This is a genomic window from Cellulosimicrobium sp. BMG9.22 (assembly GCF_059159975.1).
Window position 1 is genome coordinate 337,078 of the sequence record NZ_JBZGBY010000001.1, and the last position, 55,240, is coordinate 392,317.

Annotated in this window: 54 protein-coding genes and 1 pseudogene (2 of these 55 running past the window's edge); 29 read left to right on the forward strand and 26 right to left on the reverse strand. The window is 72.3% G+C overall.

From position 1 onward, the window contains the following. The 4 genes in view from AC4H2H_RS01555 to AC4H2H_RS01570 are tightly spaced (at most 44 nt apart) and all read left to right on the forward strand, a layout consistent with a single transcriptional unit that may run on beyond the window. Nucleotides 1-1,133, forward strand: the 3' portion of a protein-coding gene (locus tag AC4H2H_RS01555) for an ABC transporter substrate-binding protein (RefSeq protein WP_494369056.1). It extends 268 nt beyond the left edge of the window; the window shows 1,133 of its 1,401 coding nt (coding positions 269-1,401); its start codon lies beyond the left edge, outside the window; it ends in the stop codon at nt 1,131-1,133. Nucleotides 1,134-1,150: 17 nt separating this feature from the next. After that, nucleotides 1,151-2,131 (forward strand): carbohydrate ABC transporter permease, encoded by a 981-nt coding sequence (locus AC4H2H_RS01560; protein WP_494369057.1) that lies wholly within the window; start codon nt 1,151-1,153, stop codon nt 2,129-2,131. A gap of 1 nt (nt 2,132) precedes the next feature. Beyond that, nucleotides 2,133-3,095: a carbohydrate ABC transporter permease gene (locus AC4H2H_RS01565; protein ID WP_494369058.1), complete on the forward strand. Its 963-nt coding sequence runs from the start codon at nt 2,133-2,135 to the stop codon at nt 3,093-3,095. A 44-nt stretch (nt 3,096-3,139) separates the two neighbouring features. Continuing rightward, nucleotides 3,140-4,606: a mannitol dehydrogenase family protein gene (locus AC4H2H_RS01570; protein WP_494369059.1), complete on the forward strand. Its 1,467-nt coding sequence runs from the start codon at nt 3,140-3,142 to the stop codon at nt 4,604-4,606. A gap of 45 nt (nt 4,607-4,651) precedes the next feature. Here AC4H2H_RS01570 and AC4H2H_RS01575 read toward each other — a convergent pair whose 3' ends face one another. Further along, nucleotides 4,652-5,041, reverse strand: coding sequence for a MerR family transcriptional regulator (locus tag AC4H2H_RS01575; RefSeq protein ID WP_494369060.1), 390 nt, complete (start codon nt 5,039-5,041; stop codon nt 4,652-4,654). 133 nt (nt 5,042-5,174) lie between these two features. Here AC4H2H_RS01575 and AC4H2H_RS01580 point away from each other — a divergent pair, with 133 nt between their 5' ends. Further along, entirely contained in the window at nt 5,175-5,489 is a 315-nt protein-coding gene (locus tag AC4H2H_RS01580; protein ID WP_494369061.1) for a putative quinol monooxygenase, read from the forward strand. 223 nt (nt 5,490-5,712) lie between these two features. On the opposite strand, the gene AC4H2H_RS01585 is transcribed toward AC4H2H_RS01580, so the two are convergent. Then, on the reverse strand, nt 5,713-8,250 hold the full coding sequence (locus AC4H2H_RS01585; protein WP_494369062.1) for a family 43 glycosylhydrolase: 2,538 nt from the start codon (nt 8,248-8,250) through the stop codon (nt 5,713-5,715). Between the two features lie 335 nt (nt 8,251-8,585). On the opposite strand from AC4H2H_RS01585, the gene AC4H2H_RS01590 reads away from it, so the two are divergent. After that, nucleotides 8,586-10,964, forward strand: coding sequence for a GDSL-type esterase/lipase family protein (locus AC4H2H_RS01590; RefSeq protein ID WP_494369063.1), 2,379 nt, complete (start codon nt 8,586-8,588; stop codon nt 10,962-10,964). Between the two features lie 71 nt (nt 10,965-11,035). Here the strand turns inward: AC4H2H_RS01590 and AC4H2H_RS01595 are convergent, their stop codons facing one another. After that, on the reverse strand, nt 11,036-11,701 hold the full coding sequence (locus tag AC4H2H_RS01595; RefSeq protein ID WP_494369064.1) for a flavin reductase family protein: 666 nt from the start codon (nt 11,699-11,701) through the stop codon (nt 11,036-11,038). A 95-nt stretch (nt 11,702-11,796) separates the two neighbouring features. Here AC4H2H_RS01595 and AC4H2H_RS01600 point away from each other — a divergent pair, with 95 nt between their 5' ends. From AC4H2H_RS01600 to AC4H2H_RS01620, 5 genes are all read left to right on the forward strand, one after another. Further along, nucleotides 11,797-12,300: a hypothetical protein gene (locus AC4H2H_RS01600; RefSeq protein WP_494369065.1), complete on the forward strand. Its 504-nt coding sequence runs from the start codon at nt 11,797-11,799 to the stop codon at nt 12,298-12,300. Further along, nucleotides 12,297-13,526 (forward strand): NRAMP family divalent metal transporter, encoded by a 1,230-nt coding sequence (locus AC4H2H_RS01605; protein WP_494369066.1) that lies wholly within the window; start codon nt 12,297-12,299, stop codon nt 13,524-13,526. The genes AC4H2H_RS01600 and AC4H2H_RS01605 overlap by 4 nt, the downstream gene beginning before the upstream one ends. Next, nucleotides 13,523-13,960 carry a hypothetical protein gene (locus tag AC4H2H_RS01610; protein WP_494369067.1) on the forward strand — a complete coding sequence of 146 codons (438 nt, stop codon included), beginning with the start codon at nt 13,523-13,525 and terminating at the stop codon, nt 13,958-13,960. Before AC4H2H_RS01605 ends, AC4H2H_RS01610 begins: the two co-directional genes overlap by 4 nt. Then, complete coding sequence (locus tag AC4H2H_RS01615) at nt 13,957-14,403, forward strand: PRC-barrel domain-containing protein (protein WP_494369068.1); 447 nt, start codon at nt 13,957-13,959, stop codon at nt 14,401-14,403. The genes AC4H2H_RS01610 and AC4H2H_RS01615 overlap by 4 nt, the downstream gene beginning before the upstream one ends. Before the next feature lie 210 nt (nt 14,404-14,613). After that, on the forward strand, nt 14,614-15,219 hold the full coding sequence (locus AC4H2H_RS01620) for a flavodoxin family protein (RefSeq protein WP_494369069.1): 606 nt from the start codon (nt 14,614-14,616) through the stop codon (nt 15,217-15,219). A 39-nt stretch (nt 15,220-15,258) separates the two neighbouring features. Here the strand turns inward: AC4H2H_RS01620 and AC4H2H_RS01625 are convergent, their stop codons facing one another. The 5 genes from AC4H2H_RS01625 to AC4H2H_RS01645 form a co-directional block, all read right to left on the reverse strand. Beyond that, nucleotides 15,259-15,579: an ArsR/SmtB family transcription factor gene (locus tag AC4H2H_RS01625; RefSeq protein WP_494369070.1), complete on the reverse strand. Its 321-nt coding sequence runs from the start codon at nt 15,577-15,579 to the stop codon at nt 15,259-15,261. Then, nucleotides 15,576-16,061: an SRPBCC domain-containing protein gene (locus AC4H2H_RS01630; protein WP_494369071.1), complete on the reverse strand. Its 486-nt coding sequence runs from the start codon at nt 16,059-16,061 to the stop codon at nt 15,576-15,578. Before AC4H2H_RS01630 ends, AC4H2H_RS01625 begins: the two co-directional genes overlap by 4 nt. A gap of 112 nt (nt 16,062-16,173) precedes the next feature. Then, nucleotides 16,174-16,551: a fluoride efflux transporter FluC gene (locus AC4H2H_RS01635; RefSeq protein WP_494369072.1), complete on the reverse strand. Its 378-nt coding sequence runs from the start codon at nt 16,549-16,551 to the stop codon at nt 16,174-16,176. Continuing rightward, a complete protein-coding gene (locus AC4H2H_RS01640; protein WP_494369073.1) occupies nt 16,548-17,006 on the reverse strand; it encodes a fluoride efflux transporter FluC in 459 nt (152 codons plus the stop codon). Before AC4H2H_RS01640 ends, AC4H2H_RS01635 begins: the two co-directional genes overlap by 4 nt. 2 nt (nt 17,007-17,008) lie before the next feature. Beyond that, the gene (locus tag AC4H2H_RS01645; RefSeq protein ID WP_494369074.1) at nt 17,009-17,323 is read right to left on the reverse strand and encodes a hypothetical protein; all 315 of its coding nucleotides are present in this window, start codon (nt 17,321-17,323) and stop codon (nt 17,009-17,011) included. 128 nt (nt 17,324-17,451) lie between these two features. Here AC4H2H_RS01645 and AC4H2H_RS01650 point away from each other — a divergent pair, with 128 nt between their 5' ends. Continuing rightward, a complete protein-coding gene (locus AC4H2H_RS01650) occupies nt 17,452-18,747 on the forward strand; it encodes a glycosyltransferase (RefSeq protein WP_494369075.1) in 1,296 nt (431 codons plus the stop codon). Nucleotides 18,748-18,765: 18 nt separating this feature from the next. Here the strand turns inward: AC4H2H_RS01650 and AC4H2H_RS01655 are convergent, their stop codons facing one another. Both AC4H2H_RS01655 and AC4H2H_RS01660 read right to left on the reverse strand, forming a co-directional pair. Then, the gene (locus AC4H2H_RS01655; RefSeq protein WP_494369076.1) at nt 18,766-19,260 is read right to left on the reverse strand and encodes a hypothetical protein; all 495 of its coding nucleotides are present in this window, start codon (nt 19,258-19,260) and stop codon (nt 18,766-18,768) included. Further along, on the reverse strand, nt 19,257-19,607 hold the full coding sequence (locus AC4H2H_RS01660; RefSeq protein ID WP_494369077.1) for a hypothetical protein: 351 nt from the start codon (nt 19,605-19,607) through the stop codon (nt 19,257-19,259). The genes AC4H2H_RS01655 and AC4H2H_RS01660 overlap by 4 nt, the downstream gene beginning before the upstream one ends. 201 nt (nt 19,608-19,808) lie before the next feature. On the opposite strand from AC4H2H_RS01660, the gene AC4H2H_RS01665 reads away from it, so the two are divergent. Continuing rightward, nucleotides 19,809-20,909 (forward strand): 3-keto-disaccharide hydrolase, encoded by a 1,101-nt coding sequence (locus AC4H2H_RS01665; protein ID WP_494369078.1) that lies wholly within the window; start codon nt 19,809-19,811, stop codon nt 20,907-20,909. A 12-nt stretch (nt 20,910-20,921) separates the two neighbouring features. Here AC4H2H_RS01665 and AC4H2H_RS01670 read toward each other — a convergent pair whose 3' ends face one another. Further along, on the reverse strand, nt 20,922-21,977 hold the full coding sequence (locus tag AC4H2H_RS01670; protein ID WP_494369079.1) for a ferric reductase-like transmembrane domain-containing protein: 1,056 nt from the start codon (nt 21,975-21,977) through the stop codon (nt 20,922-20,924). Between the two features lie 149 nt (nt 21,978-22,126). On the opposite strand from AC4H2H_RS01670, the gene AC4H2H_RS01675 reads away from it, so the two are divergent. From AC4H2H_RS01675 to AC4H2H_RS01685, 3 genes are all read left to right on the forward strand, one after another. Beyond that, the gene (locus AC4H2H_RS01675) at nt 22,127-22,600 is read left to right on the forward strand and encodes a nuclear transport factor 2 family protein (protein WP_494369080.1); all 474 of its coding nucleotides are present in this window, start codon (nt 22,127-22,129) and stop codon (nt 22,598-22,600) included. Between the two features lie 35 nt (nt 22,601-22,635). Beyond that, nucleotides 22,636-23,178 carry a TetR/AcrR family transcriptional regulator gene (locus AC4H2H_RS01680; protein ID WP_494369081.1) on the forward strand — a complete coding sequence of 181 codons (543 nt, stop codon included), beginning with the start codon at nt 22,636-22,638 and terminating at the stop codon, nt 23,176-23,178. Nucleotides 23,179-23,319: 141 nt separating this feature from the next. Then, on the forward strand, nt 23,320-23,730 hold the full coding sequence (locus tag AC4H2H_RS01685) for a hypothetical protein (protein WP_494369082.1): 411 nt from the start codon (nt 23,320-23,322) through the stop codon (nt 23,728-23,730). On the opposite strand, the gene AC4H2H_RS01690 is transcribed toward AC4H2H_RS01685, so the two are convergent. Continuing rightward, on the reverse strand, nt 23,727-24,314 hold the full coding sequence (locus AC4H2H_RS01690) for a dihydrofolate reductase family protein (protein WP_494369083.1): 588 nt from the start codon (nt 24,312-24,314) through the stop codon (nt 23,727-23,729). The genes AC4H2H_RS01685 and AC4H2H_RS01690 overlap by 4 nt on opposite strands. 67 nt (nt 24,315-24,381) lie before the next feature. Between AC4H2H_RS01690 and AC4H2H_RS01695 the strand changes: the two genes are divergently transcribed. Next, on the forward strand, nt 24,382-25,254 hold the full coding sequence (locus AC4H2H_RS01695; protein ID WP_494369084.1) for a helix-turn-helix domain-containing protein: 873 nt from the start codon (nt 24,382-24,384) through the stop codon (nt 25,252-25,254). Between the two features lie 36 nt (nt 25,255-25,290). Here AC4H2H_RS01695 and AC4H2H_RS01700 read toward each other — a convergent pair whose 3' ends face one another. Next, entirely contained in the window at nt 25,291-26,256 is a 966-nt protein-coding gene (locus tag AC4H2H_RS01700) for a GlxA family transcriptional regulator (protein ID WP_494369085.1), read from the reverse strand. Between the two features lie 171 nt (nt 26,257-26,427). Between AC4H2H_RS01700 and AC4H2H_RS01705 the strand changes: the two genes are divergently transcribed. Continuing rightward, entirely contained in the window at nt 26,428-27,015 is a 588-nt protein-coding gene (locus tag AC4H2H_RS01705) for a hypothetical protein (protein ID WP_494369086.1), read from the forward strand. 21 nt (nt 27,016-27,036) lie between these two features. Here AC4H2H_RS01705 and AC4H2H_RS01710 read toward each other — a convergent pair whose 3' ends face one another. Both AC4H2H_RS01710 and AC4H2H_RS01715 read right to left on the reverse strand, forming a co-directional pair. Further along, nucleotides 27,037-27,375 (reverse strand): hypothetical protein, encoded by a 339-nt coding sequence (locus AC4H2H_RS01710; protein ID WP_494369087.1) that lies wholly within the window; start codon nt 27,373-27,375, stop codon nt 27,037-27,039. 189 nt (nt 27,376-27,564) lie between these two features. Next, entirely contained in the window at nt 27,565-28,356 is a 792-nt protein-coding gene (locus AC4H2H_RS01715) for an SDR family NAD(P)-dependent oxidoreductase (protein ID WP_494369088.1), read from the reverse strand. A gap of 135 nt (nt 28,357-28,491) precedes the next feature. On the opposite strand from AC4H2H_RS01715, the gene AC4H2H_RS01720 reads away from it, so the two are divergent. Beyond that, a complete protein-coding gene (locus AC4H2H_RS01720) occupies nt 28,492-29,001 on the forward strand; it encodes a MarR family winged helix-turn-helix transcriptional regulator (protein ID WP_494369089.1) in 510 nt (169 codons plus the stop codon). Between the two features lie 52 nt (nt 29,002-29,053). Here the strand turns inward: AC4H2H_RS01720 and AC4H2H_RS01725 are convergent, their stop codons facing one another. The 4 genes and pseudogenes from AC4H2H_RS01725 to AC4H2H_RS01740 form a co-directional block, all read right to left on the reverse strand. Continuing rightward, the gene (locus tag AC4H2H_RS01725; RefSeq protein ID WP_494369090.1) at nt 29,054-29,890 is read right to left on the reverse strand and encodes an alpha/beta fold hydrolase; all 837 of its coding nucleotides are present in this window, start codon (nt 29,888-29,890) and stop codon (nt 29,054-29,056) included. 453 nt (nt 29,891-30,343) lie between these two features. Next, nucleotides 30,344-30,493, reverse strand: a complete 150-nt coding sequence (locus tag AC4H2H_RS01730) for a hypothetical protein (protein ID WP_494369117.1) — start codon at nt 30,491-30,493, stop codon at nt 30,344-30,346. Nucleotides 30,494-30,830: 337 nt separating this feature from the next. Further along, a pseudogene (locus tag AC4H2H_RS01735) lies at nt 30,831-30,911 on the reverse strand (hypothetical protein); the annotation flags it as partial. A gap of 5 nt (nt 30,912-30,916) precedes the next feature. Then, entirely contained in the window at nt 30,917-31,708 is a 792-nt protein-coding gene (locus tag AC4H2H_RS01740; RefSeq protein ID WP_494369091.1) for a DUF7134 domain-containing protein, read from the reverse strand. 15 nt (nt 31,709-31,723) lie between these two features. Here AC4H2H_RS01740 and AC4H2H_RS01745 point away from each other — a divergent pair, with 15 nt between their 5' ends. Further along, nucleotides 31,724-32,767: a S66 family peptidase gene (locus AC4H2H_RS01745; RefSeq protein WP_494369092.1), complete on the forward strand. Its 1,044-nt coding sequence runs from the start codon at nt 31,724-31,726 to the stop codon at nt 32,765-32,767. 286 nt (nt 32,768-33,053) lie between these two features. Beyond that, nucleotides 33,054-33,809, forward strand: a complete 756-nt coding sequence (locus AC4H2H_RS01750; protein WP_494369093.1) for an SAM-dependent methyltransferase — start codon at nt 33,054-33,056, stop codon at nt 33,807-33,809. 155 nt (nt 33,810-33,964) lie between these two features. On the opposite strand, the gene AC4H2H_RS01755 is transcribed toward AC4H2H_RS01750, so the two are convergent. Beyond that, a complete protein-coding gene (locus tag AC4H2H_RS01755) occupies nt 33,965-37,576 on the reverse strand; it encodes a replicative DNA helicase (RefSeq protein WP_494369094.1) in 3,612 nt (1,203 codons plus the stop codon). A gap of 526 nt (nt 37,577-38,102) precedes the next feature. Here AC4H2H_RS01755 and AC4H2H_RS01760 point away from each other — a divergent pair. Further along, nucleotides 38,103-39,395: an MATE family efflux transporter gene (locus tag AC4H2H_RS01760; RefSeq protein ID WP_494369116.1), complete on the forward strand. Its 1,293-nt coding sequence runs from the start codon at nt 38,103-38,105 to the stop codon at nt 39,393-39,395. 198 nt (nt 39,396-39,593) lie between these two features. Here AC4H2H_RS01760 and rplI read toward each other — a convergent pair whose 3' ends face one another. The 5 genes from rplI to AC4H2H_RS01785 all read right to left on the reverse strand — a co-directional run bounded on the left by rplI (nt 39,594) and on the right by AC4H2H_RS01785 (nt 43,929). Continuing rightward, entirely contained in the window at nt 39,594-40,040 is a 447-nt protein-coding gene (rplI, locus tag AC4H2H_RS01765) for a 50S ribosomal protein L9 (RefSeq protein ID WP_494369095.1), read from the reverse strand. A gap of 19 nt (nt 40,041-40,059) precedes the next feature. Beyond that, a complete protein-coding gene (rpsR, locus tag AC4H2H_RS01770; RefSeq protein WP_483774819.1) occupies nt 40,060-40,296 on the reverse strand; it encodes a 30S ribosomal protein S18 in 237 nt (78 codons plus the stop codon). A gap of 101 nt (nt 40,297-40,397) precedes the next feature. After that, nucleotides 40,398-40,943, reverse strand: coding sequence for a single-stranded DNA-binding protein (locus tag AC4H2H_RS01775; RefSeq protein WP_494369096.1), 546 nt, complete (start codon nt 40,941-40,943; stop codon nt 40,398-40,400). A 156-nt stretch (nt 40,944-41,099) separates the two neighbouring features. Further along, nucleotides 41,100-41,390, reverse strand: a complete 291-nt coding sequence (rpsF, locus tag AC4H2H_RS01780) for a 30S ribosomal protein S6 (protein WP_483774821.1) — start codon at nt 41,388-41,390, stop codon at nt 41,100-41,102. A gap of 169 nt (nt 41,391-41,559) precedes the next feature. Next, nucleotides 41,560-43,929, reverse strand: coding sequence for a transglycosylase domain-containing protein (locus tag AC4H2H_RS01785; RefSeq protein WP_494369097.1), 2,370 nt, complete (start codon nt 43,927-43,929; stop codon nt 41,560-41,562). A gap of 404 nt (nt 43,930-44,333) precedes the next feature. Here AC4H2H_RS01785 and AC4H2H_RS01790 point away from each other — a divergent pair, with 404 nt between their 5' ends. From AC4H2H_RS01790 to AC4H2H_RS01805, 4 genes are all read left to right on the forward strand, one after another. Then, a complete protein-coding gene (locus tag AC4H2H_RS01790; RefSeq protein WP_494369098.1) occupies nt 44,334-45,029 on the forward strand; it encodes a PadR family transcriptional regulator in 696 nt (231 codons plus the stop codon). Beyond that, a complete protein-coding gene (locus AC4H2H_RS01795; RefSeq protein ID WP_494369099.1) occupies nt 45,026-46,117 on the forward strand; it encodes an inositol-3-phosphate synthase in 1,092 nt (363 codons plus the stop codon). Before AC4H2H_RS01790 ends, AC4H2H_RS01795 begins: the two co-directional genes overlap by 4 nt. Nucleotides 46,118-46,660: 543 nt before the next feature. Next, nucleotides 46,661-47,974, forward strand: a complete 1,314-nt coding sequence (locus tag AC4H2H_RS01800) for an MFS transporter (RefSeq protein ID WP_494369100.1) — start codon at nt 46,661-46,663, stop codon at nt 47,972-47,974. 237 nt (nt 47,975-48,211) lie between these two features. Further along, a complete protein-coding gene (locus tag AC4H2H_RS01805; protein ID WP_494369101.1) occupies nt 48,212-49,702 on the forward strand; it encodes an MDR family MFS transporter in 1,491 nt (496 codons plus the stop codon). Between the two features lie 49 nt (nt 49,703-49,751). On the opposite strand, the gene AC4H2H_RS01810 is transcribed toward AC4H2H_RS01805, so the two are convergent. Continuing rightward, nucleotides 49,752-51,251, reverse strand: coding sequence for a CCA tRNA nucleotidyltransferase (locus tag AC4H2H_RS01810; protein ID WP_494369102.1), 1,500 nt, complete (start codon nt 51,249-51,251; stop codon nt 49,752-49,754). A gap of 71 nt (nt 51,252-51,322) precedes the next feature. Between AC4H2H_RS01810 and AC4H2H_RS01815 the strand changes: the two genes are divergently transcribed. The 3 genes in view from AC4H2H_RS01815 to murJ are tightly spaced (each overlapping or abutting the next) and all read left to right on the forward strand, a layout consistent with a single transcriptional unit that may run on beyond the window. Next, on the forward strand, nt 51,323-52,057 hold the full coding sequence (locus tag AC4H2H_RS01815) for an NUDIX hydrolase (RefSeq protein ID WP_494369103.1): 735 nt from the start codon (nt 51,323-51,325) through the stop codon (nt 52,055-52,057). Next, the gene (locus AC4H2H_RS01820) at nt 52,054-54,324 is read left to right on the forward strand and encodes a DUF6049 family protein (RefSeq protein ID WP_494369104.1); all 2,271 of its coding nucleotides are present in this window, start codon (nt 52,054-52,056) and stop codon (nt 54,322-54,324) included. Before AC4H2H_RS01815 ends, AC4H2H_RS01820 begins: the two co-directional genes overlap by 4 nt. Next, nucleotides 54,321-55,240, forward strand: the 5' portion of a protein-coding gene (gene murJ / locus AC4H2H_RS01825; RefSeq protein WP_494369105.1) for a murein biosynthesis integral membrane protein MurJ. 916 nt of this gene lie beyond the right edge of the window; 920 of the gene's 1,836 nt are visible here — the first part of the coding sequence; the start codon lies at nt 54,321-54,323; its stop codon lies beyond the right edge, outside the window. The genes AC4H2H_RS01820 and murJ overlap by 4 nt, the downstream gene beginning before the upstream one ends.

A 55,240-nucleotide genomic window follows, 5' to 3' on the forward strand; every position in this document is an offset into this window, starting at 1 on the left:
CGCTGCGCGCGAACCCGGACGTGTCGATCGAGTCCGTGACCCTGGCATGGGGTTCGGCCTACTACACGAAGCTCGCCATGGCCTCGTCGGGCGGTCGCCCCCCGGAGGCCGCGGTCATGCACATGTCGCGCCTCGCGGGCTACGCGCCCGGTGGCCTGCTCGAACCGTTCGACCTCGGTGCGCTCGCCGACCTCGGGATCCGCGAGGAGAACTTCGCGCCCGCGGTCTGGGAGCGCGCGACCTATGACGGCGAGCTGTACGCGCTCCCCCTCGACACGCACCCGTTCATCACGTTCTACGACCCCGAGATCGCGGGCCAGGCGGGGCTGGTCGGGGGTGACGGCCTCCTCACCGAGCTCTCGTCGACCGACGCGTTCCTCGACGCCGGCCGCGCGATGGCCGAGGTCACCGGCGACACGGGGATGGCGTTCGGGTACCTGCTCGACACGGCGCAGTCGTGGCGGCTCTTCTGGGGCCTGTACGCGCAGACCGGCGCGGGCTTCGACCTCACCCCCGGCCGCGCCGCCGAGCTCGACGAGGGTGCCGCGACCGAGGTCGTCGAGTTCATGCAGGCGATGCTCGACGGCACCGTGGCCCCGCCGAACCAGGACTACCCCGGTGCCATCGCGAGCTTCGTCACCGGCCGGTCGGGCCTCATCGTCTCCGGCGAGTGGGAGCTGCCCGCGTTCCAGGCGGCGATCCCCGACGTCGGCGGTGCCCCGTTCCCGACGCTGTTCGGCACACCCGCGAACTACGCGGACTCGCACGCGTTCGTGCTGCCCCGCCAGGGCACGCCCGACCCGGCACGCCGCGACGCCACGTACAGGGTCCTGGCCAACCTCCTCGCCGAGGGCAGCATCACGTGGGCGGGCGCCGGGCACATCCCCGCGTACCAGCCGGTGCTCTCCCAGCCCGAGTACGACGAGCTGTCCCCCCAGCGCGACTACGCGCCGGCCGGCGACATCGTCGTGCTCGACCCGCCCGTGTGGTTCGCGGGGGCCGGGAGCGACTTTCAGGCGCGCATGTGCGACGCCATGTCCAACGCGCTCCAGGGCCGGGCGAAGGCGACGAGCGCGGTCGACGGGATGCTGCGCGAGATGAACCGCTTCCTCGAGACCCCCAACCCGGCCTGAGACGAGAGAGGACGACGATGACCGTCTCCAGCACCCCGGGTGTCGGGGCCTCACGGCCGGCCGCACCCACCACCGACGCACGGGCCGCGACGCGCCCCACAGCCACGCGCCCCGCACCCGACCGCCCTCGTGGCACCCTGCGCTCGCGCGACCGCTCGGGCTACCTGTTCGTGGCGCCGTCCGCCCTCGCGGGGGCCCTGTTCCTCGGCTGGCCGATCGTGTCCGGCCTGTGGACGAGCCTGACGAACCGCAGCCTCACCGGCTCGGGCAACGAGCTCATCGGTCTCGCCAACTACGCCGAGGCGTTCTCGGACCCGCAGGTGTGGCAGACGCTGTGGCACACCGTGATCTTCACCGTCCTGTCGACCGTCCCGCTCGTCGTGGTCGGCCTCGTCATGGCGCTGCTCGTGCACACCGGCCTGCCGGGCCAGTGGCTGTGGCGCACGTCGTTCTTCGCGTCCTACCTGCTGCCGGTGGCCGTCGTGACGGCGATCTTCGCGTGGGTCTTCCAGCCCGACATCGGCCTGTTCAACACGTGGCTCGGCAACCTCGGGATCGCGCCGGTCGGCTGGCTCACCGAGGGGGGCGTCGCGATGCTCTCGATCGCGCTGGTCACCGTCTGGTGGACGGTCGGGTTCAACTTCCTGCTCTACCTCGCCGCCCTCCAGGGCATCCCCGGGACGCTCTACGAGGCAGCGACGATCGACGGCGCAGGCGGGTGGCGCCGGCTCTTCTCGATCACGCTGCCCCAGCTGAAGCGCGTCACGGGCGTCATCCTCGTGCTCCAGCTCCTCGCGTCGCTCAAGGTCTTCGACCAGGTCTACCTGCTCACCGCGGGCGGACCGAACGGCAGCACGCGGCCGATCCTCGAGTACATCTACGACACCGGGTTCACGAACTACCGCCTCGGCTACGCGTCGGCGATCTCGTACGTCTTCTTCGCGATCATCCTGATCTTCACCCTCGTCCGGCTCCTGCCGAACCGGAAGGAGCGCTGACATGGCCGCCCTGACAGCCACCGACCTCGACCGCCCCGACGCCCCGGCGACCGGACGGCCCGGCGACGGACGCACCACGGCGCGCGACCGCCGTCGGGCACGCGCCGCCGAGCACCGCGCCATGACCCGCCTGACGCTCGGCACGAGCCGGTGGGCCCGCGGGCTCGCGCTCGCCGCGCTCGTCGTCCTCGCCGCCGCGTGGCTGATCCCGTTCCTCTGGGGCGTCGACACGTCGCTCAAGTCCGAGACGGACGCCGCGACGAGCGCGACCTGGATCCCGCCGTCGGGCTTCACGCTCGACGCGTACGTCGAGGTCCTCTCGCGCGGAGACGTCCTGCGGTGGACGTGGAACACGACCGTCGTCGCGGTGCTCGTCACGGCGATCACCGTGCTCATCTCCGCGATGGCCGCCTACGCGTTCTCGCGGACCGTGTTCCGCGGCCGCAAGGCGCTCCTCGCGCTCACCGTCGCAGCGATCCTCGTCCCGCCGCAGATCCTCATCGTGCCGCTGTTCCAGCAGATGCAGGCCTTCGGTCTCGTGGACACCCTCGCGGCGGTGATCCTGCCGCAGGTCGTCGCGCCCGTCATGGTCTTCATCCTCAAGGGCTTCTTCGACGCGATCCCCGAGGAGCTGCTCGACGCCGCACGCATCGACGGCGCGGGGCCGTGGCGGCTGTTCTGGACGATCGTGCTGCCGCTGTCCCGGTCGATCCTCGTCGCCGTCGCGATCTTCGTGTTCATCGGCGCGTGGAACAACTTCCTGTGGCCCTTCATCGTCACGAACGACCCCGCGCTCATGACGCTCCCCGTGGGCCTGTCGACCGTGAAGAGCGCCTACGGCGTGCAGTACGCGCAGACCATGGCCGCCGCCGTCGTCGCCGCGATCCCGCTGCTCGTCGTGTTCATGCTCTTCCAGCGCCGCATCGTCCAGGGCGTCGCGACGACGGGCATGGGCGGGCAGTAGCCGACGGCCGACCGACCCCCGCACCGATCACGACGAGGACCATGATGACGACGCTCCACGCAGGCACCGCTCAGCGCACCGACATCCCCGGACCCGCCTACGACCGCACGGCCGCGACGGTCGGCATCGTGCACCTCGGCGTCGGTGGATTCCACCGCTCCCACGAGGCGCTCTACGTCGACCGGCTCCTGGCACTGGGTCACCACGACTGGGCGATCTGCGGCGTCGGCGTCCTGCCCGCCGACTCCGTCATGCGGGACGTCATGGACGCCCAGGACGGCCTGTACACCCTGGTGGAACGCCACCCCGACGGCACCGTCGAGGACCGGGTCGTCGGTTCGATCGTCGAGTACCTGTTCGCCCCCGAGCAGACCGAGGCCGTGCTGGACCGGCTGACCGACCCGGCCACCAGGATCGTGTCCATGACCATCACGGAAGGCGGCTACCTGGTCGACCCGGTCACCGGCGTGTTCGACACGAACGATCCTCACGTACGCCGCGACCTGGACAACCCGCACGAGCCCACCACCGTCTTCGCACTCATCGTCGAAGCCCTGCGTCGGCGCCGAGCCGCAGGCACCGGCCCGTTCACCGTGCTGTCGTGCGACAACATCCAGGGCAACGGCCAGCACGCACGGCGAGCCGTCGTCGGATTCTCCACCGCCCTCGACGCCGAGCTGGCCGCGTGGATCGACCGGGAGGTGACCTTCCCCAGCTCCATGGTCGACCGGATCACGCCCGCCACCACCGACGCCGACCGGAAGGACCTTCGGCAGCGACGCGACATCGAGGATCGTTGGCCGGTGGTCTGCGAGCCGTACCTGCAATGGGTGCTCGAGGACTCCTTCTGCGCCGGTCGCCCACCGTTCGAGACCGTCGGCGTGCAGGTCGTGCCGGACGTCGACCCCTACGAGCAGCTCAAGCTGCGCCTCCTCAACGGCGGACACCAAGCCCTGGCCCACCTCGCCGTGCTGCTGGGGTACACCTACGTCGACGAAGCGATGCGCGACCCGCTCGTCGCGGCGACCCTGCGCGCCTACCTCGATGAGGCAGCCCCGGCCGTGCCTCCGGTGCCGGGCATCGACGTGCCGGCCTATGCCACGTCCCTCGTCGAGCGGTTCAGCAACCCGCACGTACGCGACACCGTCGACCGCCTGCGCTCCGATGCCAGCGACCGCATCCCGTTGTTCATCCTCCCCGCCGTCCGGGACAACCTCGCCCACGGCCGCCCCGTCGCCGTCGCCGCGCTCGTCGCGGCGCACTGGGCCCACGCCGTGTGGTCGTCGCTCCAAGGCAACGGCATCCCCCTGCACCCCGATCGCCGTCGCACGGCACTGGAACAGGCCGCCTCGGACCTGGAAACCGATCCGCTGACCTTCGGCCGTGAGGCAGAGCTGTTCTCCGAGGCCGACGCGGGAGAACAGTTCGCGCAGGACTACGCCGAGGCGGTCGCGACGCTGTTCACCGACGGGCCCCGCGTCGGGACAGAACGCTGGCTGAGCCGGATGTAGCACCCGCAACACGTTCCCCCGCGCATGGGAACCCACGTCGGCCCGTCAATGCCTGGCGGGAGCAGGGGCGAGCGTGCAGTCCGACCGCGGGTGCAGGGCCACGTCGATGACCGCGTCGAGCCGTCTGACGGTGTCCTCGAGCTGGCTGATCCGTGCGCGGAGCTGCTCACGCTGCACCCACAGCTCGGCGACGAGTTCCGGAGTGGACTCTCCCGCCTCGATGCACGGCAGGAGACGCAGGATGCCCGAGCTCGTGAGCCCGGCCGCGTAGAGCTGCTGGATGAGCCCGACCCGAGCGACGGCAGACGGGTCGTACGTGCGCTGTCCGGACGCCGAGCGGCCTGACTGAAGCAGACCGTGCTCCTCGTAGTACCGCAGCGCTCGCACGCTCACTCCGCTCTGGCGTGCCACGTCGCCGATACGCATCCGATCCATCTCCCACTCCCCGTCGACGAGACGGCGTTTCGCTCCGCGCCGTGACGCGGTCGCCCTCCCTTGCCTCTGACGTTGACGTCAGCGTTTAGCGTACCGGTGACCGGCACCTGGCCGGTCAGAGACGGAGACCACCATGTCAACGGGAACCACCGACGCGACGTCGATCATCATGCTCGTCCAGGCCTCGACGGCACCGGAGAACGCGGCCGCGGCGCGTGCGCTCGTCCGGCAGTTCGTCGAGCCGACCAGAGCCGAGGCCGGCTGCCTTCAGTACGAGCTGCTCACCGACCTCGACGACCCCACCCACATCGTGCTGCTGGAGGAGTGGGCCGACGAGGCCTCGCTCGCCGCCCACAACGCGAGCGCGGGGTACCAGGCGCTGATGGAGGGTCTGATGCCGCTGCTGGACGGCGGAGGCAGCGGCATGCGGCTCAGCCGAGCTCGATGAGCGCGACCGCCACACTGTGGCGACGACAATCGGAGCCGGCACATGACATCAGAGGAGCGCCGCACGCGAACGGCGCGCGGGGGCGCGGCAGCTGCCGGCGGGTACCGAGGGGGATGCTGAGCATGAGCGCGCCTGACGTCCGTCAGGGCTACCCGTCATCTGCTCCCACCCCCGGCGGCGTGCGGGCGACGGGATCCCCCGCACACCGGGGGGTCTCGAGGCGTCAGCGGGTCGCCTCGACCGGGACGACCGTCCGGTCGGTGACCGTCTGGCCGTCTCGCTCAGTGCTGACCGTGACGACGACGTCACCGGGTGTGCTGGCGCCGCGCATGTCGAAGGCTTGGTAGGCGTTCTTGCCCGGGCCGACGTCGGGGTACGTCTTGCTCCCGAAGCTCGTCTCGATCGTGATGTCCTGAGCGGTGTCGCCCTCGTTGAGCACGCGCGCGGCGACGTGGTCCCGTGAGCCGATCCGGCGCACCTGCGCCTCGACGGAGTACTCGAGCGGCTCGCCGGGGCCTGGGTGCGAGAGGTCGAGCATGCCCTTGGCGGCCGCCAGGGTGTAGTTCTCCCCGAAGACGCCCAGCTCCTGGATGCCGACCCTGATGTTCTCCGTCGTGCCCACGATCGTCACGCGCACCGCGTGGGTGAGGACGGTGTCGAAGGTCATGTAGTCGATCGGGAGGGCCGTGGTGTTGTCCCGCTTGTCGACCAGCGTCGCCCACCGGTTGTTCTCGATGTCGCGGTACTCGAGAAGGAACTTCACGGCGTTCGCGGACGTGAAGTCGAACCCCAGCTCCTTCCACTGGATCTGCACCGCGGACACGTAGTACGGGTTGCTCAGGCCGACGATGAAGGTGGGCGACTCGCCGCCGCGCGACGGAACCGGGCCGTTGAGGTCGCTGGAGAGCTGCAGCTCGGCCAGCTGGGTGAGGGTCGCGCCGTTGTTGGCGGTGACGTCCAGCCGGTAGTAGAGGTAGGGCGTGGGGTTCGCGACCGCGTAGTGCCTCGTCTGCGCCCGGTCGGCGAACATCTCGTCGGTCTGGGTATCGAGCGGCGTCCAGGTCGTGCCGTCGTCCGACCCCTGCAGCGTCCAGCTCTTGGGGTCGCGGCCGGGCTCGTCGTTGCCGCTGGTCAGCGCGTAGGCGACGACGGCGGTCGGCGTGTCGAGGCGGTACTGCACCCAGCCGGTGCTGGCGAAGGCAAGCCACTTGCTGCCCGGATCGAGGTCGTTGAGGTGGGCCGCGACCTCGTCGGGCGAGTTCTCTGCGCTGGCCGTGATCGCCTGGACGTGCGTGGCGATGCTGCCCGCGATCCCGAACGAACCGTCGACGCCGTCCGCCGGTTCCCACCAGGTGCCGAGGGATCGGTCGGTCGCGTAGTAGGGCGTGCGACCCGGTGCGTAGCTGCTGGCCCAGTACGCCTGCGAGTTGGTCGCGAGGTTGTACAGGCCCGCGTCTCCGCTGAGGTTGCCGGCCGGCCGCGGCGCGTTCGGGGCCAGCTGAGGGGTGTTGGTCAGCGTGCAGGAGATGTTGCCGTCGTCGTCGATCTCGCACAGGTCCATGCCCATGCGCCGCTCCAGGCCGCCTTCGTGGGCGATCACGTAGGTGTAGAAGAACACGAGGTTGCCGGCGTCGTCCTGGACGAAGCTGCCGTGGCCCGCGTCGGGGTAGAAGGCGCTCGGGTGGTTGCTGCCGACCTGGCGACCGATCGGGTTGTCCGCTTGCAGCCGGTAGCCCGAGAGCGGGCCCTCGGTCGACTTGTAGATCCCGGTGGAGTAGGTCGTGTGCTCGGTGCCTCCGGAGGCGACCGCGATGTAGTAGTGGTCGCCCACCTTGAAGATCTGTGGGGCCTCGACGTAGCCGAAGTTGTACGCCTGCTTGTTGTCGCCGAAGTGCATCCACTCCTGGTACGGGTCGAAGTCGACGATGACGACCGGCTCGGTGACGAGACGGCGGGGGTCGTTCGGGTCGAGCTCGGCGGCCATGAGCGGGGCGCCGATGTTCCACGTCAGGTACAGCCTGCCGTCGTCGTCGAGGAAGAACTGGACGTCCCCGGCGCCGAAGGTCGAACCGTCCGGACGCACGAACGGGCCGAGCTCGGTCCACGGACCCGTCGGGGAGTCCGCGACGTAGACGGGCGTGCTGTTCCCGGCGAGGTAGTACTTGTCTCCGACGCGGACCGCCGTCGGGGCCACGGGCCCGACGTTCATCTCGTGCTGTTCCCAGGCGACGTAGTCCCGGGTGGAGTAGAGCCTGCGGTTCCCGTCGTCCTGGATGTTGCCGGAGCAGTAGACGTAGATGGTGCCGTCGTAGTTGACCGCCGAGAAGTCGGCGACGGTGCGCACGGAGTTGTTGATGACGAGCCGGAACCCGTCCTTCGACGGCCCGAGGATGTCCCGCCCGTCCGCCGCCGTCCACTTCTCCTTCGCCAGGATCTCCCGGATGCGCGTCGTGTCGCCGATCCCGGCGTCCGTGGACGACATCGTGCTCGGCTCCCTGCGCACGTCCATCGACGGCAGGGCCACGGGGTTCACGTACGTCTTGCTCATGTCCACCGGACGGATCTGGTACCTCGGCTGCTGCGCGTGCGCCGTCGCCGCCGTCGAGACACCGTGAGCGACGGCGCCGTGCGCGACGGCGCCGTGCGCGACGGCGCCGTGCGCGACCGTCGGGACGCTCACGGGGACCGCGACGACGGCGGCCCCGAGCGCGGACGCGCGTAGGAAGCTGCGACGCCCGAAGGCGTTCGGGGTCTCGGTCATGGCCGGTTCTCCTCGCGGCGGGCCGACGTGATGTCGCGCCTCACGCGGCGGTGTACCGCCAGGCCTGTCTGATCGAGCATCGTTGCTCCTTCGCCGGTCGATCTCATCGGTCCGACGGAGGCGAAGCCCTGCGCGTTCCTTGCCGTCCCCGTCGATGACAACGCTGGCAACGCTAGCGCTCGTTCTAGCGACGTGTCTACAGCTTCTGCTCATCGTCCGGCACAAGTGGCCCCTCGGTCATGTGAGGGATACCGTGGCACCGCCCTGCAGCGACGGGTCACGGAGGACCCGGGCGCTGGCGGCGACGTGATCTCTCGACGAGGAGGACCACCCCGATGCACCTGCACCGACGACGGCTCGCACGACGAACGAGGCGGCGCGGCCTGGCGGCCGCGGCACTCGGCGCGACTCTCGCACTGGCGCTCGTCGGTCCGCCGGCCCTCGCGGGTCCGACGCACCCCGTTCTCGCGGGCGGCCCGGCGTCGGTGACGGAGGAGTCGTCGGTCCGGACGCTGGCGGCCGCGCCAGACTGGGTCGGGGCCTGGGGGACGGCCATGGCGCACTCGGTGGGTGGCTCGTGCGCGCCGTGCACGATCCGCAGCACCGCGCACCTGAGCACAGGTGGGTCGGCGGTCCGGGTCACGCTCTCGAACACGTTCAGCACGATCCCGCTCGTCGTGGACCGGACCACCGTCTCCCTGCCGACCTCGAAGGGTGCGGCGAGCGCGGTGCCCGGGTCGGTGCAGACCGTCACGTTCGGCGGCGAGGAGTCGGTGACGGTCCCGGCAGGGCAGACGGTGCGCAGCGACGCCGTGGAGGTCGACGTGGCGCACGGCACGGACCTGCACGTCACGACCTACCTCCCGCAGTCCGGGTCGACCATCGACAAGCACGACGGTGCCAACCACACGACGTACTGGGCGAACGGGGTCGACGCCGCCGACGCCACGGACGCGTCCCCGTTCACCTCGCAGGACGGTTCGGGCTACGTCGTCTCTGCCGTCGAGGTGGCGGGGCACGACGCCGCGGGCACCCTCGTCGCGTTCGGCGACTCGATCACCGACGGGTCGGGCGCGACGTTCGGGCAGGACGACCGCTGGATCGACCAGCTCGCGAGACGCATGGAGGACTTTCCGGCCTCCTCGCGGCTCGGCATCGTGAACTCCGGCATCGGCGGCAACCGGCTCCTCGTCGACCAGGACGGCGCCGGCCAGGCGGGGCCGAACCGGTTCGCCCGCGACGTGCTCTCCCACGAGCCGACGACCGCCATCATCATGCTCGGCATCAACGACGTGCGCGTCGCGGCGCAGGACGCGCAGGGCGACGACGCCGCGTACACGCAGCGCCTCATCGACGCCCTCACGGACATGGCCGAGCAGGGGCACGCCGACGGCGTCCGCGTCGTCGGAGCCACCCTCACCCCCTTCAAGGGCTGGGGAGAGTTCGGGCCCCGGACCGAGGGCATCCGCCAGGCGGTCAACGACTGGATCCGCACGACGGACGCGTTCGACGCGGTCGTCGACTTCGACGCCGCCGTCCGAGACCCGGCGGACCCGTCGCGCGCGCGTCCGGATTACGACTCGGGCGACGGCCTGCACCCCGGACCCGCGGGCTACCGCGCGATGGCCGCGGCGATCGACGTCGCGGACCTCCTGCCGGAAGGCCGCCCTGGTTCCGTCACGCTCGACGCGCCGGCGTCGTTCCCGACCACCGGTGACGCGGAGGTCACGGCGACCGTGACCTCCGCCGAGGCCGTCGAGCAGGCCGAGGTGCGGCTGACCGCCCCGACGGGCTGGGACGTCACGGACCGCGTGCAGGACGTCGGGCCGCTCGCCGCGGGCGAGGAGGTCACGGTCACGTGGGCCGTGGGCCGCACGCCCGGCGGCGCGACGCGCGGCGAGCTCGTCGCGGACGCGATCCTGGGAGACCGGGCGACGTCCGACAGCGCGCAGGCCGCGCTCGCGCCGGACCCGGGAGCCGGGCTCCTGGGCGAGTACTTCGTGTCCGCGGAGCCCGCCTGGTCGTTCGAGGACCTGCGGGCGAGCGTCGTCGACGAGACGGTCGACTTCCCGAACCTCGTTCCGCGCCTGACCGACCTGACCGGGCAGGGGGATCGCGCCACGGTGCGCTGGACCGGGACGGTCACCCCGGAGATCTCCGACGACTACACGTTCTGGGTCCACGCCGACGACGGCGTGCGCCTGTGGATCGACGGCGAGCTCGTCGTCGAGCGGTGGGCCGTCGGCGCGCACGAGGAGCTCCCGTCCCGCGCGATCCGACTCGAGGCCGGCGAGTCGTACGACGTCCGCATGGAGCTGTTCCAGAACCTCGGCGGCGCCCGCGCCGTCCTGCGCTGGGAGAGCCCGCTCGTCGACAAGCAGGTCGTCCCCTCCGTCGTGCTCGCGCCGCCGCGCGACGAGCCCGCGCTCGACGTGACCGTCACCGCCGACGCCCGCTGTCTTGCGGGCAGGGCTTACGTGGCCGTCCGGGCGGCCAACGGCGAGGACGTCCCGGCGGACATCACGCTCACCACGCCGTCCGGGACCAAGGCGTTCACCGCCGTGGCACCGGGGGCCAACGCGTACCAGTCGTTCGCGGTGCGCGGCACGTCGGTCGAGGCCGGCGAGGCGTCGGTGACCGCGTCGGCCATGATCGACGGCGAACCCGTCACCACGGAGGTGGCGGTACCGTTCGGCGCGCTGGCCTGCGCGTGACATGGACCGGCTCGTCGCCGACGGCTACCGCGTCACCGAGCTGCAGGTGCCGGTCGAGCGCCTGACGGCCGTCAGCGGTACCAGTCCTCGTCGATCGTCGCGAGACGCGAGGGATGGGCCTCGGGGCCGAGGCCGTAGAACCGTTGGAAGCTCATCATGAGCGGGCGCCAGCGGTCGGGGTCGATGCGGTGCTCCGTCCCGGGCACGCGGGCGTCCTCGTGCACGTGCACGCGCGTCACGCGGACCTCGAAGGCGACGAGCGACCCGGCGCGCGCGGCGTCGTCGCGCCCGAGCGGGTGCGCGTGCACGAGGCGCGCCTCGACGGCGACGGGGCACTCGGCGGCGCGGGGCGGCGTCACCGTGTCGGAGGGCACGGGCGTGAGCCCGGCACGTGCGAACTTGTCCGGCTCGTACCGGTACCCCACGGCGGCCTTCCGCTCCGAGACCGGGTTCCTGCCGGTCGTCAGCGCGAGCCGGTCGACCGCGTCGACCTCGGCCGTCGACGGCAGGTTCACGACGACCTCGCCCGTCGCGAGGAGGTTGAGCGCCGTCTGAGAGCGAGCCCCCAGGCCGAGGACCGCGGTCCTACCGAGCCAGAAGACGGACGACATCGGCGCGAGGTTCGCGTGGCCGTCGGTGTCCACGGTGCTGAGCAGCGCGACGGGCGTGCCGAAGTACAGGATCCCGGGGTCGACGACGACGTGCGACGGGGCCGATCGGGTCGAGGTGGTGGTCATGGGACCAGCCTCGCCACGGACCGGCGCGACGTCTGGCGGTGATCGGACGCGGCGTCGGCGTGCGGGGCAGCGCTTCCGGCGAGACCATCGCTGACGTGGGACGACGCACAGGGACGAGCCGGATCGCTGCGGCCCTCGCCGTCGCGCTGGCCCTGGGGGCGACGTCCGGCTGCACGGTCGCGAGCCGCCAGGAGCCCGGCCAGGCGACGGCCGCCGTCGCCGACGCGCTCGCCCAGGCGGGGTCCGCCGTCGCGACGACGCGGCTCACCGTGCGCCTCCTCGACGACGACCGCGTCTCTACGCCCGTCGCCGACGCCGCGGTGCTGGACCAGGTCCGCGTCCTCGAGGAGTCCACGACCGCGCTCACGACCCTCGTCCCGCCCGACGACGTCTCCTCCGCCCAGCGCGACGCCGGCCTGGTCGCCGTGGCGGACGCGACGCGCGAGGTCGTCGGCGCCCGTGCCTGGGTGGCCCGGGAAGCCGGTGGCGACCTCTCGGCCGCCGGCGAGGTCCCGCTCACGGCCTCCGAGCTCGACGCCGACCTCGCCCGGGTCGCGGACGACGTGGACACCGTCCTGGCCCTGGCCGGTGGCGCGTGAAGAACGTCGCCGGGGTCGCGCTCGGCATCCTCACGGCGATCGGCGGGTTCGTCGACATCGGCGACCTGGTGACGAACGCCGTCGTCGGGTCGCGGTTCGGGATGTCGCTCGTGTGGGTCGTGGTCGTGGGGGTGATCGGCATCTGCCTGTTCGCCTCCATGTCCGGCCGGGTCGCCGCGGTGAGCGGGCGCGCGACCTTCGAGATCATCCGCGAGCGCCTCGGCCCGCGCACCGCGGGTGCGAACCTCGTGGCGTCGTTCGCGATCAACCTGCTCACCCTCACGGCCGAGGTCGGCGGTATCGCGCTCGCGCTGCACCTCGCGAGCAGCGTCGAGCCGCGCCTGTGGATCCCCGTGGCCGCGCTCGCCGTCTGGCTCGTGCTGTGGCGCGTGAAGTTCGAGGTCATGGAGAACGTCACCGGCCTGATGGGGCTGCTGCTCGTGGGGTTCGGCGTCGCGCTGTTCCTGCTCGGGCCGGACTGGGGTGAGCTCCTGCGGCAGGCGGTGCCGCCGTCGCCGCCCGCGACGGAGCACGTCGCGACGTACTGGTACTACGCCGTCGCGCTGTTCGGCGCCGCCATGACGCCGTACGAGGTGTACTTCTTCTCCTCCGGCGCGGTCGAGGAGAGGTGGACGGCGAAGGACCTCGCGCAGAACCGGGCGAACGTCCTCGTGGGGTTCCCTCTCGGCGGGCTGCTGTCCGTCGCGATCGCGGCGTGCGCGGCGGTCGTCCTGATGCCCGCGGGGATCGAGGTGTCGTCGCTGTCGCAGATCGTGCTGCCCGTCGCCGAGGCGGGCGGGACGCTCCTGCTCGCCCTCGTCATCCTCGGGATCGTCGCCGCGACGTTCGGCGCCGCGCTCGAGACCGCACTGTCGGGCGGGTACACGCTCGCGCAGTACCTCGGGTGGTCGTGGGGGAAGTTCCGCCGCCCGGCGCGCGCCGCGCGGTTCCACCTGACGATGATCGTCGCCCTGCTGCTCGCCGTGGGCATCCTCATGACGAGCGTCGACCCGATCGCGGTCACGGAGATGTCGGTCGTGTTCTCCGCGGTCGCGCTGCCGCTCACGTACGTCCCGATCCTCCTCGTCGCGAACGACCCGGAGTACATGGGCGAGCACGTCAACGGGCGCGTGATGAACGCGCTCGGCACGGTGTACCTGGTGATCGTGGTCGTCGCGGCGGTCGCGGCGATCCCCCTGATGATCGCGACGGGAGCAGGATCATGACGACACCGGACCGCGGCGCCGGGCCCGGCCGACGCATCGTCGACGCCCGGCTGCACCTGCTCAGCCGCCAGGTCCTCGACGCCGACGGCGAGCCCGTGACCACCATCGACGACCTCGAGCTCGTCGCGTCGGACGCCACGGACCGGTCCCCCGACGCGTCCGACGACGGACCGCGCGACGTCGTGCCCGGCGAGCCCGCCGAGGTCGGCGCGCTCCTCACCGGACCGGTGCTGGTCACGCGCATCCTCGGCGGCCGGCCGCCCGCGTCCCGCTGGGAACGGGTGCGGTGGTCGCACGTCGGGTACGTCGGCACGGTCGTCGAGCTGACGGTCCGCGCGGACGACCTCGACCTGCACTGGCCCGAGGAGTGGGTGCGCGAGCACGTGGTCGGGCGCATCCCCGGCGGCGGCCACGACCCGGAGGGCGACGGATGATCCTCGGCGACCTCCTCGACGCGCGCGTGCTCGGGCCCGACGGCGCGGCGCTCGGCTTCGTCGTCGACGTGCGCCTCGAGCTCGAGGTCCTGCCGGGGGACGACCCGGACGACACCGACGACCGCGGCCGGGGAGGCGGCGACGACGGTGACCGGCGCGACTCCGCCGAGACCGCCGACGAACCCGCCCTGGCCGCGCTCGTCCGGCGACGCGACCCCGTCGGGCGGGCGGGCGTCGTCGGGATCCTCGTCAGCCCCCGCCACGGCGGGTCGTTGCACGGGTACGAGCGCACCGGGGTGACGGCACCGTGGCCGGTCCCGCAGCTCGTGCGACGACGCCACCGCGGGACGTACCTCGTGCCGTGGGAGGACGTCGCCGCCGTCGGGCAGGGCGAGGTGCGGCTCGCCGAGGGCTTCCGGCGCGAGGACGCCGCCCTGCCCTGAAGGTTCCGTTCGGCGAGTGATGCACGTCGGGCCGAGTGATGCACGCAGAGGTCATCACTCGAACGCAGGTGCATCACTCGGCACAGCCGGACGGTGTCCCCCACCGTGCGAGCGCGACGGCGCCCGGTGAGGCTGGCGGGGACGGCGACCACCCGCCGTCGGCCGCCCCCGGGTCGTGCGACACGCGCCCGGGCGTCACGGGAGGAACCGATGAAGGCGCTGTTCGTGAGCTGCACGCTCAAGAAGTCCCCGGAGCCGTCCAACACCGAGGCGCTCGGCCGGGTCGTGGCCGAGGCGCTGCAGGACCGCGGCGTGGAGGTCGAGCACGTGCGGCTCGTCGACCTGGACGTGCCGCCGGGGGTGGTGACCGACCTGGGCGACGGGGACGAGTGGCCGAGCGTGCACGAGCGGCTCCTCGACGCGCAGATCCTCGTCGTGCTCGCCCCGACCTGGCTGGGGCGGCCGTCGTCGATGGCGCAGCGCATGCTCGAGCGCATGGACGCGATGATCTCGGAGGAAGGGCCCGACGGCGCGCCGGTCGCCTACAACCGGGTCGCGGGCATCGTCGTCACGGGCAACGAGGACGGCGCGCACCACGTCATCTCGGAGATCAGCGGGGCGCTCGCCGACATCGGGTACACGATCCCCGGCCAGGGCTGGACGTACTGGAACCAGGGCCCCGGGCCCGGCCCGGACTACGTGCAGACCGGGCACGGGCACGAGTGGGCGCGCGACACCGGGCGGCTCATGGCCCACAACCTCCACGCCGTCGCGACGGCGCTCGTCACGACCCCGGTGCCCCCGCCGGGCTCGTGACCCGGGGCTCCCGGACGCACGAGCCCAGCGCGCGGCCCGTCAGAACTCGGCGATGCGCTTGATGGCGGCCAGCCTGCGGTCCCACGCGGCGCCGATGGACTCGAGCGCGCGGGCGGTCTCGCTCAGTCGGGAGCCGACGGCGCGGTAGCGCACCTCCCGGCCCACCCGCACCGCCTCGACCAGCTCGACGTCCGCGAGCACCGTCAGGTGCTTGGCGATCGCCTGCCGGCTCACGGGAAGGATCTCCGCGAGCGCCGACGCCGAGAGGTCCGCGCGGCCGAGCTCCTGGAGGATCCACCACCGCGTGTCGTCGGCGAGGGCCGAGAACACGGGCGCGAGCTCCGTCGAGGGACTGCTCACGCGTGCCCTCCCTCGGTCGCCAGCGCTCCCTCGAGGAACACCACGAGCTCGTCGAGCTCGCTCGTCCACCCCTGCTGGTGGCTCTCGAGCATCCCCGCGGTGTCCTCGACCAGGTCGAAGCCGGTCTCGACGACGCGCAGCACCGTGGCGCTGCCCTCGGAGGCGAGCGTGAAGCGCGCGACCGTGGAGTTCGTGTCACCCATCGGCTCCCCGACCGGGGTGCCCCAGCGGAAGGCGAACACCGTCGTGGGGTCGTACTCCTCGATCCGGACCTGGACGTCCGGGGCGCCGTCGAAGCTGAAGACGCCCTCACCGCCGACGCGCAGGTGGGGCAGGACGGTGCGCTGCCCGAACCACCCGCTGATGAGGTCCTCCTCGGTCAGCGCCGCCCAGACACGTGCGGGCGGGGCCTCGATGGTCACGGTCCGCGACACCGAGAACGTCTCGTCGTCGACGACGGCCGGCTCGTTGAGGGTGGTCATGGTCGTTCCTCTCCGTAGGTGGTGCGCCCGGGGACAGGTGCAACTCCAGAATTGCACGACTTCTAGCATTGTGCAACCATCCGGTTGCATGTTGGCGCCCGGTCGAGTCCACTCAGCCGCTCGTGACCGCGATCCCCACGGCGGCGGCGGCCAGGCACAGGACGAGCATCCCGAGCGCGTGGACGAGCGCCACGACGCCCCGGCCGGCGAGCAGCAGGCGCGCGCCCTCGACCGACGCCGTCGAGAACGTCGAGTACCCGCCGAGGAACCCGACGCCGAGCACGGCCGCGAGGTCGCCCGCCCCGGGGTGGGCCATCCCCCAGCCCGTGAGCAGGCCGAGCAGGAAGCACGCCGTGACGTTGACGACGACGGTGCCGAGCGGCATCGACCCGTGGCTCCGGCGCGCCACGAGCGTGTCCACCAGGAACCGGGACGCCGCGCCGAGCCCGCCCGCGACCGCTGTCAGGAGCAGCTCGGGGAGGGCCGTCACGCGTCCTCACCGCCGCCGTCGGACCGCGCGACCCCGCGCCGTCGGCCCGCCCCCGCGAGCGCGATCCCGCCGCACGCCGCCGCGACGCCGAGCGCGACGCTGCCCAGCGCGTACGCCACCCCGAGCACGACGTGCCCGCCGGTCGCGAGGCGCTCGACCTCGACGGCGAACGTGGAGTACGTCGTGAAGCCCCCGAGCACGCCCGTCCCGCAGCCGAGCCGGACGCCTCGGCGCCACCCACGGTCAGGGCCCGAGCGCAGGAGCCGCTGGAGCAGCACGCCCAGCACGAACGACCCGACGACGTTGATCCCGAAGGTCGTCCACGGCCACGCCCCCGGCTCGGGCGCGAACGCCCCCTCCAGCAGCGCGCGCGCCGTCGTGCCGACCGCTCCCCCGGCGGCGACGAGACCCGCGACGGCGAGCAGCCGGCCGCCCCCGGGCGGATCCGTCACCATGCTCAGGGCGCCGACGGGTCGACCAGGTTCGGGACCGGCTGGTCGTCCCACGCCTGCGCCAGCTCGTGGTCGGTGACGACGAACCCGACGGCCTGCGCGGTGGGCACCACCTGCTCGCGCTCGATCGTGTCGTCGACCCCGAGCCGTACCAGCAGCACGACGCTGCCCGTGGACAGCAGCACCGGCGGGCCCTCGCCCGCGTCGAGGATCTCGTACGTCCTCTCGAACCCCGGCAGCGGGACGGCGGCGGCCAGGCTCTCGTGCGCCGGGCCGCTCCCCGCGGCGACCGGGGCGTAGGGCTCCTGGGGTCCGGACATCGGTAGGGCTCCTCTCGTCGCGCGAAGGGGTGCCCGTGCAGGGTAGCGGCACCGTGCGACGGCGTCTCGCCGTCGCACGGACGGGCGGTGCAGAGCGGTGCGAGTGCGACCGGGTCCATACTCGCCGCATGGCCTCGATCATGCTGACCGCGATGCCGTTCGCCGGGCACGCCCGGCCGATCCGCGCGGTCGCCGCAGAGCTCGTCCGCCGTGGGCACGACGTGCGGGTCTATACCGGCAGGTCGTACGTCGCGATGTTCGACGGCGTCGGCGCACGGGGCGTCCCGTGGGACGCCGCGCCCGACTTCGACGAGCGCGACCTCGCCGCCACGTTCCCGCGCCTACGGGATCGCAAGGGGTTCCGCCAGGTGCTCGTCAACGTCCAGGACCTGTTCCTCGGGACCGCCCCGGCGCAGGCCACCGACCTGCTCGCCCTGCACGACGACGAACCCTGGGACCTGCTCGCCGGTGACCCGATGGCGCTGGGCACCCGGTTCGCCGCCGAGCGCCTGCGCACGCCCTGGGCGACGGTCTCGCCCCTCGCGGTCTGGCTGCCCGGCAAGGGCATCCCACCGACCGGGCTCGGCCTCACCCCGGGCACGGGGATCCTGGGCCGGGCGCGGGACGCCCTGCTCGGCGCCGCCTCCGGGGCGGGCACCGCCGCGCTGACCCGGCTCTACCGGCGCACGCGCCGCGAGGCCGGGCTCGCGCCGGACCACGCGACCTTCGCGACGATGTGGTATTCGCCGTTCCTCGTCGTCGGCGCCGGGTCACCCGGCCTCGACTACCCGCGCGACGACCTTCCCGGCCACATCCGCTTCGTGGGGGACCTCACCGACGACACGGAGATCGCGGACGCGCCCGCGACGACGCCCGCCGCAGCCGCGCTCCCCACCTGGTGGGACGACGTCGTCCGCGCCGAGGTGCCCGTCGTCCACGTGACCCAGGGCACCGCGAACGTCGACCCGCACGACCTGATCCTGCCGAGTCTCGAGGCGCTCGCGGACGAGGACGTCCTGGTCGTCGTCGGGCTGGGCCACCGGACCGACCCGCTGCCCGGGCCGCTGCCCGCCAACGCGCGCGTCGCGCCGATGGTCCCCTACCCGCAGCTCCTGCCGCGCACGTCCGTGATGATCACGAACGGCGGCTTCGGCGGCGTGCTCCAGGCCCTGCGGCACGACGTCCCGCTCGTCGTCGCCGGCGGGGACCTCGACAAGCCCGAGATCGCCGCGCGCATCGGCTGGCACGGCGCAGGCGTGAACCTGCGCACGGGCACGCCGCGCGCCGCGGCGGTCCGGGACGCGTACCGGACGGTCGAGACGGACCCGTCCTACCGCGCGACGGCGGCGCGGCTCGGCGCGGAGCTCCGATCGCTCGGCGGTACCCAGGCCGCGGCGGACCTGCTGGAGGAACGCCTGCCGTAGGACGAGGTCGTGGTCGGGTCAGCGCTGGACCTCGTCACTCCGCACGACGCCGAGGCAGGGGATCGCGAGGACGTCGCCACGGTGCACGTCCCCGGGCAGCCGAGCGAGACGCCCCGCCCGGCCCGGAGCGGGGTGCACCGTGAAGCGCCGTACCGGTGCCGTCGAGACCCTCCCGACGAGTCGCGCCTGCTCGACCACGGCGGTGCACGCGTCCAGATCGGCGTCGATCCAGACCTGCCGCGCCGCGCCGGCGAGCCGCGGGACCGCGTCCTCGACGTGTGCCAGGACGACGCTGCGCGCCTGCGCCCCCCAGAGCCGGTCGAGCCTGCCGAGGTCGGAGGTCACGGGGCGGTAGACCACCGGGGTCGTGCTGCGACGAGCGAGTGCTGCCAGGCTCGTCCCGTCGACGAGGACGTCGTGCGCGGAGAACGCCGTGGTGGTCGGCCAGGTCTGGTCCGTCGCGTGCCGCAGCGCGGCCATCCGGGCCGAGAGCACCGTGTGAAGAAGGGTCATCGCGCGCTCCGGCGGTCCTCATGGCGGTCGAGCCGGGAGTCGCCGGGCTGGACGTCTCCCAGCGAGGTCGGCGCCGTGCACGGCACCGCGAGCAGGTCACCGGTGCGGACGTCGGCCGGGAGCCGGACCGTGCCGGCCTCGGACGTCGTGGGAGCGGGCACCAGAGTGACCGGCACCGAGGCCGCCGTCGACGCCCGGCCGATCAGGCGGAGCTCGGACGGCACGGATGACACATGCCCGAGGTCGGCGTCGGTCGTCGTCGCGGTCGTGTCGGCGGGCCAGAGGTGTCGTGCGAGCGGGTCGGGCACGCTCCGCCGGAGCGAAGGCAACAGCGTCGTCAGGGTCATGACACCGGTCTACCTCCGCCTCGACCGCCCTGACGCGGGGCGTTGACGGAACCCGAACGGGCCCTGACGGAACCCTGACGCGATCCGTTCGGGACCTTGATGCGTCCCCCCGCGACTCGCCGGTGACCGTTCCTGCGCCCTGGCGGCACGCAGCGGTCGTGCCTAGGGTGGAGGGACGGCCCGTCGAACGAAGGAGTTCCGATGTCCCTCACCCGAACGCCCACGCACCGACCCGCGCGCGGCCGCCGAGGACGGCGCGGACACGTGGCCGGGGCGACGGTGCTCGTCGCCGTGATCGGGTTCGCCGCGCCCTCCGCCGCCGTCGTGCCCGACGCACTGCCGGCGCCGGCCGACGACGGCTACGAGGTGATCTTCGACGGCACCCAGGAGTCGTTCGACGCGTGGGAGTACGCGGGCGACGGCGGCTTCGACCTGCTCGACGACGGCACGATCCGCAGCCGCGTCGGCGAGGACGGCGGCTTCGGCACCCTCTGGTACCCGGTGCAGCAGTACGGCGACTTCTCGCTCGTCCTCGAGTTCCGCGACGACGCCCCCGGTGACACGCGCGGCAACAGCGGCGTCCAGGTCCGCTTCCCCGACCTCTCGGGCCCGGTCGAGGGCTGCCCGACGACGTTCAACGGCAACGAGACGAACAACCTGTCGTGGATCGCGGTCAACTGCGGGCACGAGATCCAGGTCAACGACTCCCCCGAGGGCGGGTCGAACGACCCGCGCAAGACCGGCTCCGTCTACGGGTTCGCCGACATCGGCCTCGACCGCGCGATGCCCACGCCCAAGGGGACGTGGAACGAGCTGGAGGTGCGCGTCGTCGGGCAGCACTACACCGTGATCCGCAACGGCGTCGTCATCAACGAGTACGAGAACCTGCCCGGCGTGCCGTTCCCCGGCCGCCCGCTCGACCCGGACTCCAGCAGCCGCGGGCTCGTCGGGTTCATCGGGCTCCAGGCGCACGGCTCCGCGCCGGACGTCGTCTCCTACCGCGACGTCCGCGTCCGCGAGCTGCCGCCCGTGAACGTCCAGGCCGACGCGCGGTGCCTGGGCGGGACGGCGCACGTCGCGGTCCGGGCGGAGAACCTCGGCGAAGCTCCTGTCGACGTCTCGCTCAGCACCTCGGCAGGCGAGCGCACGTTCACCGACGTCCAGGCGGGCCGGAACGCGTACCAGTCGTTCAGCACCCGCGCGTCGTCGGCCGAGGCGGGGACGGCGACCATGACGGTCACGGACGACGACGGTCAGCCCGTCGTCGTCGAGACCCCCTACGCGGGCGTCGACTGCGCATGACCGGACGGTCGGCTACCTCGAGCTGGTCTCCGGCTCGAGCTCATGCTCCTGGACAGGCTTCGGCCCGTCCGCCGCGCGCGGGCGGCGGTGCGCGCGCTCCACGGCGACGCCGACACCGACGGCGAAGACCGCAAGGCCCGTCCAGACCATCACCTGAGTGACGTTCAGGCCTGCGCCGTCCACGCCGAGGGTGCGCCCGCCGTCGCGGCCGGTCGCCGCGACCAGCACGAGCGCCACGACGGTCGCGGCGGCGAGAACGCGGCCGACCCAGCGTCCGACGCGGTCGACGGCGGAGCGCCCCGGGGTGCGGGCCGGAGCGAGGAGCCGCACGAGCAGCAGGCCCGCCACCGGGAGCTGGAGCAACCAGACCGTGGTGCGGAAGGCGCCGTCGTACCAGACGTTCGTCCCGTAGAGCAGCGTGTGCCAGACGCTCAGGACGTAGACCACGATGATCGACGCGTGCAGCGCCTGCCACACCCGCGGGCCCATCCACCGCCGCGCGTAGTACGCCAGGCCGAGCGGGATCGACAGGTACAGCGCCAGCAGACCTACCAGGATCGCGATCTGACCGGTCCCCGAGGCGTACCCGCCGGGCACGAACACGTCGACGAACGCGCTCCACAGCAGAGCCGGGGTCGACAGCCCGTCCGCGTTCTCCCGTACGAGCTCGGCGAAGAACCAGAACGCGTGCGCGAACATCAACCCGACCGTCGTCAGGCTCGTCGTGCGGTGCCAGCGCTCGAGCCGCGCCGTGGACACCGGCAGCCACGACGGACGCCGCGACGAGCGCACGAGCCCGAGCATCACCGTGATCCAGGCCCACAGCAGGCCCGACCACCCGAACGCCTGGCACAGCCAGTACATCCAGTACGTCGGCGCGTCCGCGAGGTACTCCATCACGTCGAGCGTCTCCGACGTCCCGTTCGCGATGCGCCAGTAGAGGACCCCGAAGATCACGAGCGTCAGCACCAGCGCCGCGGTCGCGTCCTTCCACGCCGCCCGAAGGTCCTGCCGCAGCGCCTCGCCGTCGAACCTCGCCCGGCGCGTCCTGCTGGTCGTCGTCGCCATCCATCCACACCCTCGTCTCAGGACGGCGACGCGCGCGCACAGGTCGCCGTCGACCGGCCCCGACCGTATCGACCACTTTTGCCGCCCGTCAAGCAAAAGTGGGACGAACCTGCTAGCGTCTGTACCGATCGGTACACGAGGAGGAAACCATGACGCCGACCACCCGCCCCCCGGTGCCGCCGTTCACCGCGGAGACCGCCGTCCTCAAGGCTCGCGCGGCCGAGAACGCCTGGAACACCCGTGACCCCGAGCGCGTCGTGCTCGCCTACACGGTCGACAGCCGCTGGCGGAACCGGGACGAGTTCGTCACCGGGCGGGACCAGATCGTCGCGTTCCTGACCCGCAAGTGGGAGCGTGAGCTGGAGTACCGCCTCGTCAAGGAGGTCTGGGCCCACCGGGCCGATCGGATCGCGGTGCGGTTCCTCTACGAGTCCCGTCGCACCGACGGGACATGGGTCCGCTCGCACGGCAACGAGAACTGGGAGTTCGACGAGCAGGGCCTCATGCGCCGTCGCCTCGCGTCGATCAACGACCAGCCGATCACCGAGGGTGAGCGCCTCCTCCTCTGGCCGCTCGGGCCCCGTCCGGACGACCACCCCGGCCTGAGCGAGCTGGGCCTGTGACGTCGTCGGGAACCCCCGGAACGTCCCGCGCGGGCGTGGTGCCCGTACTGGCCGAGGTGTTCCGGGAGCACGGCTACGAGGGCACGAGCTTGGCGCTGCTGACCGCGGCCAGCGGCCTGGGCAGAGGAAGCCTCTACCACTTCTTCCCGGGCGGGAAGCAGGAGATCGCCCAGGCCGTCCTCGACGACGTGGACGCATGGTTCCGCGACCGGATCTTCGCCCCGCTCCGCGACGCGACGACACCCGAGGCCGCCCGCGCCGCCGTCGGGTCGATGTTCGACGAGGTCGAGACCTACTTCCGCTCCGGTCGGCGTGCGTGCCTCCCCGGGACGTTCGCGTCGAGCGGCTCGCGCGACCGGTTCGGGAGCACCGTCGCCGGGTACTTCGCCGAGTGGGTCGCCGCGCTCACCGCCGCGCTCACCACCGCTCACCTCGCGCATCCCGACGCCCAGGCACTACGGATCGTCGCCGACGTCCAGGGCGCGATCGTCCTCACGCACGCCTTGGACGACCCTCGCGCCTTCGCCACGGTCCTCGAGACGTCGCGGCTCGTCCTGGACGCACGAGGGGCGGCGTGACCCCGCTCGCGCAGAGTCCGGTCCGGGTCCCGTTCCCGCGGAGGGCGCGGGCAGCGTAGCCTTCCTGTGAGCCGCGGGGGGAGCGCCGGACGATGCTCGCTCTCGACGCCCCGGGCCGACCGTCGACCGAGACAGCCATAGATGACCGACCTCGACTGGACCACGACCGAACCCGGCACCTGGCGTGCCCACAGCGGCGCGCGCGAGTACGTCATCGGCCACGACGACGCCGGAAACTGGACGCTCACCGGCCCGGACCGCACGTGGGACGCGCTGCCGGGCCTCGACGTGGCGAAGGAGGTCGCCGCGATCGCCGCCCAGGTGGACCACGACGACGACCGCCTGACGAGCTACCGCGTCGTGACGGCCGTCGGGGCGCAGCGGGGCGAGACGTTCGGCGCCGCCGGCGACGACGGTGCGCTGGAGGTGCTGCGCGCCCGTCGACGCGCCGGCAACCTGCCCCTCGCGCCGTTCCGGCTCGAGACCGACGACGGACGGGTGGTCGGCGCCTGGGGTCGAGCCACGGACATCCCCTCGGGCGCGCTGGGCTAGGGCTCGCGGACGACGTCGTAGGTGAGAGCCACGGTTCCGAGGCTCGTCGTCCCGGACGCCGTGAGCCGGAGCGAACGGGGCGCGGGCAGCTCGCGGAACAGCCGCTTCCCCGTGCCGAGGAGGAGCGGGTGGACGAAGAGGCGGAGCTCGTCGACGAGGCCCAGCGAGAAGAGCTCGTGCACCAGCTGGCCGCTGCCGAGCACGGCCACGTCGCCTTCGCCGTCGGCCTTGAGCTCCCGGACCGCCGGCCCGAGCTCGCCACCGAGGACCTGCGCCCCCGCCCAGTCGAGGGTGGACAGGGTGCGTGTCGCCACGCACTTCGGGGTGTGGTTCAGCCTGAGCGCCATCGGGTCGTCGTCGGGCTGGTGCGGCCAGTACGCGGCCATCTTCTCGTAGGTGCGGCGGCCGAACAGGTACGCCGTCGTGCGGTCAGGTTCGGCCGCGACGACCTCGTGGACCGCCCGTGAGTACGGCAGACCCCAGCCGCCGTGGGTGAAGCCGCCGTCGGTGTCCTCCTCGGGCGACCCGAGGCCCTGCATGACGCCGTCGACGGTGAGGAACTCGATGATCGTGAGGGTGCGCATGCCACCGATGCTCGACCCCGCGGGTCCACGCTGGCTTGAAGGAATCTGACCGGCGACACTGGTGACCATGACGGGTCCGCACCGGATCGAGGTCGTCCGGCACCCCGTCGCGCCGTCCCTGGCGGGACTGGTCGCGGGGGTCGTGGGGATCTCCGAGCGCGCGCCCGGCGTCGTGGGCCGCCGCCAGCCGGCGGGCAGTCTGCTCCCGCTCGTCCTCTCCTTCGGCGACCGCCTCGCGATCGACGCACTCTCCGACGGCGACGGCGCCGGCCGGGCCTACGGGTCGTTCTTCTCCGGCTTCTCGGCCGGTCACGCGAGCACGCACTTCGCCGGAGGACAGGACTGCGTCCAGGTCTACCTCACCCCGCTCGGTGTCCGCCGGGTGCTGGGCGTCCCCGGCGCAGTGGTGGCCCGGCGCGTCGTCGCGGTGGACGACGTCGTCCCCGCCCTGGGCGAGACTCTGACCGACCGGCTGGCGTCCGTGCCGACGTGGGGCGAACGGTTCGCCCTCGTCGAGTCCGTGCTCCTGCGGCAGGTGACGCGAGAGCCGGGAGCGCCGCCGTGGGTCGAGTGGATGTGGCAGCGGATCCGGGCGAGCGGCGGGCAGGCACGCATCGGCCCGCTCGTCGCCCGGACCGGCTGGAGCCACCGGTACGTCGCGACCGTGTTCAGGGAGCACGTGGGCCTGACGCCGAAGCAGGCGGCCGACGTCGTCCGGTTCGAGCGCGCGACGGCCGACCTCGGGCGACGGCCCCTGGCCGAGATCGCCGCCCGTCACGGGTACGCCGACCAGAGCCACCTGTCCCGCGCGGTCGCCCGCTACGCGGGCGAGACGCCGAGCGCTCTCGCCGCGGCACGGCGTCCGACGCCGCGGACCGCCCTGGCGGGAGCGGCTCCGGCTCGACCGGCGACCGTGCCGGCCCGGACCACCCCGGGGTGAACCGCGCGGCGTCAGGCCACTGACGGGTGCCCCCGGTCAGGACGTGCGCCGGTGCGTCGCGCGGTACTGCGAGGGCGGCAGCCCGTACTCGGCCGTGAACGCCTGGCGCAGCGACTCGGCGGTGCCCAGCCCGCAGTCCCGGGCGATGGCGGCGACGGTCCGGTCCGTCGACGCGAGGAGGTGGGCGGCGGCCTCGGCCCTGGCCCTGCGGACGTACCGCGCGGGCGTGCGGCCCGCGTGCCGTACGAAGACGCGGGTGAGCTGGCGAGGGCTCATCCCGGCGTGCGCGGCGAGCGTCGGCAGGCTCAGGTCGGCGTCGAGCCGGGTCGTGACGAGCTCGGCGACCGCCCGGACGGCGGAGTCCCGCGCCGGGGCCGACGCCGTGAACATGCTCATCTGCGCCTGGTTGCCCGGACGCTGCAGGTACGTGACGAGCACGCGGGCGACCAGACGGGCGAGCTCGGGGCCGTGGTCCTCCTCGACCAGGGCCAGCGTGAGGTCGAGAGCGCTCGTCACCCCGGCCGACGTGTAGAGGTTGCCGTCGCGGACGTAGATCGGGGCGGGGTCGACGCGCACCGCGGGGTGCTCCCGTGCGAGCTGGTCGGCGTAGTGCCAGTGCGTGGTGGCCCGGCGCCCGTCCAGGAGACCCGTCGCTGCCAGGACGGTCGCGCCGGTGCACACCGAGGCGACACGCCTGCTGAGACCGGCGAGCCGACGCACGTGCGCGACGATCAGCGGGTCTGCCCCCGCGTCGTCGTGCCCGCGGCCCCCCGTGACGACGACGGTGTCCACGGGTTCGGTCCACCGCTGCAGCGAGCCCTGGCCGGCGAGGGTCAGACCGGAGTCGCACGTGATGGGACGGCCCGCGGGCGTGAGGAGCACGACGCGGTACTGCGGGGACGCGCCCAGCCGGTTCGCCACGGTCAGCGTGGAGGTGACGCTGGAGATGTCGAGCAGCTCCGCATTGGCGTACCCGACGACCGCCACCAGTCGTTCGTCCATGAGCGCACCCCGCCTCCGAGACGTCCGCACCAACGATCAGGACACGTTCGACCATACCCCCTGGGAGTACCCGCACCGCAGGAGAATCCTGGTCCGGTCAGGAGGTTGCGACAGCGCAGCCGACCCTCCCCCACCGAGAGGGCGTCGTCACCTGGCAGGAAGAGGGACACGATGAGCACGCGGGACGTCGAACGCTCCACGGCACGGCAGGCACCATCCACCCCGGCCCCCGGGCACGGCCTCCGGGACCTGTGGCCGGGCGCGCTCGGGCTCGGGGTCGCGGTGCTGCTCCTGGCGATCGGCGCGGCCGACCGGAGCACCCTCGCCATCGGCGTCACCGCAGCCGCGTCCTGCTACCTCGCCGCCGCCGCGCTGGGACGGCCGTGGGTCGCCTGGGCCGCGATCCCCGGGGTCTCGCTCGTCGTGGTCGCCAGCAGGGTCGTCGAGGTGCCCTGGTGGGCCGGGCTCGGCGTGACCGCGCTGGCGCTCGTCGTCGTCGGGCTCTCGCGCGGCGCGACCCGCCCGACCCTCGCCCAGGGCGCCGCGCTCGCCGCGTTCGGCGGCCTCGCCGTGGTCGCCCTCGCCATCGAACCGCTCGCAGGCGTCGTCCTCGCCGGCCTCACCCTGGCGTCCCACGCCCTGTGGGACGCCGTCCACCACCGCCGCGGGACGGTGGTGCCGCGATCCCTGGCCGAGGCCTGCATGCTGTTCGACGTCGTCCTGGGGCTGGGCTGCATCGCCCTCGCCCGCGCCGGTTGAGCCGACCCTGGGAGAGGCGGCTCAGTACAGCTGGCTCACGGTGTGCATGGCCGAGATCGCGCCGAGGACGAACCCGAGCGCCGTGCATGCGATCGCGACACCGAGCGCGATCTTCGCCGTCTTCTCGTTCCGCTTGACCGCGATCGCGGAGAAGACGATGGCGAGCACCCCGAACACGATCGGCAGGAAGAAGACCGCGACCGGGCTGAACACGTACGCCAGGATCGTGCGCCAGGTCATGGGCTGAGGACCGACAGGGGCGTACTGGCCGTAGCCGGCCGGACCGCCGTAGGGGGCGGGTGCCTGCGGCGGCTGAGGGGCGTCGCCGCCCTGGTTCGGCGGGTACGAAGGTTGGCTCACGTCGTCGTTCCTTCGTCGCGGCTCGTGCCTCGCCGGTGCTGCCGCTCACCGTCGTCGAGCGCGCGCGAGGTCACCGTGGAGCACAGCCGATGCGCCGGACGGCGCACGCCGAAGGTTGGCGCCTGCGGGTGGCACCCTCCGGAACCGGCTCGGGTGGCCGGAGTGCGACGTCCGAGCTCGTCCGTGCCGTCAGAGAGTCGTCGTGAGGACTCCCCCGTCGGCACGCAGGGCCGCGCCGTTGGTGGCGGACGAGACCGGGCTGGCCAGGTAGGTGGCGAGGCGAGCGATCTCCACGGGATCGAGGAATCGCTGCAGCAGCGAGGTGTGGTTCGCGGTCTCGATCGCGCTCCTCATGTCGTCCGCGGAAAGTCCTTGGGCCCGCGCGACGTCCGCGACGGCTCGGGCGACGCCGTCGGAGAACGTCGGTCCGCCGAGGATGGTGTTGACCGTGACGCTCGTCCCTCGGGTGCGCTTGGCCAGCCCGTTGGCCAGGGCGATGACCCCGGCCTTCGTCGTGCCGTAGTGCGTCATGTCGGCGGGAACGCTCACGCCCGACTCGCTGCTGACGAAGATGACCCGACCCCAGTCCCGGGCCAGCATGCCCGGGAGCGCGTGCCGCGAGAGGCGGACGCCGCTCATGACGTTGACGTCGAAGTACCGCTGCCAGTCGTCGTCGGAGATCTCCTCGAAGGCGGCGACCTCGAAGACGCCCACGTTGTTCACGAGGACGTCCACCTCGCCGAGCGACCCGAGCAGCCGTCGGACCTGCTCGGGGTCGGCGAAGTCTGCCGGGAGGCCCGAGACCGCGGCACCCGGGACGGCGGCCTCCAGCCTCTCCACCGCTGCCGCCACCCCGTCCTCGCTGCGCCCGTTGACGACGACCGTCGCCCCCTCGGCGAGCAGCGCCTCGGCGATCGCGTAGCCGATGCCCTGCGTCGACCCGCTGACGAAGGCCCTCTTCCCTACCAGGTCCAGATCCATGGTCTCTGTCTCTCTTCCTACGGTTCTGGTGGCGTTCTCGCTTGCTCAAGCAAGTGAAGCCTAGCGCCGGTGACTTTCCTGAGCAAGCGAAGCGTCGGGCTGTCGGGAGTTGCCCGCCCGCGTACGCTGGCCGTCATGCCCGACTCCGACCGCGACTCCGACTCCCCCGCCGGCGTTCCCGCCGAGCTCACGGGCGACGACCTCGAGACCTGGGCCGGCGTGGCGACGGTCCTGGAGTGGCTGCCGCCCGCCCTGGACGCGCAGCTCCAGCGCGACGCCCAGCTGTCCCACTTCGAGTACGGCGTCCTGTACGCCCTGGCCAAGGCGCCGGACCGCACGCTGCGGATGAGCGTCCTGGCCGGCTACGCGAACAGCACCCTGTCCCGGCTCTCCCGCGCCGCCACCCGGTTGGAGACCCAGGGATGGGTGAGACGCACCCCCGACCCCGCCGACGGGCGCTACACCCTGGCCGTCCTCACCGACGCCGGGAGGGCGAAGGTCGAGGACGCCACGCCCGGCCACGTGCAGGCCGTCCACCGGCTCGTCCTCGACCGCCTGACGGAGCGACAGACCCGTCAGCTGCGCGAGATCACCCAGCGCATCCTGCGGGCCATCCGGGAGGACGACGGCTGGCGACCGGCGTGACGCGCCCGGGACCGCGTCTGCGGACGGTCGCGGACCGGGTGACGCGACCGGGTCAGAGGTCCAGCATCGCCGTGGCGACCTGATCGGCGGCCGCACCGGGCACCGCCGTCGAGGCCGGCTCGAGCACGAGCAGCCGCGCGCCGGGGATCTCGCCCGCGAGCGCCACACCGTTGCCGACGGGGAAGAACGGGTCGCGTCGACCGTGGACGACGAGCGTCGGCATCGCGAGCTCGGCGAGCCGCTCCCGCCAGCGCGGTGCACAGTCGATGCCGGCGAACACGGTGCCCAGCTGGTTCGCCATGTGCACCGCAGGCTCCGCACCCGGTGTGCGGTCCCAGATGCGGGCAGCAACCGCTCGAGCGGCGACGGAGTCGTTGCCGAGGATCTCCGCACCCTTCGCCGCGAACTCCGCCACCGCGTCGCGGTCGGACCAGTCGGGCATCGAGCGCGAGAACAGCCGGCGCATCGTCGCCGCGTCATGGTCAGGCAGGTCGCCGTCGACCGGTCCCGGGGCGACAGGCCGCGTCCCGACGAGGGTCAGAGCCGAGAACGCCCCCGGGTGGTCGAGCGCCGCGACCTGGGCGACCATCCCACCGACGCCGATGCCCGCCAGGTGTGCCGGCCGGCCGTCGAGCTCGCGCGCGAGCGCGGCGGCGTCGGCGGCAAGATCGCGCAACGTGTACGACGGTGACGTGGGATCGACCGTGGTCGACGCACCGGAGTCGCGCAGGTCGTACCGCACCACGTGACGGCCGCGCGCGAGCGACTCGCACACCGAGTCCGGCCAGGAGAGCATCGTCGTTCCCCCCACGCACAGGACGAGCGACGCCGCTGGGTCGCCGAAGTGCTCGACGCCGAGCGTGACACCGTTCGCCTCGACCGTCGTCACCACGCCAGGCAACCCGTGGTGAGGCAGTTCGAAGCTGGGCGAGGGCAGATCGTCGGGTACATCAGACCTCCAGGACAGCATCGTTGGACAGTGCCGTCGGGACGGGTCGCCCACGGCGGCTCATCCCCGACGACGTTCGTCGCTCTCACCGTTGGACGACCACCGGGACGTGAACTCATCGGCCTTCCCAGGGGGTCGCGGTCTGTCTTCCGTGGGCCGCACGAGCGGAGCCGCGGACCGCGGCCGGCTCTGCCATCAGTCAACTGCCAGCCAGCCGAGCTGCGTGATCGGCTGGATCAGTCGACTTGGCCGAAGCTCAGGTGCCACGACGTCGTCGCCGTGTCGGGAGTCGGATGGATGCCCACGCCTGCGGTCTGGCCACGTCGGCGAGGCGAGTCCTCGTCCCGAAGGGTGTCGAGCGGACGGCGGCCCTGCGCGAGCTGGGCTGCTCGTTCAGGGCTCTGCGAGGGCGAGCTCCTCGAGGAGGGTGCGCAGAGCGTCGCGCAGCGCGGCGGCCGGTGGCGGGGCGTAGCCCAGCACCACGCCGTGCAGCTCCAGCCCCGACCCGGGGACCGCGTAGTCCTGCAGGTCGGCGACGCGCACGCCGCGGGCGGCCAGGCGCGCGACCAGGTCCGCCGCCGGGCCGTCCAGCTCCAGGACGATCCGCCCCCTCCACGGCGACCACGACGTCCACCCGGCTCGCCCCTGCGTGGCGAAGCGTGTTCGTGAGGGCCTCCTGCACGGTGCGGACGACGGCGACCTCCAGGCCGGGACGCAGCGCGGGCACGTCGGTGCGGCGGTGGACGTCGACGTGCAGTCCGGCCGAGCGCGCCTGCTCGGCGAGGACCGCGAGGTCGTCGAGCGTCACGGGCCGGGGTTCGTCGTCGCGCAGGTCGGCCAGCGTGCCACGCAGCTGCGCGATCGCCCCGCGGCCGACGCGGGCCACCGCGTCGTAGCGCTCGGCCGTCGGCGTCTCGTCGGCCTCCACGGCGGCCGCTCCCGCCTCCGCCTGGACGATCATGACGCTCACGGCGTGCGCCACGATGTCGTGCACCTCGCGTGCGATGCGCTGCCGTTCGGTCCAGGTCGCGCGCTCAGCCTCGAGCGCCGCCGTCCGCTCGGCGCTGCGCGCCGCGGCCTCGAGCAGCGCGATGCGCTCGTGCCGGGTGGCGGAGAGGCGGCCCAGGGCGTGCGCGGTGACGACCGTGAGCACAGCGAACCCGATGCCGATGACGTCCCGGTCGCCCGACACGAGCGGGACGACGACGGCGCCGGTGACCCAGCCGCCGAGCACGAGGCTCCGCTGCCAGGGCCTTCCCAGCGAGGCCAGCGTGTACACCGCGACCGCGTCCCGTACTGCATGGGCTGCCCCGGCCGGTCGTGCACGACGGACGCGACGGTGAACGCCGCGACGACGAGCGCGCACGCGAACGGCGCGCGGCGTCGCCATACCAGCGGCACCGCGGTCCCTGCCGCCAGGACGGCGCCGAGCGCGTCGGGCTGCGGCGCCTCGGGGTCGACCGGGAACACGAACGCCGCGGAGAGCGCGAGCAGCACCGCGCCGGCGACGAGCACGTCGTCGGCACGGGGGCGCGGCAGCTGCCGGTGGGTACCGAGGGGGATGCTGACCATGAGCAGCTCGAATGTACCGGGCGCGGCGGTCCACGAGCTCGGTGTCGACGTGCGGCGCAGGGTTGCGTGAACACGTCGCTGTACGTTGCACGATCCGGGGCGTGTTGCGCTGGTCGCGCAAAGTAGATCGCACCGTCGCGCGTCACAGGTCGGGCGAAAAGCCGTCTGCCGCACACACTCAGGCATGGCACCTTGTCCGTCATGGAGCTCATGTCGCCCCGCAAGGCCACCTCCGGGGACAAGGTCGCCGTCGTCTCACCGTCGTTCGCCGCGCCGGGCTTCGCGCCTGCCGTGCACAACCAGGCCATGGCTCGGCTGCAGGAGATCACTGGCCTGGTCCCTGCCGAGTACCCAACCACTCGCCAGCTCGGCGCGACGCCGCAGGACCGCGCCGCGGACCTCAACGCGGCGTTCAGTGATCCGGACGTCCGGGCGGTCATGGCCACGATCGGCGGCGAGGATCAGATCACCGTGATCCCCCACCTCGACGCCGACCTCGTGCGGGCCGACCCGAAGCCCTTCCTCGGACACAGCGACAACACCAACCTCCTCAACTGGCTGTGGACCCACGGCGTCACGGGCTACTACGGCGGCTCCACCCAGGTCCACCTCGGCCCCGGACCCGCCGTCGACCCCATCCACGCCGCCTCCCTGCGCGCCGCCCTGATCACCGGCGAGCGCCTGGAGATCACCGAACCGGGCGAGTCCGAGGACTTCGGCAAGGACTGGCTGGACCCCGCAGCGCTCACCGATTACGGCGTCCGGGAGCCCACCGAGCCGTGGACGTGGGCCGGACCCGAGCGGGCAGTCACCGGCCGCACGTGGGGAGGCTGCATCGAGGTGCTCGAGTGGATCCTCACCGCCGGCCGATTCCCCACGGACCCGACCGTCCTGCAGGGCGGCGTCCTGCTCCTCGAAGGTTCCGAGCTGCTCACCCCCTCTCGGGAGTTCGGCTGGATCGTCCGCTCCCTTGGCGAGCGCGGGCTCCTCGACGCCGTCGACGCCGTCGTCGTCGCCCGGCCGCCGACGTCATCCTTCGAGGTCCACCGCACACCGACCGCGCGCGCCGCCAAGCGCGCCGAGCAGCGCGACGCCGCCATCAAGACGGTGCAGCGCTACAACTCCGAGGCCGTCATCGTCGTCGGCGTGCCGTTCGGCCACACACGACCACAGTGGATCCTTCCCCACGGCGGCAGGATGACCGTCGACGGTGCCGAGCGGCGGATCTGGGCGGACTTCGCGTAGGTCGGGGCCCGACGCCCGCGGCGCTGGCCACGGTGTAAGCCACGCTCCGCGCAGGGCAGCCGCGGCGCAGCGCAGTCGAGAGTGTTGACGTGCAGCACAGATCGCGCGGACCCACGGCTGTACCTTGCACGACCTCGGGCGTGTCGGTCGGGTCGCGCAGGGTTGGTTGCACGCAGCGGTCCCACGGCGGCGGAAGAGGGCGTGTCTCGTGGCCGAGTGAGCCATAGGGTGATGGCTCGTCAGACGGCGTCGGCGCGGGTAGGCGGTGGCCTGTAGCGTCGCCGAGATGGAACGCTCCGAGATCTTCGACATCGCCCACCTGCGCCATCCGATCGGGGCGCCGGTGACGTCCGAGCGGCTACGCGAACTGGTCGGCTGGCTGAGCCCGAGCGACGGCGCCCGCGCCGTTGACCTCGGGTGCGGCGAGGGCGAATGGCTACAGGAGCTGCTGCTCGCCCACCCCGGAATCACCGGCGTGGGGATCGACCACATGCTCCCGGCCTCTGCCGCCCGGCGTGCCGATGAGCGGAAACTGAGCGACCGGGTGCGCTGGATCGAGACGGATGCCGCCACCTGGGACGACGGGGTCTTCGACGTGGTGCTGTGCATCGGTGCAAGCCACGCCTTCGGCAGGCTGGAGGACATGCTGGCTGCTGTCCGGCGGCGCCTGCGCCCCGGTGGCCAAGCGCTGATCGGTGACAGCATCTGGGAGGGCGCCCCGTCGGCTTCTGCGCTGGCAGCGCTCGAGGTTTCCGTCGACGCCTATCCCGACCTCGCCGGCTTCGTGCAGGCCGTCCACGAGCACGGGTTCGAGCCGTCGTACGGGCACGTCAGCACGTTGGCCGAGTGGGACGACTACCAGTTCAGCTGGAGCGGGTCGCTCGTCGACTGGGCCGTGCGGGAGGCCCCGACGACCGAGGATCGCGACCACGCACTTGCCGCTGCACGTGAGAATCGCGATGCCTGGCTGAGCGGCGCACGACGCGAACTAGGGTTTGCCACCTTCGTCCTGCACGACATCGCCGTCAGCACGCGTGACTGACCGGCGTGCACGTCGCTGGCACGTGATGACTGCAGTCGTACTGCCGGACGCCGCCGCCGCACACGTCGCGTACGCCTGTGGCTGCTCCAGGCAAAGCACTCCCCATGCAGCATGTGTGCAGGATCCTGCAATCTAGGCTGCACGTCGACAGCCGCCTACATCTGCATGTCGGCGAAGCGTTGATAGTGACCCTGGAACGCGACGGTGATCGTGTCGGTAGGCCCGTTACGGTGCTTGGCCACAATAAGATCGGCCTCGCCGGCACGGGGCGATTCCTTTTCGTATGCATCCTCACGGTGCAAAAGGATCACGACGTCGGCGTCCTGCTCGATACTATTGTGCGCCGCAATCCCGTTCGCGACGAAGTTGTGCCCGTCAAGGACGGTCGCATCGAAGACCTGCTTCTCCCCCATCGGCTCGATCGCGATGACCTCGTCCCACAGCAGGTCGTTGACCGCCATGATCTCGAGCTCCTCGCTCTCGAGCACCTCGGCGATCTTGCCGAGCCTGTGCCTCGACGGCGCGTTCTTCCAGAGCGCGCTGCCGCAGAACTGAGTCCCGATCGCCGCGGCGAACTCGCGGTGCGTCATTCCCCGCTCGACGAGGATCTCGCGTACGTCGTCCCACACCCGGCGCGGGACGGTGTCGACATTCGTGTTCGCCCGCGTCTCTCGAATGATCTCGAGAAGCTTCTCGGCAGTGTCACCTCGGTCACCGTGCACCCCGATCTCCTGAAGGAACCGGCGCTGGTCGTCCACCCCGCTGACGTCGAGCGTGTAGCCCAGACGGTAGGACCCCTTGGGCGTCGCCGTCCGGACCCGTGTGGAGATGCCGAAGCGCAGGAGGAGACGCGACAGCCCGTCCACGAGGGCGCGAGAGGTGGAGCCGTAGTAGATGCGGCCGCTCCGCCCGTTCTTGTTGATCGTCACCGAGCCGTCCGTCGCCCAGATGTGCTTGATGAAGAGCGCGATCTGACGCTTCGGAAGGTGGAACACGCTGGTGGGGATGAACTTCTCGTGGCTGCGGGCGCCGAACAGGCCCATGTCGTCGAGCCACTCCGCGATAGGATTCCGACGCCCGCGCGCGAGGCGGTACGGGGCCGGAAGGCGAAGGGTCGTGACGCGCGCCGCGGCATAGTCGTCGCGGATCGGGGTGATCCCGAAGGCCCCCGCGGCCTGGGAGACGATCGCGAGGTTCCGCTCGTCGATCGACGCGTAGCGGATGGGCTGACGCTTGACGAACGAGCCGTCGCCAAGGAGGTGCGCCAGCATGACGACCTTGCGATCGTCCCACTCGGCATTGCGCTCCGGGCCAGGTACGTGGCGCGGCACGCCGATGCGCGAGCCGACCTCGAGGTCGCCGAGCGCCGTCCACCCGTCGTAGGTGAGGAACGGGTGGTTCGCCGTCGCCTCGATCTCCTTGCCCGACGCCAGCCGCATCCGGAAGACCGGCTTCACCCCGGTGGGGAACACATGCGTGAGGTGCCGACGCACGTATTGCAGCCGGTCGTTGAGCGCCCACACGGGAACGTCCTTGGCGTTGAGCGCGAAAAGCTCGCCCAGGCTCGTCTCCGCGCCCGTGTCCGCGCGCAAGATCTTGGTGTCCTCGGTCAGGCAACCGGACTCACGGAGGTCGCTCATCTGCGGCTTCTTGTCGCCACGCTGCTCCGGACCACGGTTCAGCTGCGAGATCGCGATGACGGGGACCTCGAGCTCCTTCGCGAGCAGCTTGAGCGCACGCGAGAACTCGGAGACCTCCTGCTGGCGTGACTCCACGCGCTTGCCCGAGCTCATGAGCTGGAGGTAGTCGATCACGACGAGCTTGAGGTCGTGCCGCTGCTTGAGCCGACGGCACTTGGCCCGGATCTCCATGAGCGACATGTTCGGCGAGTCGTCGATGAACAGCGGCGCCTCGGCAACCTTCCCCATCGTCGCCGCGAGCTTCTGCCAGTCCTGGTCGTCCATCTTGCCCGACCGCATGCGCGTGAGCGGCACCTTCGCCTCGGCCGCGAGCATTCGCATGGTGATCTCGTTGCGGCTCATCTCCAGGGAGAAGATGACGGACGCCATCTGGTGGTGCACCGCCGCGTGCGTCGCGACGTTGATGCCGAGCACCGAGTTGTGCGTGGGAACCATCGACCGGCTCGCCAGGTACAGGTGCGAGGGATGGTCCACCTCGACGCAGCGCACGGGCACCGACTCAACACGGCGTACGTCGACGACAAACCGCGCCGTGAGCCGCGCGGTACCCGGGCGACGGCGCTCCTTGTGGACGAGGCGCTTGCGCTCCAGCCAGAAGACGTCGTCGCTCGTCGTGAAGGTAATCGTGTAGGCCGTGGACGACTCCGCACTACGGCCCTTCACTGTCCGCGCCGACCAGCCGGTGCGGTACCCCAGCGACAGGATGAGCTCGCGCGTCTCCGTCGCCAGACGCCTGCTGGTCAGGGTGATCTGCACGCTGCCCTGCGGGCTGACGGCCCCGTCGGTGTCGAGCAACCCCGCGAGCAGGTCTCGCCGCTGGGCCTCGCTCGCCCGGAGATAGGCGGTCGGGATGTGGGTCCCCACTGCACGGAGCTCGGCCGGGCCGGGCTGCGCCTCGTATCCCAGGCCCTCGATACGCATCGCGATCTCCGGGTCGGCGGAGGTGAACTCCGCCCGCCGCGAGCTGCCGTCGCCCAGCCAGACGCCGAGCGCGTAGGGGTGGATCGGTAGCTCTACCTCCGGGAGAACGAGCTGCGCGGCCGTCGCGATCGAGTGGTTCGCCCGCCCGTCGGCCGTTGCGCACCGCACCGTGGCCGCGAGCTCCTCCGTCGTGCGCACGGAGGACTCGGGCGTCCCGCCGGCACGCACGCCCCGGCGCTGAGCACGTGTCGAGGTCACCCACTGGTGCTGGGCGTCCGCGACGATGACGGTGCCATCGTCGAGCTCGACCTCGTAGCAGGGACGGTCGACCATCACGTCCGTCGCGGCGACGACGCGCGTCGGCGTCCCGTCGGCCGCCACGAGCAGGTCGCCGACGGCGACGTCGCCCATGGTCGTCCAGCCCGACGGCGTGGGGAGCGGCGTGTCGAGCGAGAGCGCCTTGCCGATGGCCGGGCGGGCAGCGACGACGATCATCTGGCCGGGGTGGAGGCCGTTGGTCAGCCGGTCGAAGTCGGAGTAACCCGTGGGGACGCCGGTCATGCCCTCGCCACGACCCTGCGCGGCCTCGATCTCGTCGAACGTCGGGCCGAGGATCTCGGACAGCGGCAGGTAGTCCTCGGTCGTGCGCCGCTCCGTCACCGCGTAGACCTCGGCCTGCGCGTTGTTGACGATGTCGTCGACGTCGCCGCCGTCGGTCGCGTACCCGAGCTGCACGATGCGCGTGCCGGCCTCGACGAGGCGGCGCAGCACGGCGCGCTCTCGCACGATGCGTGCGTAGTACCCGGCGTTGGCCGCCGTCGGGACGCCGGCCATGAGGTCGTGGAGGTACGGGGCTCCGCCGATGCGCTGGAGCTCGCCGCGCTTGGTGAGCTCGGCGACGACGGTGATCGCGTCGGCCGGCTCGCCCCGGCCGTAGAGGTCGATGATCGCCTCGTAGACGACCTCGTGCGCCGGGCGGTAGAAGTCGGAGCCGCGGATCTGCTCGATGACGTCGGCGATGGCGTCCTTCGACAGGAGCATGCCGCCGAGCACGCTCATCTCGGCAGCGACGTCTTGGGGCGGCGTCCGGTCGAACCCCGACGGCCCACGCCCCCCGTAGCTCTCCTCGAGCTCGTCGATCGACATGCGCCCCTCGTTCCCCCGGCGTCACGCGACCCTCCCGGACCACACGAACCGGGCATCGCCCCTCGTCGTACACCTGTTCTACTGCGGGCCACCCACACGACTGTCCCGGTGGCCGCACCTCCCGTCCTGGACAGGCACGACCTCGCGACACTAGATCGCGCGTCCACACCCCGCAAACGACCCTGTGCACTCATCGGTGGACAGACCGGCCGAACCTGTGGACACGTTCGCCGGTGCTGTGCACACCCGGTGGAAAACGGTGTGGACAACGAACCAATCTCACGGTGTACATCGCACCAGGCCGTCTCTGACCAGCCTCTTCACTACCCTCAAGGGTGTGGACGAAAGAAAGTCCGACGACACGCCGACGACACGCCCGACACCTCCTGGCCAGCCGGACGACACCAGGAGGCCATCTCCCGTCCCCGATGGCACGCCGACCTCCGGACCGTCGTCCACACCGGCGCCCCCACAGCCTCCCGCGCGACCGCCCCGGCGGCGCGCGCGCTCCCGGCTCGACCGCGAGATCCTCGCGCTGGCCGTCCCGGCCCTCGGAGCGCTCGTCGCGGAGCCGCTGTTCGTGCTCGTCGACAGCGCCGTCGTCGGGCATCTGGGCACCGCCCAGCTCGCCGGGCTGTCGCTCGCCTCGACGCTCCTCGTCACGCTCGTCGGCCTCTGCGTCTTCCTCGCCTACGCGACCACGGCCGCCGTCGCGCGACGCGTCGGGGCCGGGCACGCCCGCGAGGCGCTGCAGTCCGGGGTCGACGGCCTGTGGCTCGCCGCCGGCCTGGGTGTCGTTCTGGCCGCCTCCCTGTGGATCGTCGCGCCCTGGGCCGTCACGGCGATGGGCGGTGCGGGTGACGTCGCGGAGCACGCCGTCGTCTACCTGCGCTGGTCCGCGCTCGGACTGCCCGGCATGCTGCTCGTCCTCGCGTCCACCGGCGTGCTGCGGGGCCTCCAGGACACCCGCACGCCCCTGTGGGTCGCCGCCGGGGGCGCGACGTTCAACGCCGTCCTCAACGTCGTCCTCGTCTACGGCGCAGGTCTCGGCATCGCGGGCTCCGGCATCGGGACGGCGGTCGCGCAGCTGACGATGGGCGCCGTCCTCGTGGTCGTGGTCGTCCGCGGCGCCCGGCGCCGGGGCGCGTCGCTGCGACCCGCGGCCGGCGGCATCTGGGCCAGCGCGCGTGCCGGCGTCCCTCTGTTCGTCCGTACGCTCTCGCTGCGTCTCGCGATCCTCCTCACCGTCTTCGTCGCGACGGGCCTCGGCGAGGTGACGCTGGCGGGGTACCAGGTCGTCACGTCGGTCTGGGGGCTCGCGGCGTTCGCGCTCGACGCGCTCGCCATCGCGGCCCAGGCGCTCGTCGGGTACGCGCTCGGGGCCGACGACGTCCCGCGCGTCCGCGCCGTCCTGCGCCGCACGCTGCAGTGGGGTGTCGCGGCCGGGACCGCGATCGGCGTCGTCATGGCCGCGGGCGGCTGGTGGTTCGCGCTGCTCTTCACGTCCGACCCCGACGTGCGGGCCGCCGTCGCGCTCGGCATGGCCGTGTGCGGGCTGCTCATGCCCATGGCGGGCTGGGTGTTCGTGCTCGACGGGGTTCTCATCGGCGCGGGCGACGGCCGGTTCCTCGCCTGGGCGGGCATGCTCACGCTCGTGGTCTACGTCCCGGCCGCGCTCGCCGTGCTGCGCTGGGCGCCCGACGGCGCGGCGGGCCTCGCGTGGCTGTGGCTCGCCTTCGCGGGGGTCTTCATGGCGGCACGTGCCCTGACCACCGGACTGCGCGCCCGCGGCTCGCACTGGATGGTCACCGGCACCTGACCCGAACGACGTCGTCAGCACCCCACGGACCCAGAGACCCGTCCAGTGCTGACAACACGTCGACCCGCGTACCTGTCAGCACTCCAGGGGTCCGGAGACCCACGCAGTGCTGACAACTCGCGCTGGACACCGCCCACCGAGACACGAAGGCCCGGCACCTCGCGAGAGGGGCCGGGCCTTCGAGGACTGCTCTGCAGATCAGGCAGCGACGACCTTCACCGAGAGGGTCGCGGAGACCTCCGGGTGGAGGCGGACGGAGACGGTGTAGTCCCCGGTCGCCTTGATCGGCTGACCGATCTCGATCTTGCGCTTGTCGACCGACGCGCCGGCAGCGGTGACAGCGGACGCGATGTCCGCCGTCGTGACGGCACCGAAGAGGCGACCGGCGTTGCCGGCCTTCGCCTCGACGACGACCGGCTTCGACTGCAGCGAGTCGCGGATCGCCTTCGCGTCGTCGAGCGACGCGATCTCGCGCGCCTTGCGAGCCTTGCGGATCGCGGTGATCTCGGACTCGGCGCCCTTCGACCACGGCGTGGCGAGCTTGCGCGGGACGAGGAAGTTACGGGCGTACCCGTCCTTCACCTCGACGACGTCGCCGGGCTCACCGAGACCGGTGACCTCGTGGGTCAGGATCAGCTTGGCCATGAGTTGTCTCCCTTCCCGCTCAGCGTGCCGTGGACGTGTACGGCAGCAGCGCCATCTCGCGCGCGTTCTTCACCGCACGGGCGATCTGACGCTGCTCCTGGACGGAGACGCCGGTCACGCGACGTGCACGGATCTTCCCGCGGTCGGAGATGAACTTGCGCAGCAGCACGGTGTCCTTGTAGTCGACCGACTCGATCTTGGCCGACTTCAGCGGGTTGGACTTCTTCTTGGGCTTGCGCACCACAGGCTTCGCCATGGTGTTGCTCCTCTACAAGGTGCGATCCCCGCGTGCGGTCCGCGCCGACGGCCGGCGCTGGTCCCACGGGGATGAGTGTGTGTTCCGGGTGAGGCGAACGGTCAGAACGGGGGCTCGTCGGAGAACGAGCCGCCGGACGACGCGGGGCCGGCCGTGGCCCACGGGTCGTCGCTCTGCTGACCGCCGCCGGAAGAGCTGAATCCACCACCGGAGGCGCCGCCCGAGGGCGTACCTCCGAAGTTGCCGCCACCGCCGCCGAAGCCGCCGCCACCGCCACCCGAGCGCTGGGCGCGGGTGACCTTCGCGGAGGCGTAGCGCAGGGAAGGACCGATCTCGTCCACCTGCAGCTCGACGACGGTGCGCTTCTCGCCCTCGCGAGTCTCGTACGAGCGCTGGACGAGGCGGCCCTGCGCGATGACGCGCATGCCCTTCGTCAGCGACTCCGCGACGTTCTCCGCGGCCTCGCGCCAGATCGAGCAGCGCATGAACAGGGTGTCCCCGTCCTTCCACTCGTTCGACTGGCGGTCGAAGGTCCGCGGGGTCGACGCCACCGTGAAGTTGGCCACCGCTGCACCCGAGGGGGTGAAGCGCAGCTCCGGGTCGCCCGTGAGGTTCCCGACAACCGTGATGACGGTGTCACCTGCCATGGCCTGCTCCTTCGTGTGTCGTCTCTGGTCCGTCGACGGCGCCGTGCGCCTGACTCGTACGCCTCTCGCGTCGGCTCATCCCATCACGCAGCGCCCACACGCGCTACGGCGTGCGGCCGATCTGTGGGGGACGAGCCGAGAGGGGTGCGGGGAGGGTCAGCGAGCGTCCGTGCGCAGGATCTTGGTCCGCAGGACGACCTCGTTGAGGCCGAGCTGACGGTCGAGCTCCTTGGCGGTGTCGGACGTCGACGTGAAGTCGACGACCGCGTAGATGCCCTCGGACTTCTTCTCGATGTCGTACGCCAGGCGGCGACGACCCCAGATGTCCACCTTGTCGACGGAGCCGCCGTCGGTCTTGATGACCGACAGGTACTTGTCGAGCGACGGGGCGACGGTGCGCTCCTCGATCTCGGGGTCGAGGATGATCATCAGTTCGTACTGACGCATGCGGATAACCCACCTCCTCTGGTCTCACGCGGTCACGGTCTCTCCGTGACAGGAGGGTTTCATGCACTCATGCTTCTGCTGCCCGACGTGCGGACAGCAGCTCCCCAGGGTACCCGCTCGGCGCGGGCCCCCGGAAATCTGTGGTCGGTCGACGACGGCGGGTCAGCCGTCAGGGTTCTTCCGTCTCGGTCGGCGTGGGCTCCGGTTCCTCCGGCTTCCCCGGGTCCTCCGGCTTCCCCGGGTCCGGCTGCTCCGGTTGCTGCCCCGGGTCGGGCCCCTTCGAGACGACGAGCGCGATGGTCGACCCCGGCGGGACCTCGCTGATCGACGACTGGCTGATGACGAAGCCGCGCGGCTGCTGGTCGGAGAACTCCTCGGTGATCTGGACCTTCAGTCCGGCCGCCTCGATCGCGGAGCGGGCCGCACGGCTGTCCATCCCGACGACGCCGGGGACCGCCACGTTCACGGGCTCCTCCACGGGCGGCGGCTCCTCGGCCGGCGGCTCCTCCGTCGGAGTCTCGGTGGGAGTCTCCGTCGGGGTCTCCTTCGGCTCCGGCTTCGGCGGCGTGTACTTCGGGAACTCCCCGGCGGGCAGGTTCACCGTCGCGCCCTGCATGTACGACGTCCACGCCTCGACCGGCCACGAACCACCCGTGATCTCCGGGTTGCGCAGGTCCGCCCACCTGCCGAACGGCGTGATCTGCTCCTCCTCGCTGTTCGGCCCGACCTGGTAGAGCCCGACGACCGTGGCCAGCCCCGGCGTGAAGCCCGCGAACCACGCCGACTTGTTCTCGTTGGACGTGCCGGTCTTGCCGGCGGCGGGACGGCCGAGCGCCTGGGCGGGCTCGCCCGACCCCTGCTCGACGACCTGGGACAGGGCGTACGTCGTCGTCGCCATGACACCGGCGTCGAACGCTGGCTCCCGCTTGTCCGGTCCCGGCGCCTCGTAGACGAGGTTCCCGCGCGCGTCGACGATCTTCGCGATGATGTGCGGCGTCGACTTCTGACCCTGGGCGGCGATCGTCGCGTAGGCGTTGGTGAGCTCGAGCGGCGTCACCGTCGCGGTACCGAGCACGTTCGCGGCATTCCCCAGCACCTCCGTCCTCTCGGAGATGCCAAGCCGGTGCGCGACCTCGGCCGTCTTCTCGGGACCGGTCTCGATGTTGAGCTCCGCGTAGACGGTGTTGACGGAGTTGGCGGTGGCCTTGACGAGGTCGATGGTCCCGTAGGGCTCGTCGCCGAAGTTCCGCACCTTCCAGTCGCCGCCGTCGTTCGCCTCAGGGAACGTCTTGGGCGTGTTCCCGTCGTAGCGCTCGTCGAGCGTGTGCCCCGCCTCGAGCGCCGCGACGAGCGTGAACGGCTTGAACGTCGATCCGCCCTGCGCGGCGCCCTGCGTCGCGTTGTTGTACGCCTGCTTCAGGTAGTCGGGGCCGCCGTAGAGCGCGCGGATCGAGCCGTCGTTCGGGTCGATCGACACGATCGCGGCGCGCAGGTTCTCCGAGACCGGGTTCTCGTCCCCACGGGACGCCTGCGGGAGCGAGTCCGCCGTGGCGACGGCCGCCTGCTGCATGACCGGGTCGATGGTCGTCGTGATCTGGTAGCCACCCTTGACGAGCTTCTCCTCGGTGATGCCAAGCCCGTCCAGCCCGACGACCTCTTCCTGGGCCATCGCCAGCAGGTAACCGGTCGGGCCGGCGAGCGTGTTCGACCGCACCGGCTCGATCGGCATCGGGAAGCCCCCGGCGACCGCCTCGTCGAACTGCGCCTTGTCGATGTGGCCGTCCTCGAGCATGTTGTCGAGGGTGCGCTTCCACCGGTGCTGCGCCTGCCCGAGGTCGTTCGCGGGGTCCCAGTACGTCGGGTTGGGGATGATGCCCGCGATCATCGCCGCCTGCGAGACGGTGAGGTCGGCGGCGTTCACGCCGTAGTACTTCTCCGCAGCCACCTGGATGCCGTTCGCCCCGCGGCCGTAGTAGATCGTGTTGAGGTAGTTGCCGAGGATCTCGGACTTCTCCTGCTGCTGCGTGATCTTCAGCGCGAGGATCGCCTCGCGGGCCTTGCCCGCGTAGTCGGTGACCGTGTCGGTGTAGTACCGCTCGACGTACTGCTGCGTGAGCGTCGAGGCGCCCTGCCGGCCGCCGCCCTTGAGGTTGTTGTAGAAGGCGCGCGCGATGCCCCGGACGTCGACGCCCGAGTTCGTCCAGAACGTTTGGTCCTCGGACGCGACGACCGCGTTGCCCACGTGGTCCGGCAGCGTCGCGAAGTCGACGATCTTGCGCTCCTCCGCGGCGAAGGTCCCCATCTCCGCGCCGTCGCTCCAGAGGACTGTCGACGTCTGGTCGTCGACGCCCGGCAGCTCGCCTGGCACCTCGGTCGTGTTCCACGCCGCGACGCCCAGCCCCGCGACGAGCGCGACGCCGGTCAGCATCGTGCCGACGACGACGCGCCACGACGGCAGCCAGCGGCGGAAGCCGCGGACGCGCGAGCGCGGGTAGTCGAAGAACCGACGACGTCCCTTCGTCCTCGTGGTTCGCGCCACGGTCAACCTTCCTCTGGGGGGCGTTCGGAGTGCGGCACGCAGAGCGCCGCGACGGTCCCGCGCGGGGCGACCACGGCCCGACGGCGCGTTCCCCGGACGGGTGCGCGGCGTCGTCGGGCACGGGCCGGCACACGCCGGACCACCCTGAACAATAGGGCGTCGTCCGGTCACGACAAGGGCCTCAGGGCGTGACAGCGCGATCGTGCGCCATTGATTCGCCCCGGCGTCCCGCGGCCTCCGCGGGTCCTTCACAACTGGCGCGCCGGTCGGCAGACCCGCCGAGGATTGCGCGACACCTCCGGAGGACCTCGCCTCCCGATGTATCGACTCGATACATCGAGTACGCTACCGAGTGCTTGCCGACACCGGCAGGACCGTCCGAGAGCAGCAGAGGAGGCCAGATCGTGCGCAGCAAGACACCCGTGCTCGAGACCGCCATCCTCGGCCTGCTGAACGAGTCCCCGCTGCACGGGTACGAGCTGCGCAAGCGGCTCAACGTCATGCTGGGGTCGTTCCGCGTGCTGTCGTACGGCTCGTTGTACCCGGCGCTCAAGTCGCTGGTCGCCCGCGGGCTCATCACCGGCACCGAGCAGTCGGCCGCGCAGACGGCGCTCGCCCCCGCCCTGTCGGGTCGGCGGGCGCGCATCGTCTACGAGCTGACGGCCGACGGCAAGGAACACCTCCAGAACGTGCTCGCGTCCTCCGGGCCGGCCGCCTGGGAGGACGAGAGCTTCGACGTCCGGTTCGCGTTCTTCGCGCAGACCGACGCCGAGACCCGCATCCGCATCCTGGAGGGCCGGCGCACCCGGCTCACCGAGAGGCTGGAGGCGGTCAGGGAGTCCGCGGCTCGCACCCGCGAGCGGCTCGACGAGTACACGCTCGAGCTGCAGCGTCACGGACTCGAGCAGGTCGAGCGCGAGGTGCGCTGGCTCGACGGTCTCATCACCACCGAGCGCGACCGGACCTTCGGGCACTCCCGAGCGGCCGGCCGCGCAAGGACCAGCAGCACCCCGCATCCTGCGGAACCACCCGAGCAGGAGCCCGACGGCGCACGGCGACCCGAGGACCCTGGAACTTCGAACACCAAGGAGCGAGGATGACCTCCATCCGCGTCGCCATCGTCGGCGTAGGCAACTGCGCATCGTCTCTGGTTCAGGGCGTGCACTTCTACCGTGACGCCGACCCGAGCAGCACCGTCCCGGGCCTCATGCACGTGCAGTTCGGCGACTACCACGTGTCGAGCCTCGAGTTCGTGGCGGCGTTCGACGTCGACGCGAAGAAGGTCGGCTTCGACCTCTCCGAGGCGATCAACGCCTCTGAGAACAACACGATCAAGATCGCGGACGTCCCGCCGCTCGGCGTGACGGTCCAGCGCGGCCCGACGCTCGACGGCATCGGCAAGTACTACGCCGAGACCATCGAGGAGTCCGACGCCGAGGCGGTCGACGTCGTCGCCACGCTGCGCGAGGCGCAGGTCGACGTGCTCGTCTGCTACCTGCCCGTCGGGTCGGAGCAGGCCGCGAAGTTCTACGCGCAGGCCGCGATCGACGCCGGCGTGGCGTTCGTCAACGCGCTCCCCGTGTTCATCGCGTCCGACCCCGAGTGGGCCGCGAAGTTCGAGGAGGCCGGCGTGCCGATCGTCGGCGACGACATCAAGTCGCAGGTCGGCGCGACCATTACGCACCGCGTGCTCGCCAAGCTGTTCGAGGACCGTGGCGTCGTGCTGGACCGTACGTACCAGCTCAACGTCGGCGGCAACATGGACTTCAAGAACATGCTCGAGCGCGAGCGCCTGGAGTCGAAGAAGGTCTCCAAGACGCAGGCCGTGACCTCCAACCTCACCGGTGCCCTGGCCGGCAAGACGGAGGACCGCAACGTCCACATCGGCCCGTCGGACTACGTCGCGTGGCTCGACGACCGCAAGTGGGCGTACGTGCGCCTCGAGGGCCGCGCGTTCGGCGAGGTCCCGCTGAGCCTGGAGTACAAGCTCGAGGTCTGGGACTCCCCCAACTCCGCCGGCATCATCATCGACGCCGTGCGCGCCGCGAAGATCGCCAAGGACCGCGGCGTCGGGGGCCCGATCCTCTCGGCCTCGACGTACTTCATGAAGTCCCCGCCGGTCCAGATGGAGGACACGAAGGGCCGCGCCCAGCTCGAGGCCTTCATCGCCGGAGACATCGAGCGCTGACCTGATCCCGCCGAGGTAGAGCTCTGGTCGCACGAGGTAGAGCTCTGGTCGCACGAGGTAGAGCTCTGGTCCGCGGGTGGGGGCAGTCTCGGTGCTCGGGCTGCCGTGCCGTCGCCCTGGTCTCTTGGCCGGGGGTTCACGAGCACGGCTTGACGCCCTTCGCATCCGAGTCTGCCCCCACCCGCTCGCCTGTCGCCTCGCCAGGGCGACCAGGGAAGTACCACGGGCAACCGCGGTTCTATCTCGTGCAACCACGGCTCTACCTCGCGGCACCACGGCTCTACCTCGCGGCGCCACGGTTCTCTCTCGGGTGGGTGACCACCCGCCCGAGGTGAGACGGCGTCGGGCGGGTCGGAGGGGGCGCCGCGTCGTGGTCGGGCTTGGCGGGAGCCGCGAGGAACGAGCGGCGGATGGTAGACGCGGCGCCCCCTCCGGCCCGACCTCCCAAGCCGACCGACGCCGTCGCGCACCGACCCCGTCGCGCACGGGGGGACAACCGCATGTCCCGGCCGCCACGACGAAACGTAGGGTAAACGAGTGGGTGTGATCTCCGAGCTCCGGGCGCTGCTGCGTCTGGACGGCTTCCGCAGGCTGTTCGCCGTCCGGCTGGTGTCGCAGGCGGGCGACGGCATGTTCCAGGTCGGCCTGGCGTCGCTGCTGTTCTTCTCCCCCCAGACCCAGGGCACGGCCGCCGCCATCGCGGGCGCGTTCGCGGTGATGCTCGCGCCGTTCACGATCGTCGGGCCGTTCGCGGGCGTGTTCCTCGACCGCTGGCAGCGCCGGCAGGTGCTGCTCTGGGGAAACGCCGTGCGCGTCGTGCTCACGCTGGGGATGGCGGTGCTCATGCTGTCTGGCGGCGTGGGCGGGTGGATCTATGTGCTCGGGCTCGCGGCGCTGTCGGTGAACCGCTTCCTCCTTGCGGGCCTGTCCGCGGGCCTGCCACGCGTCGTCGACGGCCCCCTCCTGCTCACGGCCAACTCCCTCACCCCTTCGCTCGGCGCCGGTGCGGCGTTCGTGGGCGGGGGCATCGGGCTGGTCCTTGGTCTCGTGTTGGACGAAGGTCGCGTCAGGGACGCGTCCGCGCTCGTGTGCGCGGCGCTCGTCTTCGGTGCCGCGTCGCTGCTCGCGCTGCGGCTGGGCCGCACGCAGCTCGGTCCGGAGCGGCCCGCGCAGTCGGCGGTCCGGTCCGAGATCGTCAGGGTGGCCCGCGGGCTGGCCGACGGCGCCCGGTACCTCGTCGCGCGTCGCACCCCCGGCCAGGCGCTGCTCGTCATGGCGACGCACCGGTTCCTCTACGGCGTCGTGTTCATCGCGTCGATCCTCATCGCGCGCAACCTCCTCGACCCGGGCGACCAGGGCGCGGCGCTCGCGACGTTCGGGCTCGTCGTCGGCCTCACGGGCGTCGGCGGAGCGGGCGCGATGGTCCTCACGCCCACGCTCTCGCGGTACACGGGCCCGCAGGCGTGGATCGCCATCATGCTGCTCCTCGCCGCGACGAGCCAGCTCCTGCTCGTCACGACGCCGTCGCGCGCCGTCGTCTACACCGGAGCCGCGCTGCTGGGCCTCGCGGCGCAGGGCACGAAGATCGCCGTCGACACGATCGTCCAGCGCGACACGGACGACGCGTTCCGCGGGCGCGCCTTCGCCTTCTACGACGTCCTCTACAACGCGGCGTTCGTCGGCGCCGCCGCCCTCGCGGCGTTCACCCTCCCCGACACGGGCTGGACGCGACCGGTGTTCGTCGTCCTCGCCGTGGCGTACGTGCTCGCCGCCCTCGTGATGTGGACCCGCGGGGCGCGGACGCCCACCCCGGTCGGCTCGACCGACACGCCGGCACCTGCGGTCGCCGACCGATGAGTGCGGGGCGGAAAAGCAGTCGTCAGGAGGTCGGGGAATAACGCAGGATCGTTCGTGGTCGTACAGGGTACGGATCGACGTGGTGCGCATCGCGTCGTCCCACCGGGACGCGACACCGGCCTCCCGCTCCCACCCCGACCGACACCCGACGACGTGCGCGCATCCCTGCGCGTCGTCGCGCCCTGCCCACACCCGGCCCAGACCGTGACCGGCGTCCTGACCCGAGCGGAGACACCCGTGCCATCCACGAAGACCAGTCCGGAGACGACGAGCCCGGTCGCGGCGTCGGGCCCGGTGCCCGCCGCCGACACGCTCTCGCGCCGTGACTTCACCGTCATCGCTCTCCTGCTCGCGTCCGCATTCGTCGTCATCCTCAACGAGACCACCATGGGCGTGGCGCTGCCCGCCGTGATGGACGAGTTCGGGATCACCGAGTCGGCCGGGCAGTGGCTGACCACCGGGTTCCTGCTGACGATGGCGGTCGTCATCCCCACGACGGGCTGGCTGCTGCAGCGCCTCGGCACCCGCGGGGCGTACATCCTCGCGATGTCGCTCTTCAGCACGGGCACGCTCCTTGCCGCGATCGCGCCCGTGTTCGGCCTGCTCGTCACGGCCCGCGTGGTCCAGGCCACCGGCACGGCGATCATGATGCCGCTGCTCATGACCACCGTCATGACCACCGTCCCCCACCACCGCCGCGGCCGCGTCATGGGCAACGTGTCGATGGTCATCGCCGTCGCCCCGGCCCTCGGGCCGACGATGTCGGGCGCCGTCGTGACGGCCCTCGGCTGGCGCGAGGTGTTCTGGGTCGTGCTGCCGATCGCTCTGGCCGCGCTGGTGATCGGCGCGCTCAAGGTGCGGGACGTCGCCGACCGCGCGCGCAACCGGCTCGACCCGCTGTCCCTCGTGCTGTCCGTGGGTGCGTTCGGCGGCCTGGTCTACGGGCTGTCGGCGCTCGGCGAGTCCGCCCAGCACGCGATGCCGATCTCACCGGTGGTGCCGCTCGTCCTCGGCGCGGTGTTCCTCGGCCTGTTCGGCTGGCGTCAGCTGGTCCTGCAGCGCACCGACTCCGCGCTGCTCGACCTGCGCGTCTTCCGTGCCCCGGGCTTCAGCGTCGGCCTGGCCGTGATGGCGGTGAGCATGATCGCGATGTTCGGCATGATCATCGGTCTGCCGCTCGTGCTGCAGCGCGCGATGGGCCTGTCGCCCGTGACCAGCGGCCTCCTCATGCTTCCGGGCGGGCTCGCGATGGGCGTGCTCGGACCGATCGTGGGGCGCCTCTACGACCGTCTCGGGCCGCGTCCGCTCGTGCTTCCCGGCGTCGTCGCCGTCGGGGTCTCCATGGTCCTCTTCGCGGCCCTGGACCCGACGTCGCCGCTGTGGCTCGTCCTGGTCGGTCACATGGTGCTGAGCCTCGGGCTGGCGTTCATCTTCACCCCGACGTTCACGTCGGCGCTCGGTGGCCTCAAGCCGTCGCTTTACTCGCACGGGTCCGCCGCCGTCGCGACGGTCCAGCAGCTCGCGGGCGCTGCCGGCACGGCGCTCTTCGTCGCGCTGCTGACCCTGCGGTCGGTGTCCCTGCTCGACGACGGCGCGTCGCGCGCCGAGGCGACAGCCGGCGGCGCGCAGCTCGCCTTCACGGTCAGTGCGGCCGTCGTCGTCGTCGCACTGGTCCTGGCCTTCCGGCTGCGCAAGGCGGACGCCCCACAGGGTCCGGCAGGGCACTGAGGCCGATCCGCCCGTCCGCCGCCTGACCGGCGCGCGACCCGCCCCCGCCTCAGGAGTCGACGGACTCGGGCTGGTCGGCCCACCAGGCCAACAGGTCGGCGCGGGCGGTGTCCGCGTCGACCGGGCCGCGGTCGAGCCGCAGCTCGAGCAGGTGCTTGTACGCGCGCCCGACGACCGGACCCGGGCGGATCCCGAGGATCGTCATGATCTGCTGCCCGTCGAGGTCGGGGCGCACCGCGTCGAGCTCTTCCTTCGCCTGCAGGTGCGCGATCCGCTGCTCGAGCTCGTCGTACGACTCGCGCAGCCGCTGGGCCTTGCGCCGGTTGCGGGTCGTGCTGTCGGCGCGCGTGAGGCGGTGGAGTCGCTCGAGGAGCGGGCCGGCGTCGGTCACGTACCGGCGCACGGCGGAGTCGGTCCAGGTTCCCTCGCCGTAGCCGTGGAACCGCAGGTGCAGCTCGACGAGGCGTGCGACGTCCTTGACGACCTGCTTGTCGTACCGCAGCGCCTTGAGCCGCTTCGCGACCATCTTGGCGCCGACGACCTCGTGGTGGTGGAAGCTCACGCCGCCGCCGTCCTCGAAGCGGCGCGTCGGCGGCTTGCCGACGTCGTGGAGCAGCGCGGCGAGGCGCAGGACGAGGTCCGGTGCGGGGACGGCGCCGTCGGGTCCGGTCTCCTGCGCGATCGCCTGGTCGAGCACGGTGAGCGAGTGCTCGTAGACGTCCTTGTGCCGGTGGTGCTCGTCGATCTCGAGCTTCAGCGCGGGCAGCTCGGGGAGCACGTGGTCGGCGAGCCCGGTGTCGACGAGGACCTCGAGGCCGCGCCGCGGCTCGGCAGCGCACAGCAGCTTGGAGAGCTCGTCGCGCACGCGCTCGGCGGAGACGATCTCGATCCGTTCCGTCATGAGGACGAGCGCGGCGAGCGTCCCGCCGTCGACGGCGAACCCGAGCTGGGCGGCGAAACGCGCCGCGCGCATCATGCGCAGCGGGTCGTCGTCGAACGACCGCTCGGGCGCGATCGGCGTGCGCAGCACCTGGCGCGCGAGGTCGGCGAGCCCGTCGAACGGGTCGACGAACGCCATCTCGGGCACGCGCACGGCCATCGCGTTGACGGTGAAGTCGCGCCGCGACAGGTCTCCCTCGAGGGAGTCGCCGAACGCGACGACGGGCTTGCGCGACGCGGGGTCGTACTCGTCCGTGCGGTACGTCGTGACCTCGACCACGAGCTCGTCACCCGGGCCCCGGCGGCCGAACCGCTTCGCGCCGATCGTGCCGAACTCCTTGCCGATGTCCCAGTGCGCGTCGCCCCAGCGCGCGAGGAGGGCCTGCGACTCGTCGGGCGAGGCCGACGTCGCGAAGTCGAGGTCGTTGCTCGCGCGCCCGAGGAAGGCGTCGCGCACCGGTCCGCCGACGAGCGCGAGCTCGTGCCCGGCGTCCCGGAACAGCTCGCCGAGCTCGATCGCGGCGGGCGCCATCTCGGTGAGGACGGCGAGCGCGCGGCGCTGGAGCTCGAGCGCGGCGGGGGTCGGCAGGGGGGACGAAGACGAGGGCACGACACCCAAGCCTGCCAGATCACGGGGCGGCGGTGCCCGAGGGGTCGGTGGGCACTCGGTAAAGTTGCGTCATGTCCACCCCTGCGCACGCCCACGAGCCCCGGAGGGATCCGGCGGACGCGCGTGGGAGCAGGGGTCCGGGCCACGAGACGGGCCGGCCCGTGCCGGTGCCGGCCCCACCCGGCGGCCACGCCCTCCGCATCGATCCCGGCGCGCGACCGACGCCCCCGCCTCCACCGCTGCCCGTCGTCGACGAGGTGTCCGCCGGCGGGCTCGTCATCTCGGTCGCCGGCGGTTTCCCGCGCGCCGCGATCATCGCCCGGCGCAACCGCGGCGGCCGGCTCGAGTGGTGCCTCCCGAAGGGTCACCTCGAGGGTGTCGAGACGCCCGAGCAGGCCGCGGTCCGCGAGATCGCCGAGGAGACGGGGATCGAGGGCGCGATCCAGGAGCCGCTCGGCGTGATCGACTACTGGTTCACGGGCGACGACCGCCGCGTGCACAAGGTCGTCCACCACTTCCTCCTGCGCGCTACCGGCGGTTTCCTCACGGTGGAGGGCGACCCCGACGGCGAGGCGGAGGACGTCGCGTGGATCCCGGTCGCAGAGCTCCCGGAGCGCCTGGCGTACCCGAACGAGCGGCGCATCGCGGCGGTCGCGCAGAGCGTCCTCGAGGGCCGGCCCGCACGGTTCCACGGGGTCGTCGAGAGTAGGGTGACCCGGACGATCGTCCGCTCGCCCGGCCGCCCGCACGACGGCCGCGGCGGTCCTGTGCCGCCCTCCCCACGGAGCTCGACCGACCACTCATGACGCCCACCCCCTCGCGTGCCGGGCGCGCCCGCGGCGCCGCGCCGGTCCTGCTCCTCGCCCTGGTCGTCGTCGTGCTGGCCCTCGCCGGGTCGGTCCTGCCGGGCGCCGGCGCGGGCGCCGTCGTCCTGACCGGCACGCCCGCCGTCGCCACGGACACGGCCCCCGCGCCCGACGACAAGGTGACGATCGAGATCACGTCCCTGGCGCCGTCGGTCCTCGCGCCCGGCGGCACGCTGACCGTCGCCGCACGCGTCACCAACGGGACCGCGGCGACGCTCGAGTCGCCCGCCGTCGCGCTCGGCATCGACAACCGCGCGCTGAGCACGCGCTCGTCGCTCGAGAACTGGGTGACCGCCGACCTCGCCGGGCGGGTCGGCTCCCGGGTCACGACGCAGGACCTGGCCCCCGTCGCCCCCGGAGCGAGCGTCGACATCACGTTCTCCACTTCCGTCGCCCAGCTCGGCCTGGGCGCGGGCAGCGACTGGGGCCCGCGCGGCCTGTCGCTCACCGTGTCCGACGCCGGCGCGCGCGTGGCCGTCCAGCGCACCTTCGTCGTCTGGGCACCGCCCGAGGACGTGGCCCCCGTGCGCCTGAGCGTCGTCGCGGCGGTGACCGGTCCCCCGGTCGACCCGGACCCCGAGGCGTACGCCGACGCGCTGTCCGTGGCGACGGGCGACGACGGGCGGCTCGGGCGGCTCCTCGAGGCGACCGGGGGGCGCACCGCCGTCTCCTGGGTGGTCGACCCGGCGCTGGTCGCCGCTGCGGCGGCGGCCGAGGATCCTGCCGTCACGGCCTGGGCGGACGACCTCGTCGCGGCGACGCAGGGCCGGTCCACGTTCGCGCTGCGGGCCTACGACCCCGACGTCGCCGCGTTCGCGCACGCCGGGCTCGCCCTCCCCGAGGGCACTCCCCTGCCCGGCGCCGACCCCGCTCCCGCGGACCAGGCCGCCGGGACGCCGGCGAGCGCGTGGCGCACCGATCTCGCCTGGCCCGCCGACACCGTGCCGGACCTCGCGACGGTCACGCTCGCCGCCGCGTCGGGCGCCACGTCCGTCGTCGTCGGCGGCGACGCGCTGGTGCCCGACGAGGCGCTCACCTACACGCCGTCGGGCTCGGCCGCGCTCTCCACGTCCGCGGGCGTCGTGACCGCGCTCGTGCCCGACCCCGTGCTCACCGGACTCGTGGCGGCGGGCGGAGGGTCGGGCGTCGGCGCCACCCAGCGGCTCCTCGCGGAGACGGCCGTGATCGCACGGGAGCGTCCTGCCGACTCGCGGCACGTCGTCGTCGCGCTTCCCCGCACCTGGGAGGCGGATCCCGCCGCCTTCTCCGCACGCACCGCCGCCCTCGACGCCGCGGCGTGGGTCGAGCCCGCGCCGGTGGACGAGCTCCTGGCGGCCACGCCACCCGACGTCGCTCGCTCGGCCCTGCCCGACACGGCCGCCGCCGCCGCGGAGGAGCTTCCCGCGGCCCAGCTCCTCGCGCTGGACCGGTCACGGTCGGAGGTCGCGGCGTTCGCGACCGTCGCGAGCGACCCGGCAGCGATCACACGACCGCTCGAGCCGGGCTTCGTCACCCCGAGCGCGATCGCCTACCGGGCCGCGACCGACGCCCGCGGCGGGGCCGTCCAGCACGCCCAGCAGGCGGCGGACCGGGTGCGAGGCAGCATCTCGGTGCTCCGCGGCTCGACGTTCCTGTTCATCGCGGAGCAGGAAGCCCTGCCCGTGCGGCTGAGCAGCACGCTGGAGCAGGACGCGACCGTGCAGGTCGTCCTGCGGCCCGACGACCCGCGCCTGCGCGCGCCCGATCGCGAGACGGCAACCATCCCCGCAGCCACGCGCGACGCCGACGGCACGCTCGTCGCGTCGACGACGTCCGTGGACGTCCCGGTCGAGGGCTTCGGCAGCGGCAACGTGACCGTCGAGGTCGAGCTCGTCAGCGCCGCCCAGCCCCAGGTGCGCGTCGCCGAGCCCGAGGAGTTCGTCGTGCGCGTGCGGGCCGACTGGGAGTCGGTCGGGACGACCGTCGTCGCGGTGCTCCTCGTGATCGCGTTCATCGCGGGGATCTGGCGCACGATCCGGCGGGGACGGTCGCCCCGGCGCGCGCCGGGTGCGACGCTCGAGCAGCCGACCGTGCCGCCGTCGTCGGCGGGCCCGGCCGCGGGCCCGGCCGAACGCCCGGCCGCCCCGGACGCGACGGACGCGACTGCGGACCCGGCGACGGAGGCACCGGCGAAGGTCCGGACGCCCGACGAGGAGCCCGACCGGTGAGCCCCGACCAGCCGCGGCACGTGCGCCGCCGGGGCGCGGGGCGGGGCGAGCGTCCGGGCACGGCCCGCGACGCCGTCGCGACGGGCGACGGCGCGCTCCCGGGCGACCCCGCGGCGTCGGGCACCCCGGACGAGACCGCCGAGGGCGCGGTGGGCGAGCCGCCAGCGGCGCGCACGGGCGGGCTCGGGCGCTCGTCGGCGCTCATGGCGTCGGGCACGTTCGTGTCCCGCGGCCTCGGGCTCGTGCGCAACGTCCTGCTCGTCGCCGCGATCGGGACGACGGGTCTCGTCGCGGACGCGTTCGACATCGCGAACAAGATCCCCAACGTCCTCTTCGCGATCCTCGCGGGCGGTGTCCTCAACGCCGTGCTCGTCCCGCAGATCGTGCGCGCCTACCGCGCACGGAACACGCAGGAGCGGCTCGACAAGCTGCTCACGCTGTCCGGCGTCGTCCTGCTGGCGATCTCCGCACTCCTCACGGCGGGGTCGGCCCTGCTCGTGGCCGTCATGTCCGGCCCGGGGTGGTCCGGTCCGCAGACGTCGCTCGCGGTCGCGTTCGCGTTCTGGTGCACGCCACAGCTGTTCTTCTACGGCCTGTACACGCTCCTCGGTCAGGTGCTCAACGCGCGCGGCCAGTTCGGCCCCTTCATGTGGGCGCCGGCCCTCAACAACGTCGTGTCGATCATCGGGTTCGCGGCCTTCATCCTGGTCTACGGGCCGGCGGCCACCGGGAACGTCGACGACCTGACGCAGTGGGACAGTGCGAAGATCGCGCTCCTCGCCGGGACCGCCACGCTCGGCGTCGCCGCCCAGGCGCTCATCCTCGTCGTGCCGCTGTGGCGCGCCGGGTTCCGCTGGCACGTGCGGTTCGGGCTGCGCGGGATCGGGCTGCGGTCGGCGGGTCAGGTCGCGCTGTG

Coding starts and splice junctions, on each gene's coding strand:
- AC4H2H_RS01560 (WP_494369057.1), top strand. CDS start 1,151: ATGACCGTCTCCAGCACCCCGGGTGTCGGGGCCTCACGGCCGGCCGCA.
- AC4H2H_RS01565 (WP_494369058.1), top strand. CDS start 2,133: ATGGCCGCCCTGACAGCCACCGACCTCGACCGCCCCGACGCCCCGGCG.
- AC4H2H_RS01570 (WP_494369059.1), top strand. CDS start 3,140: ATGACGACGCTCCACGCAGGCACCGCTCAGCGCACCGACATCCCCGGA.
- AC4H2H_RS01575 (WP_494369060.1), bottom strand. CDS start 5,041: ATGGATCGGATGCGTATCGGCGACGTGGCACGCCAGAGCGGAGTGAGC.
- AC4H2H_RS01580 (WP_494369061.1), top strand. CDS start 5,175: ATGTCAACGGGAACCACCGACGCGACGTCGATCATCATGCTCGTCCAG.
- AC4H2H_RS01585 (WP_494369062.1), bottom strand. CDS start 8,250: ATGACCGAGACCCCGAACGCCTTCGGGCGTCGCAGCTTCCTACGCGCG.
- AC4H2H_RS01590 (WP_494369063.1), top strand. CDS start 8,586: ATGCACCTGCACCGACGACGGCTCGCACGACGAACGAGGCGGCGCGGC.
- AC4H2H_RS01595 (WP_494369064.1), bottom strand. CDS start 11,701: ATGACCACCACCTCGACCCGATCGGCCCCGTCGCACGTCGTCGTCGAC.
- AC4H2H_RS01610 (WP_494369067.1), top strand. CDS start 13,523: ATGACGACACCGGACCGCGGCGCCGGGCCCGGCCGACGCATCGTCGAC.
- AC4H2H_RS01615 (WP_494369068.1), top strand. CDS start 13,957: ATGATCCTCGGCGACCTCCTCGACGCGCGCGTGCTCGGGCCCGACGGC.
- AC4H2H_RS01620 (WP_494369069.1), top strand. CDS start 14,614: ATGAAGGCGCTGTTCGTGAGCTGCACGCTCAAGAAGTCCCCGGAGCCG.
- AC4H2H_RS01630 (WP_494369071.1), bottom strand. CDS start 16,061: ATGACCACCCTCAACGAGCCGGCCGTCGTCGACGACGAGACGTTCTCG.
- AC4H2H_RS01640 (WP_494369073.1), bottom strand. CDS start 17,006: ATGGTGACGGATCCGCCCGGGGGCGGCCGGCTGCTCGCCGTCGCGGGT.
- AC4H2H_RS01645 (WP_494369074.1), bottom strand. CDS start 17,323: ATGTCCGGACCCCAGGAGCCCTACGCCCCGGTCGCCGCGGGGAGCGGC.
- AC4H2H_RS01650 (WP_494369075.1), top strand. CDS start 17,452: ATGGCCTCGATCATGCTGACCGCGATGCCGTTCGCCGGGCACGCCCGG.
- AC4H2H_RS01655 (WP_494369076.1), bottom strand. CDS start 19,260: ATGACCCTTCTTCACACGGTGCTCTCGGCCCGGATGGCCGCGCTGCGG.
- AC4H2H_RS01660 (WP_494369077.1), bottom strand. CDS start 19,607: ATGACCCTGACGACGCTGTTGCCTTCGCTCCGGCGGAGCGTGCCCGAC.
- AC4H2H_RS01665 (WP_494369078.1), top strand. CDS start 19,809: ATGTCCCTCACCCGAACGCCCACGCACCGACCCGCGCGCGGCCGCCGA.
- AC4H2H_RS01670 (WP_494369079.1), bottom strand. CDS start 21,977: ATGGCGACGACGACCAGCAGGACGCGCCGGGCGAGGTTCGACGGCGAG.
- AC4H2H_RS01675 (WP_494369080.1), top strand. CDS start 22,127: ATGACGCCGACCACCCGCCCCCCGGTGCCGCCGTTCACCGCGGAGACC.
- AC4H2H_RS01685 (WP_494369082.1), top strand. CDS start 23,320: ATGACCGACCTCGACTGGACCACGACCGAACCCGGCACCTGGCGTGCC.
- AC4H2H_RS01690 (WP_494369083.1), bottom strand. CDS start 24,314: ATGCGCACCCTCACGATCATCGAGTTCCTCACCGTCGACGGCGTCATG.
- AC4H2H_RS01695 (WP_494369084.1), top strand. CDS start 24,382: ATGACGGGTCCGCACCGGATCGAGGTCGTCCGGCACCCCGTCGCGCCG.
- AC4H2H_RS01700 (WP_494369085.1), bottom strand. CDS start 26,256: ATGGACGAACGACTGGTGGCGGTCGTCGGGTACGCCAATGCGGAGCTG.
- AC4H2H_RS01705 (WP_494369086.1), top strand. CDS start 26,428: ATGAGCACGCGGGACGTCGAACGCTCCACGGCACGGCAGGCACCATCC.
- AC4H2H_RS01715 (WP_494369088.1), bottom strand. CDS start 28,356: ATGGATCTGGACCTGGTAGGGAAGAGGGCCTTCGTCAGCGGGTCGACG.
- AC4H2H_RS01720 (WP_494369089.1), top strand. CDS start 28,492: ATGCCCGACTCCGACCGCGACTCCGACTCCCCCGCCGGCGTTCCCGCC.
- AC4H2H_RS01740 (WP_494369091.1), bottom strand. CDS start 31,708: ATGCCTGAGTGTGTGCGGCAGACGGCTTTTCGCCCGACCTGTGACGCG.
- AC4H2H_RS01745 (WP_494369092.1), top strand. CDS start 31,724: ATGGAGCTCATGTCGCCCCGCAAGGCCACCTCCGGGGACAAGGTCGCC.
- AC4H2H_RS01750 (WP_494369093.1), top strand. CDS start 33,054: ATGGAACGCTCCGAGATCTTCGACATCGCCCACCTGCGCCATCCGATC.
- AC4H2H_RS01755 (WP_494369094.1), bottom strand. CDS start 37,576: ATGTCGATCGACGAGCTCGAGGAGAGCTACGGGGGGCGTGGGCCGTCG.
- rplI (WP_494369095.1), bottom strand. CDS start 40,040: ATGGCCAAGCTGATCCTGACCCACGAGGTCACCGGTCTCGGTGAGCCC.
- rpsR (WP_483774819.1), bottom strand. CDS start 40,296: ATGGCGAAGCCTGTGGTGCGCAAGCCCAAGAAGAAGTCCAACCCGCTG.
- AC4H2H_RS01775 (WP_494369096.1), bottom strand. CDS start 40,943: ATGGCAGGTGACACCGTCATCACGGTTGTCGGGAACCTCACGGGCGAC.
- rpsF (WP_483774821.1), bottom strand. CDS start 41,390: ATGCGTCAGTACGAACTGATGATCATCCTCGACCCCGAGATCGAGGAG.
- AC4H2H_RS01795 (WP_494369099.1), top strand. CDS start 45,026: ATGACCTCCATCCGCGTCGCCATCGTCGGCGTAGGCAACTGCGCATCG.
- AC4H2H_RS01815 (WP_494369103.1), top strand. CDS start 51,323: ATGTCCACCCCTGCGCACGCCCACGAGCCCCGGAGGGATCCGGCGGAC.
- AC4H2H_RS01820 (WP_494369104.1), top strand. CDS start 52,054: ATGACGCCCACCCCCTCGCGTGCCGGGCGCGCCCGCGGCGCCGCGCCG.